The following is a 57,671-nucleotide window of genomic DNA, read 5'->3' as shown; positions in this document are numbered from 1 at the left end:
TATAACACAGTAAGGTAAAGCCATTGTAACACCTAGTATGTTTGCGTTTAGTATTGTGTATGTTTTATATGTGGTATAATTTAAGTAACTTTTGTATTATGGGGTCATTGAGAGTAGCCCCAGTGTTACCCTTTAGGGTGAAGGAGAACATTATGAATAAGAAATTTGTTACAACATTTGCTCTAGCAGCAACATTATTAGTTGGTTCCGTAGCAAGCGCTGCTAACTGGAATGGCTTAGATAATTATCCAGAGGTACCAAACAGTGCTAATGGTACAGAAACGTACTTCTTTGACAAAGCATCTGAATTTAAATTGATCGATGGCAGCCGTAACTATGTATTCGGTATTAATGTGGTGAATATGCACAACAACCAATACGGCGAAGCTACATTGTTCAAATATATCGTGCATCCTAGCTTGAATGTAGTCTATCGTTTTGCTCCAGATGGTCAATTGTACCAAATCAATCCTGGCACGAACGAATTCAACATGTTCAAGGCTGCTTGGAAAGAAGTATATGGCACAGAATTTGAATTCACTAATATGAATGCAGTGCCTGCAACTGTAAATGTTCATCCATAATAATTAAATACTTATAATGGTGAAAGTTCACGTATGGGAGCTTTCACCATTATTGTATATACATGTATTAGTTTTTATGAGGCGATTAGTATGACAGTGCTTTCGTTCTGTGAAAGCTATATGTATTGTGTTAGGAGGTAAGGATGGCAAAATCTGAATTTGCGCAAGCCTATATGGAGCGCATGTTTCCTGAAATCGCATCCCCCGCAGGATATATAGATCCTGAATTTGAAGATTTATTTGAAAACTTTGCCTTTCATGAGGTTATTACCGAAGATGGTTGTAATGTAGCGGCACACAGTCGATTTTTAGCGATTTTAGCTATATTAGTCGGTGCAGGTGCAACGGAAGAATACTCGTTGATGATGCCCGCTGCCTTGAACTTCGGGGTTATTCCTGATGAAATTGTAGAGCTCATCTACCAAGCGGTACCATATCTTGGTATTGGTCACGTACGTCCGTTCTTTAAGATTACTAATAAGATTTTTGACTATCGAGATGAAGATATTCAAAATCCGCATCGTAGCACCGTAACGAGTGAGACACGCCTTGAGAAGGGCATTGAAAAACAGGTTGAAATCTGGGGCGAAGGCATGAGAGACTTTTACCAATCAGGCCCACAAGAAACGCGCCACATCAACAAGTGGCTGTCTAATATGTTTGGCGATTACTATACGCGTAAAGGCTTGACTACGCGTCAACGAGAAATGATTACCTTCTGTTTCCTCATGGCCCAAGGTGGCTGTGAAGCACAGCTAAAGGTTCATGTTATTGGTAATTTGAACGTCGGAAATGACAAGCAATATTTGATTAGCATTGCATCTCAGTGCGTGCCATATATTGGGTATCCACGCGTGTTGAATGCATTAACTTGTATTAATGCTGGCTTTGCAGAGTGGGCGGCTAGTCAATGATTTTTAAATTATAAGGAGTGTTATGATTCTTTCTGGTTTAAGTTTAATTATGATTATCGCCTCAATTCCGGCGCTAATCATCGCTGCGGCGGGGCATGAATATGCTCATGCAAAGGCAGCAGATTTATTGGGTGATCCTACGCCTCGTATGATGGGACGCCTTACGATGAATCCTTTTGTACATCTCGATCTAGTTGGTTCCTTAGCCCTTATTATCGGTGGCTTTGGATGGGCAAAACCAGTTATTGTAAATCCTACTAATTTTAAGGACCCACGGACCGATGACATGATTGTGTCCATAGCAGGCCCTATGGCTAATATTTTGATGGCCTTTATTGCGTATGTTATCATGCGAAGCTTAGATGTAGTGGGGTTATTAGAGAATGAGTCTCTGTACCTCGTATTGTTACTCATCGTTGTGTATAACATCAACTTCGCCATCCTTAATATGATGCCCATCCCACCGCTTGATGGCAGTCATATTTTGATGAACTTTTTGCCCCTAAAATGGCAAGTTCATATAGCTCGATTTAGTATCGTTTCCTTGCTCATTTTAATCGCTATTTTGAATTCCCCTATTGCAACTCGTATTTTCGTGCCATTGCAAAAATCTATTTTAGGGGGTTTTGAAAGCATCGTTAATTTAGTGCTCTAGTATTGGTAAACATTTATATGTAACTGGGACGGTAACAAACTATAACCCCATTAAAATATAGCCCCTTTTATTAAAGGGCTATAACAAAATAGTCCATTACACTAAAAAGGCTATTAGTTGATTGTATTTGATCAACTAATAGCTTTTTTGTGTTTTAAGCAAAAAGGGTCCCGAAGGACCCTTTTCGTTGGTATAATAAAATATATGCTAAATGCGACCTTGTTCTTTTAGTTCTGCTAGTAATTTTACAATGCGTGGGCCACAGCCTTTGCCGCCACAGGCACCGGTACCGGCTCTAGTGGCCTCTTTTACAGCAGGAAATGTATGAGCACCATTAAAAATGGCCTCTTTAATTGTTTTTCGTGTAATGCTGCGGCATGTACACACCTTTGTTAATTTATCCAGAATCGCTTCTGGCACTTGGTTATTTTCAAATTCCATATATTCCTCTTTGACTCACGTGAGTTATTATACACTAAATTACATCGAAACTTTACGATATAGTTTAGTATAGCATATATGAGGTTTATTTGTTAAGTTATTTCGGAGGTTCTGATGTTACGACGTATATTAGCAGCGACTATGGTTGGTGCACTAGCGCTGGCGGCAGGCTGTGCTTTACCGAATCCGTTTGCTCACAAGGTGGAGGCTGTCACCTATGAATCGGTGGCACAGAGCGAGCTTTCACCAGAAGAAAAGGTAGATACATTAGTGGCGAATATGTCCGATGCGGACAAGGTAGGCCAATTGTTAATGATTGGTATTCATGGAAAGACACTAAATGATGATGCAAAGTTTATGCTCAACGAATATCGGGTGGGCGGTATTATTTTGTTCGACCGCAATATGGAAAGTAAGGAGCAGGTGAAAACGCTCATCATCGATATTAATAAGGTAAGTAAAAATGCTGGTCTTACGCCATTATTTATCAGTATCGATCAAGAGGGCGGTGCTGTGGCACGCATGGATGATCAGTTGATAAAGGTGCCGCCAGCAGAAGAGTTAGGACAAGGTACTGCCAGTGATGCGGCTAATTTGGCAAATCGAGTGGGAACTGAGTTAAAAGACCTTGGTTTTAACATCAATTTTGCGCCTGATGCGGACTTGGGATTAACCTATGGTCGCTCCTATAGCACAGATCCTGACCGAGTTGTACAATTCGCTCATGCTGTAGGCAATGCGTACGATGCATCTGGTTTATGGTATTCGTACAAGCATTTTCCAGGCATTGGTAAAACCGATGTGGATTTGCATGCGGACACGAGCATTGTACCTGCATCTAAAGATACCTTGCTCGCTGAGGATACAAAGGTATTTGTAGATCTCATTCAGCAATCTAAACCGAACACATATATGATTATGGTATCTCATGCGATGTATCCGCAAATTGATCCAGATTATCCGTCTAGTCTCTCTAAGAAAATCATCACCGACTGGCTTCGTAAGGATATGGGCTATAAGGGCGTTGTTGTTACCGACGATATGGACATGGGGGCCCTCGCTAAACACTATACCTTTGGTGATATGGCGGTGCAATCCATCCAAGCGGGCAGCGATATCCTGCTCGTGTGCCATGAGTATGAACATATGCAGGCTGCTTATAATGGGCTTATGAAAGCCGTCAAAGACGGAACCATCTCCAAGGAACGCCTTGATGCATCGGTGAAACGGATATTGCTTATGAAATTGAGTCATGGTATATAAATACTAGTGTAAACCATAGTATATAGTGTATTCATAACAATATAGTATCAACTCCATACAGGATTTTTTGATACCGATAGAGAATTAATAAGTATAGTTATTCTCTATCGGTATATTTTTTGCGTTAGTACGCGTTAGGAGTGATGTATATGGTTAGAAGAATTATGTTGAACGGTACGTCTTATTTTGGGCAAGGTGCGATTCAAGAAATTGTGAACGAAATTAAGAATCGCCACTTTAAAAAAGCTCTCGTTACATCTACACCTGATTTATTTGAGTTTAAGGTAGCTACAAAGGTTACGGACTTACTCGATGAAGCAGGTATTGAATATGCTATTTATGACGGTATTAAACCAAATCCTACCATCGAAAATGTAACGGCTGGCGTTGATGCTTGTAAAGCAGCTGGCGCCGATGTTATCGTTGCTGTTGGTGGCGGTAGCCCAATCGATACAAGTAAGGCGATTGCAACGATTATTACGAACCCTGAGTTCGCCGATGTACGTAGCCTTGAAGGTTTAGCGCCTACTAAGAACCCTTGCTTGCCAATTATCGCTGTAACAACTACGTCTGGTACAGCTGCAGAGGTTACTATTAACTACGTTATTACAGACGTTGAAAAAAACCGTAAATTCGTTTGCGTAGATCCTCATGATATTCCAATTGTAGCTATCGTAGATCCTGATATGTCCGCGTCTATGCCGACAGGTCTTTGCGCAGCAACAGGTATGGATGCTCTCGTGCATGCCGTAGAAGGCTATATCACAAAAGGTGCGTGGGAACTCACTGATATGCTTCATTTGAAAGCTATTGAAATCATCGGTCGCTCTTTACGTAGCGCTGTAGCAGGTGACTATGCAGGCCGTGAAGCCATGTCAGTTGGCCAATACATCGCCGGCATGGGCTTCTCTAACGTAGGTCTCGGTATTGTTCACTCCATGGCACATCCATTGAGTGCTGTATATGACATCCCTCATGGCAAAGCTTGTGCAATGCTCCTCACTGCAGTTCTTAAATTCAATGCGCCTGAAACAGGCGAAAAATATCGTGAAATCGCTCGCGTTATGGGCGTTGCTGATGTGGATGCGATGGATCAAGAAACCTATCGCCAGGCAGCTATCGATGTAATTCAAAAATTAGCCGACGATGTAGGTATTCCTAAATCCCTCAGCGAAGCAGGCGTGAAACGGGAAGACATTCCATTCCTCGCTGAATCTGCTTTCAACGACGCATGTACGCCAGGTAATCCACGAGATGTGACCATTGACGAGATCATTGGTATTTATGAATCTATATTCTAATTAAGTGTAATCAATAACAATCTTGTACAGCATCTATATGGTGAATCATTACTCATATAGATGCTGTTCTTTTTTACTCACTAATTCGTGAGCAAGATATTTACATAATATAGTTATAAGGATATACTGTGAGTAAAGAGGGCAGGAGGTGTGAAAATGAAGCATATTGGGCATACAAAGGATACAGAAAATATAGGGTTGCTTGAAGATTTGCGAACAGAATTTAAAAGTGATGTTAAGAAACTTTCAGAAGAAACAATAGTCGAGGCTGTTGTAGCATTGGCAAATACGGAGGGCGGTACATTATATATTGGTGTAGAAGATGATGGGTCGATTACGGGTGTACATAAAAATCATCAATCTACAGCGGGCTTAAGTGCTATGATTTTTAATCGTACGGTACCTAATGTTTCTGTTAGTACAGATATTATGTATAGTTTTGCAAAACCTATTATTAGTATTACGGTTCCAAAGAGTTATGAGTTGATTTATACATCGAGTGGACGGGCATTACAACGTCGGTTAAAAGGGGATGGCACGCCAGAAAATTACCCGATGTTTCTCCGTGATATTCGGCGTTATATGGTAAATGCCTATGGTCTAGATGTGTCCGCCTATCCTATTTTAGATGCGACATGTGATGATTTGTCCTTGCTCGAGTTTGAAAGAATGCGTTCCATGATTTCTAAGTATAGAGGAGATCAGTCTTTACTTGAGCTGGATAATTTGAAATTAGCGCAAGCCTTACAATTAGTACAAACCGTAGATGATACCTTTCATCCAACAATGGCTGGATTGATACTACTAGGTAAAGGCGAGCGAATCAGGGATTTAATACCGACTGCAGAGTCTGCTTTCACCATGATGAAAGGCACTAAATTAATTAGGAATGTATCAGAGCATATCCCTGCACTGCAGGCCATTGAGCGCTGTATTGAATCGTTAGATTTAGTCAATATGATGACGGAGCTATTTCCTGGTCCGGTTGCTGTTCGATTGATGGATATAGACCCTATTTCTTTTAGAGAGGCATTAGTAAATGCTTATTCTCATAGGGATTACACAGAAATGGGGCGCATTCGTGTTGAAATTAACGATGAGCAAATATCAATCACGAGTCCTGGCGATTTTATGCAAGGGATTACACCCAATTCCGTATTGTTTGCAGAACCTCGTAGTCGTAATACCGTATTAGCCGATGCTTTCAAACGAATCGGATTGGCTGAAAAGACGGGGCGCGGTGTGGATAAAATTATTGAACCATGGCTATTTGCAGGGCGTCCGATACCTCGATATGACGAGTCTACTAGTACTTATGTGCGCGTTGTTTTTGATAAGGCACCCGTAGATGATAATTTTGTTACCTTAATCGTACAAAATCAGGTCAAGTCCAATATGGAGCTTAGCTTAAGAGGGTTAATGGTTTTGTATAGTATACGTAAACTCAAACAATCTAATATAGACGATATTATCCGTGATTGTCAGTTATCTCCTGCTATTTGTGAAATGAATGTTAAACAATTATTAAAGATGAATATTATCCAATCGGTCGATATGGATGGTAAGCAGTTGTATTATTTGAATACTGCTGATTATGTATATCGATTACATGGAACCTCACAAGTATATGATGTTACGCCGACTTATGGAAATCCATATATTAAAGCATTCCATTCGTTGCTCAATGCTGTTGATCAAGTGACGCGTACGGACGTAGCCAATGCACTAGGTATTTCTAAACCGCAGGCGTATCGGCTGATTATGAAGCTATTCAATAAGGGGATTCTTGAAAAAGTAGGAAACGGCAAGTATACTAGTTATAAATATACTGATACGTATGTAGCGGAGAAAATTCGCCTAGAACGGATGACAGAGAAATCGTTATTTCCGTCCATTTAGAGAATCCTACATAGATTACACTGATGTTCGATATATTTTCCACGAGGAGGAGAATGCATGAAATTATGGAAACTAAATAAACACAGCTCTACCTTGGCAGATATGTCGATGAATCGTATTTTGCTATCTGAACTCATCGTCAAAGGGGCATTAGTAGGTATTATTGCAGGCTTTTTCGGAGCTGCTTATCGGTACTTAATTCTCGAGTCTGAGCATGTTAGGTGGCATTTGATGGGCGATATTTCTATCGAATGGGCCATAGCTTGGCTCATTGCCATGGTAGTGTTTGCTTTTATTATCGATCGATTGTTGACGTGGGCACCATTATCTGGCGGTTCAGGTATTCCCCAAATTGAAGGGGAAATGCTCGGTTTATTTGATATGAAGCCATATCACACGCTTATTTCAAAGATGATAGGTGGCGTATTGACAGGCTTTGCAGGATTTTCTGTGGGGCGTGAAGGGCCAGCCGTACAAATAGGGGGCTCTGCTGGTAAAATCGTATCCTATTGGATGAACTCTGGATTGCGTGAACAGCGGATTCTTACCTCCGCTGGAGCTGGAGCTGGTCTGACCGCTGCCTTTAGCGCACCTGTATCCGGCGCCATGTTCGTCTTTGAAGAGGTGCATAAGAGTTTTTATCCATACCTCGTCATTCCTACCTTTGTGGCTACGCTCATATCGAACTACATTACGGTAACTATCTTTGGCCTTACGCCGGCCCTCGGATTTTCCGTAACTTCAGGGATGCCGCTTGATTATTTTCCGGTTCTGCTCGGTGTAGGTATTTTAATGGGGCTCTGCGGTGTATTGTTTTGCCGCATGATATTTGCCTTTAAGCGTTTCTTCGAGTGGATGAAATGCTCTCGTTTCTTAAAACTTGTGATTACTTTTGTGACTGTGGCCGTTATCGGCTTTGATTCCCAGCTTTTATTGGGCGGTGGCAATGATCTAGTAGGCCAGCTAGCCTTTCAATCTCATGGTGTATTGCTTCTCGGTGGCATTGTGCTGGGTAAAATCTTGCTCACTACCTTTTGTTATGGCAGCGGCGCACAGGGCGGCATCTTTCTACCGATGCTTGTTATCGGTGCATCAGCCGGTGCTTTTTGTGAAAGCGTACTTTCATCCATGGGATTAATAGCTCCAGATTTTGTACCTCAATTTGTTCTTTGTGCCATGGGTGGCATACTAGCGGCCGCTATGCGTACCCCAATTTTGGCGATTTTACTCGTTCTTGAAATGACGGATAGCTTTTCCAATATCTATGCTATTGGTATCGTTACTATCGTGGCGTACTTGGTGGCAGAAATGCTGAAAGAACCACCTATTTACGATTCCTTATTACAAGCTATGAGCGGTCAAAGCAACTTAGAAAATGTGCAAACTTTCTTCCAAACTAAGGTTCCTGTGGTGGCCTCTTATATTAATACACCATTACAAGACCTTAATTTGCCTGATGGAACACTCATCGTTAGCATTCGCCGGAATGGTACATACATCGTGCCTCTTGGCGATGTGAAACTAGAATCGGGAGATGAACTGCAAGTATCGTGTGAACGAGGACGTTTAAAAGCAGCAAAATCGTATTTCCAATCTAATTAGTTTTAAATACGTTTGGGACGCGAGGTCCCTCTAAAGAAATCTCCACCGGCCGGGTCTGACTTCGGCCTGCGGCCTTCGCAGGGCCAAAGTCGATTTCTTCAGAGGGACCTCGCGTTTTCGTCTTAAATCTAACATAGATTGGAAATAGGATTTTGCTGCATTATTACAGGGAGTAGAGGAAGGGACCCGAAGGGCGTAGTCAGACCTGGCCGGTGGAGCTTTTAGCACCCCCTTACACTTTATTGTCCAAAGTCGATTTCTTCAGAGGGACCTCGCGTTTTCGTCTTAAATCTAACATAGACTGGGAATACGATTTAGCTGCTTCTGAGTTTTTTTGGTATACTTATTATAAATATAACAGGAGGTGTCGATATGAAGACGTATTCTTTTCCATATGATTATAAAAGTGTAGATGTGTCTATTGATGAGCGGTTTGTGCAGGGGGTTCTTGTGTCTAATGCGGCGGCGTATGTAGCTGAGAAGAGTCCCGCTGAGCTTGTAGAGGATGCGCTTGATCATCCGATTAACAGTCCGTCTCTTGAAGAATTGGTTAAGGGAAAACGCAATATGGTTATCATTACGAGTGATCATACGCGTCCTATGCCTAGTAAGGTGACGTTGCCGATTTTGCTTCGTCGCATTCGTGCAGTAAACCCTACGATTGATATTACGATTTTAATTGCCACAGGCTTCCACAGACCGATGTCTCACGAAGAGATGGTAAATCGTTTTGGCGAAGATCTCGTTAAGACTGAAAACATCATTAACCATGATTCTGAAGATGCAGAGAATATGGTGGAAATTGGTACATTGCCATCTGGCGGCAAGTGCGTCATCAATCGTTTAGCAGTGGAAACAGAATTACTCATTTCCGAAGGTCTAATTAACCCTCATTTCTTCGCAGGATTCTCTGGCGGTCGCAAATCCGTGTTGCCGGGCGTTGCATCCAAGGTTACAGTGCTTGCAAATCATTGTGCTGAGTTTATTGAAAGCGAGCATTCTCGGACCGGTAAAATCGACGAAAATCCAATTCATAAGGATATGTTGTATGCTGCACGAACAGCGAATTTACAATTTATTTTGAATGTTGTCATCGACAGCAAAAAGGAAATTATCAAGGCTGTAGCAGGCGATTGTGTAGATGCACATAAGGCGGGCTATGAATTTATTCGCTTTTTGTCCTCTGTGAAAGCTATGCCTGCAGATATCGTTATTACTAGCAATGGTGGATACCCATCGGATCAAAACCTATATCAATCTGTTAAGGGTATGACTGCTGGTGAAGCATCTTGTAAAGATGGTGGTGTGATTATTATTGCTGCATCCTGCAAGGAAGGTCATGGTGGTGAGGCTTTGTATGAAGCTATTAAAAACATGGAAAGCCCTCAACAAATCTTGAACGATATCCACGGTGTACCGCGTAATGAAACTAAGCCATACCAATGGAAAATTCAAATCTTAGCTCGTATCTTGAATCATTTTAAGGTTATCGTTGTTACCGAAGATTGTGACCATCAAGTCATCCGCGATATGCATATGACTCCTGCATCCACATTAGAGGAAGCATTGGGCATTGCACGAGGTATTATGGGAGAAGATGCATCGATTACCATCATTCCTAATGGGTCTACAGTGATTGTAGAGTAGGAGTATTCTTATGACTGATAATATAGTTTTATTCTATCTATTTTTTATCGTAGTCGGATTTTTTACGGCTATGCTTGGCACTATTATTGGTGCCGGCGGTGGCATTATATTTGTGCCGCTATTCATGTACTGGTTCCCTGAGTGGAGCCCATCTATGATTGTAGGTACTTCTCTATTTTCTGTTATGTGTAATGCCATTTCGGGATCGATTGCCTATCTTAGACAGAAAAAGGTATACATTAGTGCGGCTCTCATTTTTAGTGTGGCAACCTTTCCGGGGGCCATCTTAGGGGCTCAAATGTCCGATGGGTTTTCTGGACCGGGATTCAAATTTGCCTTTGGTTGTTTCCTGTTGTTTGCATCCTTCTTGATTGGCTTTAAGAACTTTGGTAAGAAGGGGGAACGCAAGGAAGAATCCCTTTCAATGGACCAAGTAAGCTATAATAAGCCTGTAGGTATCGGTATTAGTATCATCGTTGGGTTCATTTCCAGTATCTTAGGTATTGGTGGTGGTTTAATCCATGTGCCGGCCCTCATCTACATCATGGGATTTCCTACTCACTTGGCGACGGCTACGAGCCATGCCATCTTGGCGGTATCCACCGCAGTAGGCGTTATTACTCATCTCTTAGAGAACCATATTGTGTTTAGCATCGCCATTCCTGCTAGTATTGGTGCCGTGTTTGGTGCTCAAGCAGGCGCTCAAATTTCAAAACGCCTCAAGGCAAAGGCCATCTTGGCTCTTATGAGTATTGGTATCTTTGGCTTGGCTGTGCGGCTCATTATTGTTTCTGGAATTATTTTGCTATAACTAAAATGCATATATAAATTATATTGATAATTTTTAATATAATTTATGCAGAATACCATTTGAAAATGTATAAATATAAAAATACGCTTCCTTGTTACTATCTTATAAAAATAGGCGTATTCTCTTAGGAATCTCTAGATTTTTGAGAGAGGTATATGTAGCTGAAAAGAATGATATAGATATATTTTTATTGATACTTTTTAGTTAAAGTACAAATGAAGAGCCAAGAAACTGAAAGTGGATTTCAACTAGATATAGATTTATATGATGGAACTATAGAATTTATATTTCATATATAACTTATGCATAATTGTAGCGATTGAAATGAGAAGAGCGTATACTAAATGTACAAGATTTTACCCTTAAGATAGGATTGGAGGAAATTCAAGTGAGTACGCTTATTAGAGATTACGAACGCTTTGCTAAAGAGGCAAAAATGATTTGCAAAGATCGTGTGTATACGGATTATTTACGTCGTTATGCATATGGTGTAGATGCATCCTGTTATAGTTATTTACCAAAGGTGGTTGTAAAGGCAGAGGATGAACAAGAGGTAAGACGCCTTATTCGTTTATGTCAACAATGCGGCACACCATTTACATTCCGTGCGGCTGGTTCTTCTTTGTCTGGTCAGTGCTCCAGTGAAGACGTGCTCATCGTATGTAATGATGGCTTCAAGAAAATGGAAGTTATCGACGATGGCAAAGCCTTAAAATGTGAGTGCGGTGTTATTGGTTCCGACGCGAACGATTTATTGAAACCGTACAATCGTAAAATTGGTCCAGATCCTGCAACGCTTGCAACAGCATTAGTAGGCGGTATTTTAAATAATAACTCCTCCGGTATGTGCTGTGGTACGGCGCAAAACTCTTATAAAACAATTCGCTCCATTCGCGTTGTTTTATTAGATGGCTCTATTCTTGATACATCCGATCAAAAGAGCATCGACCAATTCCTCAAAGAGAAACCTCAAATGGTAGAAGATATCTTGCAATTGCGCAAAGAAATCTTAGCCGATGAAGAATTGACTCATTTGATTCATCACAAATACAAAATTAAAAACACTACAGGCTACGGTTTAAACTCCCTTGTAGACTTTGAAGATATTATCGATATCATCAATCACTTGTTCATTGGCTCTGAAGGCACATTGGGCTTCGTATCTGAAATCGTGTACAACACTGTTGAAGACGTACCTCATAAAGGTTGTGGTCTTATGTTCTTCAGCACATTGAACGATGCATCTCTTGCGGTTGTAGCATTGGCTAATATGGGTCGTGAAAAGGTTGTGGCTGCGGAAATGATGGACTATCAATCCTTGCGCGCTGTTCAACGCCTTGAAAATGTACCTGACTTTGTTCGTGAAGTGCCTGAAGGTACGAGTGCTATCTTGTTCCAAACTGAAAGCTATTCCAAAGAAACTGTAGATGAAAACTTAGCTTTCATTAAAGAACAATTGAAAGACATTCCAACAGCTATTCCAAGTCTTTATTCTCAAGATCCTAAAGAATACGATTCCTGGTGGGCTATTCGTAAAGGTATCTTGCCAATTGTTGGTGGTCAACGTAGAAAAGGCACTACTGTTATTACAGAAGACGTTTGCTTCCAAATTGAAGACTTCACTAAAGGCATCGAAATGCTTACTGAATTATTCTACAAATACGATTTCGTAGACGGTGGCGTCATCTTCGGTCATGCCTTGTCCGGTAACGTTCACTTTAACATCACTCCTGACTTCAGCGACCCTAAAGATACTAAGAACTTCGGCGATTTAGTAAAAGAAATGTCCGAACGTGTATCTGGTTTCGGCGGTTCTTTGAAAGCTGAACATGGTACAGGTCGCATGGTAGCACCTTTCATCGAAATGGAATGGGGTAAAAAAGCGTACGAAATTAACCGTCGCATCAAAGCTATCTTTGACCCTGAACGCATCTTGAACCCTGATGTTATCATCACTGATGATCCAGATGTGTACAAGAAAAATCTTAAAGCACAATGCGCTATCGACGATGCTTTCACAATCTGTATGGAATGTGGTTTCTGTGAAAAACATTGCCCAAGCCGTAATTTAACATTGACTCCACGTCAACGCATTGCGTTGTTACGCGAAACAAAACGCCTTGAAGATGAAGGTAATTATGCGCTTGCCGCTGAGCTTAGAAAAGGCTATGAATACTATGGTATTGAAACTTGTGCAGCATGCTCCATGTGTAAAGGCCTTTGCCCTCTTAGCATTGATACTGCACAAATCGCATTGTCCATGCGTCGCATCGATCCTCCTGCACCAGAATTGGCTAAAAAAATCTACAACAATTTCTCTACAACTATTGAAATGTGTCGTGCCGGTGTGAGCCTCGAAGGCATTGCAGGTTCTATCATTACGCAAAAAGCAATCTCTAAAATTACAGAAGGCTTGCATGGCGTAACGGGTATTACACCATATGTTCCTAAAACAACACCTAAAGCTAATCGTTATAAATTGAGAAACCGCATCAAACCTACTAACTTTGAAAAGATTGTATATTTCAGTACTTGTGCGAACCGCGCATTCAAGCCTAACCAAGGTTATGACGATGACCGTAGCTTGCAACAAGTTGTAGAAAGTCTCTGCAACAAGGCTCATATCGATATTATTTACCCTCAACATATTGAAAACCTCTGCTGTGGCTTGAGCTTTGAAAACTATGACGACGTTCATGAACGGGCTGTCAAAGACTTGCATGATGCATTGATGAAAGCATCTCAAAATGGTAAATACCCAATCGTAATCGACCATAGCGCATGCTTCAATCATGCTTTCAAACATATGCCAGACTTAGAAATCAACGATATTTCTGAATTCTTGTGCAAATATGTAGTACCTCATCTCGACATTGAAAAATGCGATGAACGCGTTATCGTACATAAACAATGTAAGATTAAATCTTTGAACAAATCTCAATACATTGAAGACTTGGCTCGTCTATGCACAGACCATGTATTCAACATCAAATCCTTCGCATGTGATGGTTTCGCTGGTCAAAAAGGCTTCTTTACACCAGAACTTAACAAATCTGCTACAAAAGACCTTGCTGGTGAAATTGCTGAATACGGTGCTACACTAGGCGTAAGCTCCAGTTCCACATGTGAAATTGGCCTTGGTGAAAGCGGTGGCATCCCATTCGTAGGCGTTGCATTCCTATTAGACCGTTGCTCTAAGGCAAAAAAATAATTTGTAAACGCTATAATTGTTAGCATTTACTAGAGATACTTTGCCATGCTATACTACCGTATAGGTAGAGTGTATGAAATTACCTACAATATAACGAAAAAGGACGAGTTGTGGCTCGTCCTTTTTTGTATATAGTTTTGATATAACTGTGATACTATTTAATAAACTATGTGCTAGTATTTAATGAATTATATGGCAGTGTTACATAATGTAACCATAGTAAATAGTAGAACTATATTACATAATATAGTTATAAGTAATAGATTGTGCAATGATATTAAATAGTCGATTATACAATGGTATTAAATAGCTAATATAGAGGTGTTGTATGAAATATATTTTATTATGTGTTTGTTTGCTTAGCTTATTAGGTTGTGGAACAGATACTAAGATTCAGCAAGATACTAAACCTACAACAACAGCGCATGAGCAAACTAAAACGTCTCAAGATCAAGATGAACACGTAATCGCCGCTAAACAGGCCTTATCCTCTGGCGATTATACGAAAGCTATCGAGGAGGCTACTACTGCGATTAAAGCCAATGCAAATAATGCTGAGGCTTATTCCGTTCGTGGTTTTGCTACGGCGTTGAATGGTGATACAGCAAAAGGCTTAGCAGATACTAAAAAGGCCTATGATTTAGATCCTAATAATGTAGCAAATTTCTATAACATGGCCATGGTATACAAGTTACAAGGCCAGTTGAACGATTCTAAAGAATGGTTTGAAAAGGTATTAGAAAAGGACCCTAGTAATACTTGGTCTGTGTATGGTATTGCTACCATCTATGCAGACCAAGGGGATGATACTAAGGCCCTAGATTGGCTTGAAAAAGCAATTAAAATTGATTCTTCTGTAAAGGCGGTTGCTGCTGAACAAGATCACTTTGAACGCTTTCACAATAATGAAAGATTTAAGCAACTCGTTAATTTATAATGTTTTTTCTACTAATGCTTCTTGTAATAATTGTGAGAAGTTAACGCCCTTTTCTAAGGCCCGTTCATTGAGCCATGCGGGAATCGTTAAGGTTTTTTTGATGGATTTACTATTTTTACCGAGGTCAATATCCGTTTGTACTAGTGTAGGATATGAACTATCTGTACAAGGTAAGTTGCGAACAGATGTTGGGGTAGGTAAGCTTTGCCCATCCTCTAAGGCACCTAAAATATATAGTTCCATAGCCTCTTGAGCGTTAGTTATAAGTTCTGTTAGGGTTGCGCCGGTGCTACTCGTATATTCTAAGTCTGGAAACTCGGCCCAAAATCCATCAGAATCATCATGAATTATTGCGGGATATATAAATTTCATAAATTCCTCCTTATCTAAGTCTTGTGCGTTTCAAAATGGTATTTAATAAACCTGTAGGTACATCTTTTCCATGTACGGCAATTACTTCAACTTGATTGTCTTTTTTTAAACGATGATGACTACCACGTTGCCGTACGTCCTTCCAACCATTTTTGAGTAGCAATTTAAGTAGATCTTTATCCTTCATATGTTCTCCTTTCATAATAACACGTATATACGTATAAAACAATTGTTATGAGTTTATATTCTTATTTATAGTTTAACCGTATAAAAAGAAAAAAAGGGGTGATCATTGGTCACCCCTGACTCTATTAGTCACTTATGCGTATTAGTCATTGCATATGACTTTGAGTTATAACTTAAATTTTGGTACATATGATTTACTGTTATATTTATTGACTTTGTGCATATTTTTACACTATATTGGACTTAGAACAACGAATACAGAGAATAGGTGTCGCAAGACTTAATAGAGAAATCGGTACAAGCCGATGCGGTCCCGCCACTGTAAGGACGAGCCTGCTTTCATACATGTCACTGGAGAAATCTGGGAAGGCGAAAGCGAGGTGATAACCCCGAGCCAGGAGAACTGCCTATTTGATAATCACCGTTATGTACCTACGAGCGATAGGAAGGGGATTGAGGTATGCTTTTTACAATAGTTTTAGTGTACCATTCAATATGTAACCTAACGTGTCACTCTCGGGTGGCACGTTTTTTTTATTGCCACGCTAGAGGGTCGTTCATATATGGCATAGGCTTAATAGTTTGACTGGAGATTCATCATCATGATGGACATATATTTGGCACCTATGGAACTCATATACGAAGCAACTCACTGGTACGGTGCGCTGTTCCCCTGTATGGTTTCAAGTTGAAAAGGAGGCACATATATGTCTGACAAAAAGACTTCAAAGGACGCTGAACGCGATTTACTGGCGCCTGTATCCTTTGATGAATTTGAGAAACCTACGTATGAACGATGGCAGGCTGAAGTTGAAAAGGCGTTAAAAGGTGGCGACTTCCATAAAAAGATGTTCACTCCAACTTATGAAGGTATTACGCTACAACCAATTTATACACCTGCATTGCATGCGGAGAATATTCCAAAAGGTGTTTACCCTGGAGCTGGACAGTTCCTACGTGGCACAATAGCCAGTGGCTATATCAAAGAATCTTGGGGCGTATCCCAATATGTTGATGATTCCTTGCCTAAGGATGCTAACCATGCAAGTTTATACGAAATTGTAAAAGGTGGCACCATCCACAACATTCGTCTTGATGAGGCTACACGTCATGACCAAGACGTACAAGTAGGCGCATCCGTTGGTGTGGGCGGTACTTCCTTGTCCACAATGGATGATTGCAGCCAATTAATTGAACGATTCAATTTTAAGGAAAATCCTTTATATATTGAAACTGGTGCATCTGCAGCCATTTTGCTCGGTATGTTGTCAGCAACTGTAAAAGCTTCTAAAAAGCAAACATCCGATTTGAAAGGTCTCGTTGGTGCAGATCCTATCGGCGTGTGGGCAAAAGACGGTGCATTGCATATGTCTTTAGACACAGCTTTTGATGAAATGGCGCATACTGTTGTGTGGGCTAAAGAACAAGCTCCAGAACTTAGAACAGTACTCGTATCTGGCGATGTGTATGCTAACGGTGGCGCTAACGATGTACAAGAGGTTGCTTATGCATTGGCAACAGCCGTTTGTTATGTACGTCAATTGGCACAACGCAATATCGATATGCAAACCATTGCTAAGAGCATGATGTTCACATTCTCCATGGGTGCTAACTTCTTCATGGAAATCGCTAAATTACGTGCATTGCGCGTACTTTGGGCTCGTATCATGGAAGAATTTGGTGCGGAAGAACAAGATCGTGCAGTTCATGTACACGGCAGAACATCTGCTTTCACAAAAACCGTATACGACCCATATGTAAACTTGTTGCGTAACACAACACAAGCATTCTCTGGTGTTGTAGGTGGTCTCAATAGCCTTGAAGTTTCTCCATTTGATCAACCAATTCGCAAATCCGATGAATTCTCTCGTCGTATTGCCCGTAACATTCAAGTTATGTTGCAAACTGAATTTGAATTGCGTCAACCAGTTGACCCTGTAGGTGGTTCTTGGTACGTAGAAACATTGGCAGCCGAATTATGCGAAAAAATTTGGGCTGAATTCCAAATTATCGAATCCAAAGGTGGCATCATTGCTGCATTGAAAGAAGGCTATCCACAAGCGCAAGTTAAGTCGATTCTTAACGAACGATTTAAAAATCTTGCGTTCCGTAAAGATGTGGCAGTTGGTAACAACATGTACGCTAACATGACGGAAGAATTGTTGGATCCAAAACCTGAAAATCAAGAAACATTACGTCAAAAACGTGTAGCTCATCTTGAAGAATACTTGGCTGGTGCAGATCAAGATGCTCTTGTAAAAGCACAAGCTACGTTAGAAGCAAGCACAACAGAACCAGGTGCGTTGATTGGCCTTATCGAATTGGGTGCATTACACAAAATGACAATTCGCCAAATTCGTAGTGCTTTAGAGGCGGGCGATATTTCCTCTGAAACTATCGAACCAATTACTGCACATCGCTGGACTGAACAATTTGAAGCACTTCGTATGCGTACTGAAGCGTATAAACAACGTACGAAAGACAATGTGAAGGTATTCTTGGCTAATATGGGCCCTATTCCTCAACATAAACCTCGTGCGGACTTCTCCACAGGCTTCTTTGAAGTAGCGGCATTCGAAGTAATTAAAAATGATGGTCATGAAACAACGGCTGATGCGGCAAAAGCGGCTCGTGAAAGTGGCGCCGATGTGGTAGTTATCTGTTCTACAGATGATACGTATCCTGAATTGGTTCCACCACTTGCGAAAGAATTGAAAGAAACTATGCCGAATGTAACGGTTATTTTGGCAGGGGCACCTTCTAAGGACCTAGAGCCTGTATATCGTGAAGCAGGTGTAGATGATTTCATCTCTGTTCGTGCAAACTGCTACGCTATTTTAAATACGTTACAAGATAAGAAAGGGATGTGAGCTCATGTTTAAAAATCCAGACTTCTCCTCTCTTGGCTTGGGATCTCAGTCTGCCACATCGCGCGATGCATGGCTTGCTGAACTTCAAAAAGAAACAGGAAAAAGCTTTGAAGACTTATATAACACGACAATGGAGCAAATCCAATTAAAACCTCTCTATACAGAGATGGATTATGAAGGAATGACACACCTTGACTATATGGCTGGTGTACCTCCATTCTTGCGTGGACCTTATCCTACAATGTACGTAACTCGTCCTTGGACAGTTCGTCAGTACGCTGGTTTCTCCACAGCAGAAGAATCCAATGCGTTCTATCGTCGTAACTTGGCAGCAGGCCAAAAAGGTTTGTCTATCGCCTTTGACCTTGCTACTCACCGTGGTTATGACTCCGACCATCCTCGCGTAGTGGGCGACGTTGGTAAAGCGGGTGTTGCGGTAGACTCCATCCTCGATATGGAAATTCTATTCTCTGGTATCCCTCTTGACCAAATGTCCGTATCCATGACAATGAACGGCGCTGTATTGCCAGTAATGGCGTTCTACATCCTAGCAGGTGAAGAACAAGGCGTTGATAAAAAGGTTATGGCCGGTACAATTCAAAACGATATCTTGAAAGAATTCATGGTACGTAATACTTACATTTATCCACCAGCTACGTCCATGCGTATCATCGGTGATATCTTTGCGTACACATCCCAATATATGCCTAAGTTCAACAGTATCTCCATTTCTGGCTACCATATGCAAGAAGCGGGTGCTACTGCGGACATCGAATTAGGTTACACATTGGCCGATGGCCTTGAATACATCCGCACAGGTGTAAATGCAGGCCTTCACGTAGATAAATTCGCACCACGCTTGTCCTTCTTCTGGGCAATCGGTAAAAACTACTTCATGGAAGTGGCAAAAATGCGTGCGGCTCGTATGTTGTGGGCTAAGATTATCAACAGCTTCGGCTCTGAAAATCCTAAATCCATGGCACTTCGTACACATAGCCAAACCTCTGGTTGGTCCTTAACAGAACAAGATCCATTCAACAACGTAGCTCGTACATGTATGGAAGCGATGGGTGCAGCTTTGGGCCATACTCAATCCCTACATACAAATGCGCTTGACGAAGCCATCGCGTTACCTACAGACTTCTCTGCACGTATTGCGCGTAATACACAACTTTACATCCAAGACGAAACTAAGGTATGTAAGGTTATCGACCCATGGGGCGGTTCCTACTATGTAGAAGCCTTGACTGATGAATTGATTCGTCGTGCTTGGGGCCATATTCAAGAAATCGAATCCCTTGGCGGTATGGCGAAAGCGATTGACACAGGTCTTCCTAAGATGCGTATTGAAGAAGCGGCGGCTCGTCGCCAAGCTCGTATCGACTCTGGTCGTGAAGCCATTGTTGGTATCAACAAATACCGTCTAGATAAAGAAGATCCATTGGATATCCTCGACGTAGATAATACGGCTGTACGGGAAGCGCAAATTCGTCGTCTCGAACAATTGCGTGCTAACCGTGATGAAGACAAGGTTCAATCCTGCCTCGAAGCGATTACCAATGCTACCGAATCTGGTGAAGGCAACTTGCTTGCCCTTGCACTTGAAGCCGCTCGTGCTCGTGCATCCTTGGGCGAAATTTCCTTTGCTGTTGAAAAAGTTTGTGGCCGTCATAAAGCGGTTATCCGCTCTATTTCCGGTGTATACTCCAGTGAATATGAAGATGACGATGTTATCAAAGAAGTACGTCAAATGGCGGATGATTTCGAAGAACTCGAAGGTCGTCGCCCTCGTATCATGATTGCTAAGATGGGCCAAGACGGTCATGACCGTGGTGCCAAAGTTATCGCTACATCCTTCGCAGATATGGGCTTTGACGTGGATATCGGACCTTTGTTCCAAACTCCAGAAGAAACAGCACAAGATGCGGTGGATAATGACGTTCACATCGTCGGCTTCAGTTCTCTTGCAGCAGGTCACAAAACATTGTTACCTCAACTTGTGGAAGAACTCAACAAGCGAGGTCGTGGAGATATTTTGGTTGCCATCGGTGGCGTAATCCCTGCTCAGGACTATGAGTTCCTACGCGAACATGGCGCAGTGGCTATCTTTGGCCCTGGTACAGTTTTGCCAGTAGCGGCGAAAAAATTACTAGAAACATTGACTAGTCACGTTCAAGACGAGTCTCATGACTGATAATAAACGGCCTACTCCGGATGAATTGCGCAATGCACAAAGCGTTGCTGGTGGCAATAATGCTCCAGAATTAGGTGTAAAAAACGCAAACGCCGAGGGTAGTACGTATCGTCCGGACTGGGTGCCAGAAGATGCAAAGAAGGATGACACCTTTGCGTGTCATGTGATGAAAGGCGTTAAAGAAATGCACGATGGCCTCTTATCAAGCTCTGCTCATCTGGCTCCTGCGGTGCGGCCCGTACAGCGGCGCAAGAAGTTAACTGTCGCTGATTATGTACGCGGTATCGAGCAGGGGGACCGCGTTATACTTTCACGGGCTATTACATTAGTAGAAAGTAATAATAAGGACCATTTCAAACTAGCTCAACAAGTATTGCAAGCCGTATTGCCTCGTACGGGCAAGGCGTTGCGCATCGGTATTACTGGTGTGCCTGGGGCCGGTAAAAGTACATTTATTGAAGCCTTTGGTAACATGCTCATTGAAGCCGGTTACAAGGTTGCCGTACTTGCCGTAGACCCTACAAGCCAAGTCACAAAAGGCAGTATCTTGGGGGATAAAACGCGGATGGAAACGTTGACGAAACATCCTGAGGCGTATATCCGTCCATCGCCGGCTGGTGGTACACTAGGCGGTGTGGCTCGTAAAAGTAGAGAGACCATGCTACTTTGCGAGGCTGCTGGATATGATATTATTCTAGTTGAAACCGTTGGTGTTGGGCAAAGTGAGGTTACCGTACGTTCTATGGTAGACTTCTTTATGCTCATCGTGCTTACTGGTGCAGGCGATGAATTACAAGGCATCAAAAAAGGCGTTATGGAACTTGCCGATGCTATTGTGGTCAATAAGGCTGATGGGGACAACCTCAAGCGTGCTCTCATCGCTCGTAGCGATTACGATCGAATGTTACATTACATTCGTCCAGCTACGGAAAAATGGAAAACCCAAGCTTACACATGTTCAGCCGTTACGAAGGATGGTCTCGATGAATTGTGGGATGTAATCCAAGAATTTGCTGAACAAGGTAAAGAAAATGGCGTATTCTTAAAACGCCGTCAAGAACAATCCCTCCGTTGGGTACGCGATATGATTGACGAACACTTGCACAACCTATTCTTTAACAATGTAGTCATTCAAGGTCGTATGGGCGAGGTAGAAGCTGCAGTTTTAGATGGCGAAATGAGTGAATCTCAAGCCGTTGAAGAACTGATAGGCGTATTTGATAGATCATTGAAATAAATGATTATAATACGATACCTCTTTGATTAAACAATCAAACCAATACATAACTTTATATAAAGGCATAGCATCTATTTTGAAATCGGTCACTTAATCGATAGACCATTATAGATACTATGCTTTTTTATTTTTTTCATCAAATGCATAAGTATTACTTTCGTAAAAGTTATACATAGGATATAATTTAATTATAGATGTATTTTATGGAGTTTAATAAAGGAGAGATTTATTTTGAATCCAGTAGTAAAGAAAATTACAACAGCAGTATTGTGTGTGACCGCACTCACATCTCCATTGTTCTTGACTGGCTGCAGCTTCTCTAAGGTTGCCAATAGCGTACAACAAGGTGTTCAAAAGGGATCACAAGAAGACGTTAAAGTGTTTAACAACTACATTAAAGCCGTTGGTGATTTTAACAGTCATACAGTGCGCTTTGGCTATGCTATCGGCCCAGATATTCAAAAACTAAGAGAAGGGCAACATTTAACAAGCTTTATGGCACCACATTTTGATTCTTTACAAGAGAAATTACAAGCCGCTAAAGATGCTGGCGTGCCATATGATGATATGAAAGAACCTCTTGATAAGGTATTGGCTGTATTAAAGGATATTGTACCAGTAGCAAGTGAATTGGATACGTACTACCAAACTAATACATATAAAGCAGATAATTATGCTAAAGAACAACAATTAGGACCTAAATACGTTCAATTATATGATCAGTTCTATGCAGCGTATAACCAATTAGATGCAGTAATCCATAAACATAATACGGAAAACCAACAAGCGCACTTAAAAGAACTTAAAGAGTCTGGCAAGAAAAATGCAGCGGCAGCTCAAGAAGTTCATTTACGTTTAACTGCTTTATTGGATGGCTTTGAAGAAGGCAAGCAAATTGATGTAAATGCAGCTAACCAAGAGTTACAAGGCATCATGGATGTATCTAATAGTATTACTAGTCCGGAATATAATAGTGCTAAGAATTCATTAAATACAGCTATTGGTAGAATTCGTACATTCATAGGTGATCAAACAAATGATCATTACAATGATATGATTGAATCCTACAATAGCTTCATTGGCAGCATGAATCGTTTGGATATGAACAAACTTGATAAATAATATCTAACTATGTACGAACATTGTGCGCATTACTTGTGAAAGTCCATGCCTCATAGGAAGTACTAAACTGTAGATATAAAAATTTCATACAAAGGTACATAACGGATGTACCCTCAAGGGCTACCTTAAATAGCAATATTATTTGAGGTAGCCCTTTTTGTGTCTTTACCTATACTAGATCTGTTTTGTGTTCTCATATACAGCGTCTAGTATATTTTTACCCATCTATGGAGAGTCGCATATATTTTGATGTTTTGAAACGTGGTATAATTATTAGATAGAGCCTGTATGGGTGTGGCTTTTGGAGGTTAGTATGAGTAGTAGTATTACACATTTATTTCTAGCTGGTGGTTTTGTTATGTATCCACTGGTTATGTTCTTAATCGTTACTTTGATGATTGGTATTGAACGATTTTTATTATATCGTCGCTTTCATAAAGATATGCGCCAATTTATAGCTGTTTTGGGCAATCATCCGGGCTGGATTATGTTACCTACTGTGCTAGAACGGGATACAAAGGAATTAGGGATTCTTTTTGCTCGTGCTTTGCGCAACGCTAAAAACTACAATGGATTGGAAAACCGCTTGCAGGACTTGGTAGGCTATACTGATGAACGATTGAAACGAGGCCTTGGGTGGCTTAGTATGATTGTTACCATGGCACCTTTGCTTGGCTTGCTCGGTACTGTTCTAGGTATGATTCGCGCCTTTGCTGTTGTAGGTGGCGATATTGGGGCGCCCACCATCATTACTGGCGGTGTATCTGAAGCCTTGGTGGCAACGGCGACGGGCCTTACTGTTGCAATCATTGCTCTTGGCTTTCACAGTTACTGTGCGGCTAAGGTGAACGATTTCATCGTGGCATTAGAGCATGAATGTGGCACTATCCTCGATGCGTACAATGAGGAACACGACCTATGAGACGGCGCACATTAGGGGTAAAAAAAGAGCCTACCATAATGATTATCCCCATGATTGATATCGTATTTTTCTTATTAGTATTTTTCATGGTTGGCACCTTGTACATGAATACGGAACAACAAATTCCCTTAAACTTGCCGTCCGCATCCACATCGACTGCGAAATCGATCGAACCAATTACCATTACTCTTACAACATCGCATAAACTCTACATTGATAATCGGGAAATCTCTCCAGATCGCCTATCTCAAGAGGTGCAATCCATTGTGCAGACAACGCCACGTCAGGCTTTTGTCATTCGTGCTGCGAAGGACGTGTATTATAACGAGGTTATCGCCTTGTTGGACATGCTGAAAGTAAACGGCGCTAAGTACATTAGTGTTGCAACGGATCGGAAGTGATTCTATGTTTGAATCGCATTATTTACGACCCTTTTTGATGGCCCTATTCATCAGTATTCTTATGATAACGGGGATGGGACTGTCATTAAAAGGCATGGGCGGTACCGGTGCAGGCCAAGAGGCAGCGGAAATCAGCTTTGATTTGGCTGATGTTGGTGAAAGCGAGCATGCGGATGAACATTCGGTGGTAACACCTCTGCAGGTGGCAAAGCCATCTGAAAATACAGCTGCAACGGAGGTAATAAAACCACAAAAACCTCAAGCTAAGCCTCAATTGGAGGGATTAGACTCGACTAAAAAGACGGATGATCCACAAAAGGAAAAGAATACTAAACGTGAGTGGGCTGTTCCTAAAGCCATTGAATCAGAGGCTAGTGGTGGTGAAACGGGTGTTATTGCTCACCAAAATTCATCATCATCTAAAAAACTGGTAGGCAATACTACATCTACGGACCCCAACACACAGGGTAACGGTATTGATGATACGAATAAGGATTTATCCTTTTTTGCTGATGCACTCCAGCTGTTAACACCAGGTCAACGGGCGTGGTTAGAACAACCAGAGATTAATCCTACCGAATATCTACGACAAGTGCGAGAACAAGGAAAAGCTTCCTCTATCCGCGGAGAAGCGGTTGTGCGTGTTAACTTTGACGCAGATGGTAATGTTATCGTAGGCGTTAATACGCCGCGCATTGTTGAGTCCGGTGTTCCTCCAGATGTACGGGACGAAGCACTGCGTATTATCAAGACGAGCGGCAGTATTGTTAATAAAAAAGGACAGGTTGTGGCATTAGCGATTCCTGTCGTGTTGGGACAATAAAGAGGCATGTCTCACATACAAGAATGTATGTAAGATATGCCTCTTTGTTATTTCTTAATCAAGTTTTTTGTACTGTTAAAGATTGCGTAATAAATGATGACGCCACCGATGAATAATGTCACTTGCATTTGTGTTGTGTATTGGTCCACACGCCATAATGCAAAGGCATAAAAGAACATGGTGATGAGCATAATTAAAAAGGATAAGATGCGACGCACATTCGTATGAACTACATGCGATGTACTGATGCGGTCTCTATTAATGGCAACATATGCAAGGGAAACGATGATATCAACAGCATATACGCTTAAAATCCAATTGACGGGCACATCGTTAAATACGAATAGGCCAATGACAATAAAGCTGATGAGAAAGAATGCTTTAAATACAGTTTCTGGCATCGTTGATTCTTTTGGTTTTGGTGTGCGTTCCTTGTGTTGTTTCTTTGTCATACGGGTCTCCTATGTGTACATACAGTAGTGATATGCTATTAATTCGTTACCGATAAACGTTTTCACATTATTACTGTAATGTTTTCGTATTATTACTGTAATATTTCCATATTACATAAATTATAAATGTTTACACGCTGTATCATGTAATCTATACCTTACTATTATAATAATAAATTACAAATGAATCCATAAGCAAATTAAATACCGAACATTAAGAAAAACTAATATATATATTATTCGGAAAAATACATAAGATTTATTGAACCAAGCTTTCACATATGGTACAATTATCGTATAAGAAATCTAGCTTTCATCATGCAAAGGAGACATCATGATACCACGTTATACACGAGAAGAAATGGGCCATATTTGGAGCGAACGCAACGAGTTCGACACAATGTTATTGGTTGAAACATTGGCATCTGAAGCGCAAGCAGAGCTTGGCATTATTCCGAAGGAAGCAGCTAAAATCATTCGGGAAAAAGGTAATTTTGATGTTGAAAGAATTCACGAAATTGAACGTGAAACAAATCATGACATCATTTCCTTTGTAACTGCTGTGGGCGAATACGTTGGCCCTGAAGCGGCTAAATATATTCACCTTGGTTTGACATCCACTGACGTTAAGGACACTGCTCTTGGCTATATGATGAAACAAGCTTGCGATATTTTAATCGAAGATTTGAAACAATTACGTGATGTATTGCGTCGTCGTGCCGCTGAATTCAAACATACCCCTATGATTGGCCGTACTCACGGTATTCATGGTGAACCTACTACATTTGGCTTGAAACTTTGCCTTTGGATGGCAGAGGTAGAACGCGATATTGAACGCATGGAACATGCTCGTAAAAGCGTAGCTGTTGGTAAATTGTCCGGTGCTGTTGGTACATACTCCAACATCGACCCATTCGTAGAACAATACGTATGTGAAAAACTAGGCCTTGAACCTGTTAAAATCGCCACTCAAGTCGTACAACGTGACCGTCACGCTGAATTATTGTCCACCATCGCTGTTGTAGGCGGCACATTGGACAAAATCGGCAAAGAAATCCGTCACTTGCAACGTACAGAAGTGCGCGAAGCGGAAGAATACTTCAGCCCTAAACAAAAGGGTTCCTCTGCGATGCCTCATAAACGCAATCCTATTACGTGTGAAAGAATTTGCGGTATGGCTCGCTTGCTTCGCGGCTATGCTCAATCTGCGTTCGAAGACCAAGCTTTGTGGCATGAACGCGATATCTCTCATAGCTCCGTAGAACGCGTTATCTTGCCAGATGCAACAATCGCCTTGAATTACATGCTTCACCTAACAATCCGTACTATCGATAAATTGTTGGTATACCCTGAAACAATGCTTAAAAACCTTAACCTTACAGGTGGCCTTGTATTCAGCCAAACCATTTTGACACACCTTGTAGACAAAGGTGCAGTTCGTGACGAAGCATACCGCTGGGTACAAAAATACGCTATGGAACGCTGGCTCGAAGGCAAAGACTTCGCTACAGGTCTAAAATCCGATGAAAACATCAAAAAATACATGACCGACGAAGAAATCGATGCATGCTTCGATCCGTATAAACTATTGAAACACGTAGATACAATAATGGCTCGTTTCGGCCTATAATCCTTAATGTATAGGATGGTCCGTCCAGAAAGCCGACACGCTACTGCGCTACGCGGAGCCCGAAGTCGTTTTCTGAACGGACCATCCTTTTTGCATTAAACCTTCTATGCCGAAAACGAGCCATAGAGCAGACAGAGCAAAGTCGTTTTGAGAAGGGGGCCCGTCCTTTTTTTGCTATAGATTCTATGCCGAAATGAGCCATTGGGACGAGAAAAAGCCGACACGCTATCGCGCTAAAGCGGGACCCGAAGTCGTTTTGAGGAAGGTATCCGTCCTTTTCGCTATAAGTTCTATGCCGAATTTTTTATTTACAGTGAGTGCCGTATTTTCATATGGCGCTTTTATTTGTTAACGTACATAGGGGAGGTGGTGGTACCGGTAAAAACATGACTTTGGCCCTGCGAAGCCCAAAAGGGCGAAGCAGACCCGGCCGGTGGAGTGTTTTTGCCGGTACCACCACCCAAATCTGGAGGATACATGAAAAACACCATAAGAAAATACGCACCTCCTATCTTTCACTGTATTAACGACTTCGGTCAAGGTTCATTGGCCGCGCTTATACCATTTTTTATTACGAACTTTGGCCTTAATTATTATCAATCGGCTTCCATTATTTTCTGTAATACCGTGGTAGCGTCTATTGCTCAGCCCATTTTGGGGTATGTAGCGGATCGATGGCGCGTGCCTTGGTTTATTCCGGTAGGCTTTACAGTGACTCTTGTGTCTATTAGTGCTATGGCGCTGGCTACGAACTATGAAATGATTCTTGCTTTGTCTCTTTTAGCCGGCGTAGGGGCAGCGTTATTCCATCCTGAGGCGGCTCTTTTGGTGAATCGCACGCAATCCCATGAAATTGGCAATGCTATGGGGCGCTTTGCAGTGGGCGGCAGTGCTGGTTTTGCCTTAGGTCCACTTATTGCTGGTGGTGTTTATGTTTTTGGGGCGCACTTCCTTTGGGTATTTACAGCCATCGCTTTACTGGGCGTATTAATGTATATCTATGCTTTCACGGATAAGGCCGATGTGACTAATGCTAGTGACTGTGAAAGCCATTCTAAATCTGTTGCTATTGGCACTAACGATTGGATGAGCTTCGGGAAGTTATTCTTTGTCATAGCCTCAAGGTCTATATTGTTTTCTGTGCTGTCTATCTTTATTCCAATTTTGTATATTACCGTTATTAATGGTGAAGCCGGTGCATCGAGCTTGGCACTTACGATGTACTTTGCCATGGGGGCTGTCCTTACCTATATGGGTGGTGCACTATCAGATAAGCTAGGCTTTCTAAAAACAGTGCGTTTAGGCAATATTATATTTTTACCATCCGTATTAGTGTTTATCTTCGTACCGAATGCATGGGGATTCTTTGGTGCCATGATACCGATGGCCTTTGGCGTTTTCTCGCAATACGGCCCAATTACCGTTCTAGGCCAAAAATACCTTGCTAAAAATGCAGGTTTTGCATCAGGCATTACATTGGGCCTTGGTATTACCTTAGGTGGTCTTGTAGCGCCTTATATTGGACATTTAGCAGATATTTACGATGTACAAACAGCATTAATGACCTTGATACCTGTTGGTGCGTTAGGATTATTAATGAGCTTCTGGTTAGAAGAACCTAAATAAAATTATTTGATTTTATGGTTCTTAATTTATTAATTTAATATAGTAAAATGTCAATAGATAAGGGGTGACCAATGGTCACCCCTTATCTATTGACTTATGATTTGCAGTGGATTATGTTGAAAATATAATGTTGTAAAGCTGATTATGTCTTTACCTAATATATGTTTTAACATATAATTAAGATAAAGATTTCTTCTAGTAAATAGGAGGAATTAAATGAAATCATTTTCTGTAATTTTTTATGAAACACCTAATGGAGAGCAACCAGCAAAGCTGTTTTTAAACGAACTTTCAGAAAAACAACGAGCTAAAACGATTAGGGATTTAAAGTTGCTTGAAACCTGTGGTAACAAATTAAGGGAACCAACTTCAAAATTTTTAGAGTCTGGAATTTATGAACTTAGAACCAAACAAGGTTCCAATATTTCTAGAATTTTATATTTTTTCTTTGTTGGTAAACGTATAGTTTTGACCAACGGTTTTGTAAAAAAGTCTATGAAAACCCCTAGAAATGCGATTGAATTGGCGTTGAAGTATAAACAAGATTATATTGAAAGGTACACATAATATGGAAACATTAGATCAATATTTAGCTGAGCAATTAAAAAATCCTAAATTTAAAAAAGAATGGGATGAGTTAGAAGATGAGTATCAGATTATTGAAAATATAGTTAAAGCACGTATTGAAGCTCATATGACGCAAACTCAATTATCTGAAGTTACAGGCATTACGCAATCAGATATAAGTAAAATTGAAAATGGGAATGGGAACCCCTCGTTGAAAACATTAAGAAAGATTGCTCATGCCTTTGGCAAGAAGTTAAAGATTGAGTTCGTGTAATCTTTATTTAGCCTTTTCGTGCTTTGCTATTATGTTGTATAATAACTATGGATTAATTTGACTTTCACATTTGGAGGACATCGATATGGCAACAAGTATGGTAATCGGCACTCAATGGGGTGACGAGGGTAAAGGTAAAATCGTTGACTGGATCGCGGAACGTGCTGACGTTGTAGTACGTAGCCAAGGCGGTAACAATGCAGGTCACACTGTTGTGGTAGATGACAAAGCATTTGCGCTTCGTTTATTGCCAAGTGGTATTTTGTACGATAATAAACAAAATATCGTTGGTACTGGCGTTGTTATTGACCCTAAGGTGTTATTACAAGAAATCGAAGGTCTTGAAAAACAAGGTAAATCCGCAAAATCCCTTCACATTTCTGACCGCGCTCATGTCATCATGCCATACCATATCGCTCTTGATATGGCCGAAGAAGCATCCAAAGGTGATGCTAAAATCGGTACAACTAAAAACGGTATCGGTCCTTGCTACGCTGATAAAATCAACCGTATTGGCATTCGTATCTGCGATTTGTACGATATGGAAACGTTTAAACAAAAATTGGCGTACAATGTTGAGTTTAAAAATAAAATGCTTACTAAGGTATATGACGCTGAACCTGTTAATTATGATGAAATCCTCGCGGATTACACTAAATATGCAGAGGCTTTGAAACCTTATGTAACAGATACAAATATCGCTGTATTGAAAGCGATTCAAGAGGACAAAAAGGTATTGTTCGAAGGCGCGCAAGCAACTATGCTCGACCTTGATCATGGTACATATCCATTCGTAACATCCTCTCATCCAATTGCTGGTGGTGCTTCTACAGGTGCGGGTGTAGGTCCTAACTATTTGAAAAATATCTTCGGCGTTGTGAAAGCTTATGCAACACGCGTTGGTGCAGGTCCATTCCCTACAGAGCTTCTTGACGAAACTGGCGAAAACCTTCGTAAACTTGGTCATGAGTTCGGTACTGTAACTGGTCGTCCTCGTCGTTGTGGTTGGTTAGACCTTATGGTTGTAAAATACGCTGCAGGTCTTAACAGCCTTGATTACTTGGCTATTACTCGTTTAGATATTCTTGATACGTTCAAAGAATTGAAAATCTGTGTAGGTTACAAATTGAATGGTAAAGACGTAGAAGGCTTCCCGGCTAACTTGAAAGATCTTGAAGCATGCGAACCTGTATATGAAACATTGCCAGGTTGGGAAACAGACATTTCCGGCATCCGTTCTTATGATGAATTGCCTGAAAATGCGCGTAAATACGTAGAACGTATTGCAGAAGTAACAGGCGTGCCTTTGGGTATCGTATCTGTTGGTCCTAATCGTAACCAAACAATCGATCTTGTTAACGTATTTTAATCTGCTGTAGCAAATTATTATAAAAAATAATAAGCGGAGATTCTTATTAGAGAATCTCCGCTTTTATGCGTATTTTCTATCTCATAAATAAATTTAATTATTCAATTAAAATATTTTAATGAGAATAAAAAGAAAAAAATAGATTTAGTTATAAAAATAGTATATAATAGTATGAAAGTAGATTGATAATTTTTGATGTATATTGAGGAGTTTTTCTTATGGTTGAAGTTTCTTATGAACGTTTGGCAACGATTTTTAAAGCGCTCAGTGATGAAACAAGATTGCATATTATAGATATGTTGTCCTGTAATGAGTTGTGTGCAGCAGATATTTTGGCAAGTTTTAATTTGTCTCAATCCACATTGAGCTACCACATGAAAATCTTAATTGATGCTGGCGTTGTAAATTCTCAACGTAATGGTCTTTGGACTCGCTATTCCATCAATGAAGATACATTTGGTGACATTTTGGAGATCATTCCACAATTGTACAAAACTAAAGACGAATGCATTTGTGCACAAATCAAATACTGCCGTCTTGATGAACACGAACAAGACGCGTAATCATGAGACGCTGGATTATGCATGTTGATATGGATGCTTTCTTTGCATCCGTAGAACAACTGGATCATCCTGAATATAAAGGCCACCCCGTTATCGTGGGTGGTCTTTCTTCGCGTGGCGTCGTAGCTACTGCATCCTATGAGGCCAGAAAATTTGGGGTCCATTCGGCTATGCCCATTTCGCGGGCGAAGAAACTTTGTCCGCACGGTATCTATGTGTATCCGAACATGGCTCGCTACAAGGAGATTTCTCAGATCATTCACAAGGTGATGGAGGAATTTACGCCCATCATCGAACCCTTGTCGCTCGATGAAGCCTTTTTGGATGTTACGGGCATCACTCATAAATTTACGGGCCCTAAGGCATTGGGCCGTGCCATTAAGGACCGTGTTTTTGAGGAAACGGGGCTCATCATTTCTGCTGGCCTGGCCCCGAATAAATTTCTTGCTAAATTGGCTTCTGATTTAGATAAGCCTGACGGTCTTGTGGTCATTCCTTATGGTAAGGAATATGAAAGCCTCGCTAATTTGCCCATTAAACGTATTTGGGGCGTCGGGCCAAGTACAGAACGGCGCCTTAAGGATGGTGGATTCTCGTTCATTAAAGATATTCAGGCTTTACCTGATGAGACCGCTTTAGTGCCTTATGTGGGTAATCAGGCGCGGCGGGTGTGGGAATTGGCTCGAGGCATTGATGAACGCCCTGTAGAAACGGATCGGCAAATACAATCAGTAGGTAATGAGGAAACCTATGAATATGATGTAGAGGATCCTGCTGTTATCGACTTAGAACTGCATTACTTTGCCAATCGTGTAGCGAAACGATTGCGTAAGTATGGCTTGATGGGGCATACCGTATCGATAAAGGTACGGTACAAGGATTTTAAAACCGTATCTCGACAGAAACGTCTTGATTCGTCCACGGATCAAGAACGTGTTATTTATGACACTTCGGTATTGTTATGGAATAAGCTGATGCGTGATGCACTCTCTACCAAGCAAGAAGAGCAAGATGTGATGGGTGCTACACCTAGGCCTAAGTTTGATAATTCTATTCTTGAAGTACCCGTTAAACCAATTCGCCTCTTAGGTGTTACCGTTAGTGGACTTTCAACAGAAGGCATTGTACAAGATGATTTATTCTCCATTGAAGCGGATGAAAAAGATGAGAAGCTTTCAATAGTGCTCGATTCATTAGCATCTAAATTCGGTGAAGGGGCTATCATGAGTGGCGCCCTTTGGCGACGTGCTCATGGAGATGGTGGAGAACGGCGAAAACGGTCGGAATTAAAGGCCGAAATTGATTTAGATACTGAAGAATAAAAATCTTTCATGAATAGAATCATTCGTGATACAATGTACGTATACAGCAATGTGTATATGCAAGAAAATATCTGCAAGAGAGGTATAAATATGAGTATATTTCGTGTGGCCATTCATTATGGCGTAAACAGCAATGGGTTTTTAGCTTATGATACAGATACAAAAACTGTGACTATAGACCTACCTGAACAAGAATGGATTGATAAGGTTCATGCATACTTAAACGAAGAACATACTATTGAGAATGCAACAGGTCTCGATACATATGAACGTGTACAAGTAAAACCTTTAGAATCCTTGGAAAACTTTAAATTAGCTCTTACACGCATGTGGGAAGCCATCGACGTACAAGTTGATTGGAGCCGCCCGGCGTAATTAAAATGAAACCCCTTCGTAGCCTATTTGTGCTATGAAGGGGTTCTCTTATTGTGGCTATCGTTTTTTTACCAAAGATTGGAGGTGGAAAATTAACTTTGTCATGAAGCGTGTATTTAAGTATTGTTAATCAAATTTTTTATTCGTTAGGTCCTGATACATGAGCTTAGCAATTTCATACTGAGGGTCGCCAGCTTGCAATTGGTGTGACGGTAGTTTAAATACAGCCTCAGCTCTTTCGTTTTTCTTGATATCGATGCCTTTTACATCGTCAGAACGGCTTATAGAAATTGTATGGGTTGTTGGATTTATGAAGTACGCATTTACATCGATGCTGAAAGCTTTGTTTTCATCTTTTCTCATGATTGTACGTAGAATCATAGCTGAAATAGCAGTAGTACCATCCTTTTCGACTAATAGCTGCTTAGATGTGTAGTCTACATAATCTGCATAGACGTAAATATCGCCAGGTTTGGCCTTATCATAATCTTGTGTATAGGCTTCTACCAAACGCAAATCGAGTTGCCTACCAAATGGTCGAGAGAATATTTCGCTTTGTAATTCGCGTGTTTCACTAACAGGTGGATAGAACGGTATAGGCGTTAAACCTTTTAGCATATCTGTTCGTGTTTCATTTTTCCGTTTAGCGCGACGTTCTGCAGTGACCTTGTCTAAACGTTGACGCTCTTTTAACATGGCCTTTTCTTGTTCTTCTTTAGATTTATAAGTTTTTACAGATACAACACGGTTACCAGACATAGTGACTGTCGAATAAATTGGTTTACCGTTAGTAGGTTTTCCCTCAGAAGCATCAAGCGTAGATTGTACTATGGCTGGTGTTGCGCTTTCAATTGAGTTTCTTAACTCTGGAATATTGGCGTAATCCATATCAACCACAGCAGTATCTGTACTTTTACTTGGCTGCGCAGGTGTAGCCCCGTACGCGGATGATATAGCTAAGACAGCTAATAGTGAACTGGTAATAATCGATTGTTTATATAGTTTCATTATACATACCTCTTTTTATAAGAACTCTTTAATACTATCAACAGCTGTATTATAGCATAGTTCTTGCGTAGATAGATTTAAAAACGATATAATAAAGTATACATGCGTCTATAGCTCAGTAGGATAGAGCAGCAGTTTCCTAAACTGCGTGTCACTGGTTCGATTCCGGTTAGGCGCACCAGTAAAATAGAAGCGGTATAAAGTGTATATACACCTTATACCGTTTTTTATTTGCCACAAACGTCCATTGAGCAGGATTTCTATATGCTGATATGGAATTTATTAATATAGTTTGATTATATGTATTTCTATTCAAGGGCTAGTTACGTCAAATATAAGGGTTATAGTAGAGGGGGTGAAAATATGGTTCTAGAAAATAAAAACTCTTTCTATTTAAATGGTGCCTTATTTCTTTCTACGATGGGCAGTACCGCGACAACGCTTGGTTTTATAACGTATATTTTTAATACGACTCACAGTGCTTTTAATACAGGAGCCATTACTATAGCTACATTATTAGTTGGTATGGTATTAGGTCCGTTTTTAGGGATTTTAGTAAAAGAAAAGGGCCTCATGTGGTCTATGGTAGTTCCTGAAATTCTTTCCGGGATGATATTATCGATTTTTATTCTTATCGATAATATTTATTTAGTCTATATCATAGCGTTTCTTATAGGATTTAATAATAAGATTTTAGGGATTGCTCGACTTTCGTTTGTACCTAATATTACTAATGATTTAGTCAAGTTCAATGCTTTACTACGAGCTATTAATCGTTGTGCAATGATAAGTGGATCTTTATTATTTAGTATTATTATTAATTACTCCTTGACCATGGTATTTGTCATTGATGCTATTACATACATTCTATCAGCATATTTACTTTACCGATTAAATAAAAGTGTAGTAGTACCAATTATTGTTGAGGTTCAAAAGACTGTTAAAGAGCGCATATATGATAAAGCTAAACTTTTAGTAAAGGGGTATAAGTTATTATTTTTAAATAAAAAGATAAATTTTATTGTGTACTTAGGCATACTAACTAGATTATTTTATATGTGTATTCCTATTATGTTATTGATTTTTATTAAGGATACATTACATTTATCTGACAGTGAGTATGGTTATACACAAACTATATCTAGATTCGCTTCCTTTATGGTTTTTGGATTGTTAGCTAAATACCTTACTATAAACTTGACTAAATCTTTTAAACCCTTGTTATTCTCTCTTTTCGCCCTATATGGAATTAGTATTTGGGGGATAGGTTATGTAACAAGCATTGAGAACCTTTATATCGTTTATAGCTTATCAGAAGTATTGCTCTTTACAGCTGTTGTTTTAGTTCATGCATATATACAGTCCGTATTTTCTCAGGATGAATTAACATTAGCAAGTGGTTCTGTTAGCACAGGATTTTCTATTGGATCCATCCTATCGATTACTATATTTACAAACTTAGCTAATATAATACCAATACATGATATATTTTATATATGTGGTTTAGGTATAGTAGTAAGTACAGTTTTTATAATGAGCATAAATAAAGTTTCTTGTCAAAATCAATATACATAATGGAGAGTCTATATGAGTTTTTACAATTGGATTCAAGAAAAATTATTCGACAATTACGAAGAGTGGCGTTTGAAGAGCCCTGATTATAATCGGAACGGTTTTAACATAGTAGGAATAGATAATACCTTACAGGCTATGCATGATGGATTTTTTATGTATATAGAATTATACCCACCTTGTGCCATCGATGGCTGCACTGCGATGAAAGCACGTGTAGGAAAAACACCGGATGCAGTAGATATATTCTTAGATATTAATGATAAAACCTATCGTATGGCAGATGTAAGTTATCCTGATGCGGTACAGATGATGCGGGCTTTTGTGAAGAAACGTCGGTTGCCTGACCGTAGCCTGTTTGTAGAAACAGTAAAAATAGATGTTAAACAAATTAAGTCAACTTTTGCAGAGTTAGCAGCGTTATTACTTGGCGATACGAAACAAGCTAAATCTTTCATGTCCAAGGTAAAGCTAACATCTATGGATGATATAGAAGATGATTGGTGGAACCTCTATGAGAAACTACAGTCTAAAGGTCGCGCTGTAGAGATATCTTTAAAAATTGAATTAGAGGATTTTCTTTATCATGTGCAGAAGTTAATACGTAACAAGTCTTTAGATACTAGCGAAAATCTAACTATTGATACAGCCGCATTTGATGACAGTCAATGTATTGGGGACTGGTGCGCACATTTTAATTCCACGTGGAAAAACCATAAGTTAGTAGGTATGGACATCGGTACAGATAGTTTAGTGCTCATGGTACTTTCAAATGAGGAATTTAAAAGAGCCCAAGAACTAGCGAAAGAATTATTACATAGAATCGATGTAGCTGAACGTTTGTGATGTAACGAAAATTATAATGTAGTGGCACGATTATAATGTGGCCGTATCTATAAAAAGGTTGTAATTCTTAACTGTAAACAATTTGCACTGTATAAATGTGATGAATAGGAGAGAATCATATGAGTGTTGTACGTCTACCAGAATATGAAGCAGAGTTTGAGCCGGAAGTATTTGAAATTTATGCATTGCCGCGTAGCGATGTGAATGGGGCTAGTCCTTATTTAGATAAGTACCATAGACCGCTGGTGTCTACCGATGCTATCCTAGATACTCGGACGGGCGTGCTTGACCGTAGTGAAGGCATTTTGACGTGGATTATTGAGGGTCTTGACGATAGATGGGGTTATTCTTTTGAGCCCCATGGGGTCTATAAATTGTTAGTTAAGAAAGCAAAACCATTAGAGGACTTGGGCTATATGCGTCCTTCTTGGAATAATCGCTATTATGTGCTTGAGGTGTTAGAGGAACATGCTAAATATAGCGAGTTAGAGGCGTTGTCAGCTTATTTGAAAACCCCTAAATACCTTCATACTGACAGGGGTGACTTCCTGTTAAATCGTGAGTATCAATATTACACAGCGAGAATTGATGATTATGCTTTCACCCTTGATGTAGACGAGGGTTCTGATGAAAGCTGTACCGTAGCGTTATCGGCTTTCAATACAATCGACAATTTCAAAGTATTTGAACAACGAATTAGTACCTATATTAGTGAGACCTTATTAGATCTTGCTAATGATTGGCTCGACAATGATGACCAAGATCCGATTACGGCAGAAATATTTGCCAAGCGTATTACTATGGGCGAATTGGCGTTTCGTAATGATGGCACCATAGAGGTCTATTATGACGATGACGATATTTTCTGGGGACACTGCATCATAGCCAATATTGATGCGGATGGGAACCCTGTTAGTGCGGATATTGCAGGATAATAAACTAGTGGAGTGTGGCGAACTAGTGGGGTATCATAATGATAAAATCTGAATTAATGACATTATGGAACGTTAAAAGCTGGGCAGTAGAACCGTATGGCGTTTATTTCGTATCTCGACGATTGGGCACTAATCGACTAGAGAATGTAGGACAAGCCTTTCAAAAACTTAATGTTAGTTGCACCAATTATACTGAGGCTGAGGTGCTTTCACTACCAATGTGGGAGCAATTATATGTTCAATTAGATAAATTAGACCAATTAGCACAGGAAATCATACAAAAGGAGATGCCTCCAGATGAGCCTGTGGTGCTAACACTAACAGATATTATGTTAGATACATCCGGCTGCTATGGAGCATTTGCACTAGGTTATGATATGGGCGAATCGACCGCGGGACAACTATATGTATTAGTATCTTTTGATAAAAATTTTACGGCTCGACAAGATGTTATATATGAAACGCTCTAGAGTACTTGTTAGCAATGGAGCTGTTTGTATAGCTGAGCTAAGCTGAGAGTCTATTGGATGTTAGTATGGCAAGGCTTAACTATCAATATAAATAATAAACAGGAGAGAGACGATGGAAAATCTGTATAAAGAATTAAGAAGCTTTTTTGCCAATGATATGGATCTAAATGATTTATTTGATTCCGAAGCTATCATCTGGATTGACTGGCGCGAGTATGACGAAGATGTGGTGAACTATTTCAATGATATGATGGCTGAGCCTATCGATATTCAAACCGTTAGTAATGGCAAGCCCTATGGTGACGATATTGTGCTAAAAAAGGGCGATAAAGAGCTGCAAATTCCTTACGGTGATGAGCAAGATCGAGATGTGACCATCAAATATTTCAACGATTTCGTTCAGCCTGATTATGAGGTGCGTTGGTTTGCTGAAAGTCTTGGAAACGATACGCTCGGCTTTACCGTGCTTTCAGTGTCAGAATGGGCCAAATTAGATGATGAATTTGGGGCGGATACGGTTCGCTATTATTTTGAACCTATCGATTTTGAAAGCGACATGTTTAATCTCGGCATGGATGAAGTCTTTGCGTTGCTTGCGTTACGAGAAAATAGTGAAGGCGTTAATACTCAATTTAGTACACAATTAGACTGGATTAGAATCATAAATAAAGAAAAGACCTTGGCTGAACAAAAAGAGTACGGACAAATTGACTTAAAACAATATATGGTTGCTAAAAAAGAACTGCAACAGATTAAGGATGAATTTATAGCGACTCACGGTGAGATGGAATAAGAGCTGTTGTCTTAAAGGAGATGTTTATGGCAATTGATGGTGTAAAAATCATAGATAGTGATGATGGCCATGATATTTATAATGCCATTGTTGAGCGGTATAAGGATGGCGTCAGTATTGATACCATAATTTCTGAGATTTTAAATGAGGAACAAAACTTTTGTACTGATGAGTTTTACACAGAAATTTATTGGACTGCGGTGGCCTATTCGTTGTGGAAGATAGGGCATCTACCAGATAATGTTAAAGAGAAAGCATTAGATATAATCGCTCAGGGCCCTCATGAGTTTTGGCTAGAAATCGATGGTAAGGCCCCTGAACAGCGTCAAAAGGTATTGGATAAGTTAGCCGTACAGCTACAAAGTGAAAATCCAAAGCCGTTTAAGGTTCGTAAATCTAAAACGAAGAGAGAACCTCATTTTAAGATGGGCGACGTATTAGCTGTTAAGTTTGAAAACGAGTATGGAGCTATATTCGTCTCTGACGTGGATCAAACACCGCGGAAAATCGAATATCATTTAGCCTGTACGCGACTTTTACAAGAAGAAAAACCAACAATGGAAGAGTTTCTAAACAGCAAAATCGCATGCCGGAAAGATAATACAAATCTTGCTATCGATACAGACTGTTGGTTCAATCATAAAGACTTAGGTATGTTGCTAGATGATTTGGAAGTCATCGGAACCGTTGAACTCTATCCGTGTAAACTATGGAAACTAGCACCAGCAGGTACGTTGGAGGATATCTATGAGGAGATTACAGATAATCCTAGGGTTGGAAAACTGCGTCTCGTAGATACTTATGAACTGGTGAAAGAGGTTATTGAGAAATTATAAAGATAGATACATGAAAATGTAATTATAAAGGTATAACTAAAATGGATACAGCAATTCAAACATATATAGAAACTGTACAAGTCAACGATATACCGTGGCATCGGTTAACGACCACCTACGGACGTGCCACAGATTTCCCTGAGGCGCTTGATGTGTTGTGGAACATGGAAAGCATTGAAACTGTTGATGCGGCTGGTGAGGCGTTAGAACTCAATATTGAGCACCAATCAACGTTGTGGCATGCGACACCATTCGCGATGATTTTCTTGCTTCGTATTTTTAAGAAAGCTCAAGAAGCGAGCGCTCATAATGCGGTAGCGCAGTATTTAGCAGAACAATTGGTTGAGTTGTTTACTGTGATTGCTGAGTGCATTCGAGATGGTCTTATGCTAGAGCATGCAGATCCATTGCCGAACTTTGAGGCTATGCTCAACGAAGAATACCTTTGGTCTGAAGAATATGATGAAGACGAAGACGTTCTTAGATTTGAGGAAGATGACGTATTCCCTGATGATTTATTCTTTAGTTTTTATTATTACTCCCTGCAAGTACTTTTGTTAGCTATTCCGCTATTAGATACATCTGATGAAGGAGAGGCTAAATTGCTAGAATTAATTTCTGCTAATAGGAGCGTGTAAGATGGACTATTTAGATATATTGCGAAATGATGCTAAGTTAGCTGAAGATTTTGATACACTATTCGATTTTCGATTGTTAGATGCGCTGGAGGAACGTGATACGGCTGAAGGTCGCTGCACATTCTCTTTGCCGGGTATGGCATTTGCTGTAGATGGTACTGGCGGTGAATATCATCTATTGGAGGACGGAGCTATTGGTTATTGGAGTAGCGAGGGTGCCGCCGGTCGTTTGGCTGAAAGTATGGATGATTTGTTTCATTTGATTATTTTTAGTATTTGTTGGCATGATTACTGTGACTCAAGTAAGTATTCTAATGCGGCAACACTCGAAGAATATGGTCAGAATAAGCAGCTAGATATTATGTCCTATTCGCCGATGGAACTTTGGGAACCCATTGCGAATGCTTTTAACATGTCCATGGAGATAAAATTGACTCCTATTTTACAGAAATTCTATGATGCGGCACATCGTGTACCGGTATATACTTGCTATTTTCATGAAGATGATGGAAGCGTTACAGAATCGGAAAATTTATTTTTCTAATGTTTAGAAGAGTTTATGAAAGGATTTAATTATGGGACTAATTGCTAATTATAGCTGTTTAAGCGATGTAAATTTAAAAGAGCTTAAAGCCATGGGCTCAGAAGAAGAGGAAATTCTTGAAAGTGTTGAAGAGTGGAATGACGACGATGAATTATTACTTGATATCGACAAGATGTGGGATGTCCTTCATTTCGTGCTTACTGGTGTGAGTACTGATCATAAAGACGATAAAAATCCTCTTAGCCAAGCGGTACTAGGCGTAATGGCTGTTGAGGATATATCAGACTATGTAGCATATACAGAACACAATCATTTAGCCAATATCGTGGCGGCCTTAGAACAGTTTGATATGGAAGAAGCCCTTGAATCTTTTGATATGAAAGCCTGCAAAGAGGCAGAATTATATCCAGATATCTGGGACTATGAAGAGGAAGAGGAAGAAATCAAAGATGAAATTCTTCATGATTTCGAGCAAATGAAACGATTCTATAAACAAGTGCTCGAAGCTAACGGGCATGTGCTTGTATCGATTTGCTAAGGTCGTTAAAATTTGTTGGCTATGGATCTAGTTATAGCCAAACTGATTATGCGACTGGCGAAGAAGAGGAATTGTAACATGGCAGTGTTAACAGAAAAGCAAATTAAATATGGCTTTGACTACTATCATAAGGATGACGCACGGCCTAAATCTGTGGTAGAGGTCTCTGAATATGATGGTGAAGACAAGCTGATGATTAACTGCACTCAGCTAGATGCGCCTTATTCTGCTAAAGATAAGAAACGCATTTTACAGGAGTGGTGTGATTTTTTAGTTGAACATCCAGATACTTTTACAGAACTCATGTTTTGTACAAGAATGCCACAGGACTTATTTGATGCGGTGTGTGCCCAACGGAGACTCAAAAAATTACATATAAAATGGGGCGTTTATCCAGATATTTCAAAATTAGAGAACTTACAAGAACTAGAATATCTACACATTGGGTCCGGAAGAAGTGTATCGACCTTAGAGCCTATTTCAAGATTAGTAAATTTAGTAGCTCTGTCGATTGAAAACTTTCAACAAATTGATGATTATGCGCTATTAGCTAATCTAAAACATCTTGAAAGTCTTGCCTTAGAAGGTGACTTCGCAGCGCCTAAAATTCTTAAGGTTCAATCATTAGAATTTTTACGCCATATGAAACAGTTGCGCTTTTTTAGTTTTTTAACGGCAAAGGTGATAGATAAAGACTACTCTCCTGTTTTAGAACTCAATAATTTAGAACATCTTACGTTAAAATCTTGTAAAGAGGTTAAGCAGTTGTATCCTCAATTCGTTAAACTACCAAAATTAAAATATGGTACAGTCTTAGAACGACCAGAATTATATGAGAAATAAGACCTGAGTATAGGTTATAAGTTATAGTTTATAAGACATAAAAGGAAATAATTATAATGGATAAAGCGCGTAAAAAGGAATTACTAAAGGCTTATGCTAATGAGCAAAAGCAATCTTTTAAAGATAGTCTGCCTATGGATGAAGAGTTGTTTTGGAATCTCTTTGACTATGTAGACGAGAAATTAGAGGCAAATGATGGTTGCGATCATAGTCTGACTTTCACAAGAGAATTTTTGGAGAAACAAAAGGTAGATGTAGAAAGCGTACTAGACTGGATCGTTAACGAAGGTGGCGGTTGTGACTGTGAGGTTCTCTATAATGTAGAGGAACGATTTGAGGAGTACGCTTAACTGTATTTTAAATAGTTAATTCCTTGTATTTGCAGGTGTTACCGTAAAAGTATATAGTATAGGCATGTGATGTAATTATTCACATGTCTATATTTTTATAAGGAGGACGCTATGCAACACGTTCAAACCCGCAGTACTACATCTGCGTTAGTACTCACAGCCGTATTGATTGCCCTCGCAACACTGTTTACCATGTACACAAAAATTCCAGTACCTGGCATTCGCGGCTATTTCAATGTTGGAGATGTCGTTATTATGACATCCGCTTTATTATTAGGTCGAAAATATGGCGCCTATATTGGTGCCATCGGACCAGCGCTAGCTGATTTGTTCCTCGGCTACGCAGTCTTTGTACCAATCACCTTTGTGGTGAAAGGCATTGAAGGCTATCTTGTCGGTACTGTTTATAACAATAAGACAACTACCTCTGCCTTAGCGGCAACTATCGTAGGTGGCATTATCATCGTAGTAGGCTACTTCATCGCCGAATACTTCGTATTTGATCCAGGCGTAGCCATTGCTGGTGTTTTGACTAATACCATTCAAGCCGTTATGAGCGTTATTATTAGCATGATACTCTATGCGATTTTGCGTAAACGATTGGGATAGGATTGTAGATGTTTAGTTGATTTGGTATAGAACAATAAAGGGAGACTTCGTTGTGAGTCTCCCTTTTGTAGTTATTAATGACCCTTCGTTACCAACAGATAGCTGAAAACGAAAGGCCATTTCTACATGTTTTATAATGTTTTGGGATGAGCCTGACGGAACCACTCGTTGGCTATCTATTTATAAATTATAGAGGGATTGTTATATATAGTCAACTTGAACCAGATAAGTAAATATGACATCATTGTAAATTGATTGGCATTTGGACTGAATGGACATATTTTATCGGTTTTGTTAATATAAAAGCTGATAGTATTTTTATGTTGTGTGGTATGATTGGTGAAATTTTATGGTTAAAGCTTTATGCTTATTTTTATTGATAGTTGTTTTGAGTCCCATTAATGCCTTTGCATATGATGGGAAGGCTATGATGGATATAGAACGTTCTTTTAATGATCAAATAACATCTCAGTTACAGGTTCCTGTTAAAGTACTTAGAATAAAGATTGATAGAGATTATACTTTTGAGTTACAGATAAAAACAGATATTAAAGGGCGTATTACTTCTGTTGAGTTAGAGCCGAATGAGCATACCTTTAATGATGAGATATATTTAGAGTTAGTACAGTCTGCAAAGAATACTGTTTGGAATATAGGTTATATTGATGTTAAAGAAGAAGTTGTTATTTATGTTCCTTTTCATTTTGAAATATCCGCTAAGGACGATGTAAATTGACAGTCACTAAAATTCAGACTATACTATAAGTATAAAAGAGCCAGTTAACGTGTTCTAGGCGTTAGGCTCATCAAAGAAACATGAATTTGATAAACCTAACGTGTCTAAGTATTGCCGTACTTAGTCTTAAACGTTAGGTTTATCTTATTTTGTAACTATTTACTAGTTACTTTTTAAGAATTAACACTACGAGGGTAGCGAATAAAATCATTAATGATAATGCTTCGTATACAGTCATAATGCCACCTCCCTCAAAAGACGGAGATGAACCTAACTCACGTTAATGGCTCTTTCGTTATTAGTATATATCGAAATTTGAATATTGAGAAATACAGATGAATTTCGTACAACTTTAGGTTGCATAAGCACTAATCTAGATTAGAGAATATATTTATTTATATGGTATAATACTTTCATTATGTAGTGAAAAAAGGAGATCTAAATGGCAAATTTACCTAACTGCCCTAAGTGCGGCGACGAATACACATACGAAGACGGTCATATGTTTATCTGCCCTATGTGTGGCAATGAATGGACAGCGGCTGACGCACAAGCTGCAGCTGAAGCAGGTATCATTCGTGATGCTAATGGCAACGAGCTAGCTGATGGCGATACAGTTGTTGTTGTAAAAGACCTTAAAGTAAAAGGTGCGGGCATCTTGAAACAAGGTACGCGTGTTAAAAACATTCGCCTCATTACTGGTGCTAGTGATGGCCATGATATCGATTGCAAAATCGATGGTTTTGGTGCGATGGCATTAAAATCCGAAATGGTTAAGAAAATCTAACTATGAATAAATCCCTACTGATTATGCATCGGTAGGGATTTTTTCGTGGTATAATTAAAGTGTAATGTGTTATGTAGGTTGTATGATTGAGAGGAGTAACTATGATATCTCAAGAGGAATTAAAAAAATTTACATATGATCTCTTAGAAAAACGAGGGGTTACGATTCAAGCGATTGCCGACATTGTGATGAGTATCCAACAACCTTACATCCCTGATCTGACGATGGACGAATGTTTAGAAAGCGTGCAGGCAGTCCTTGAAAAACGGGAAACGCAGAATGCAATTATTACGGGCATAGAATTAGATATATTAGCGGAACAAAAGAAATTGTCTGAGCCACTGCAAAGCTTTATGACGCGTGACGAGGCCTTGTTTGGTATTGATGAAATCCTCGCCTTATCTGTTGTTAATCTCTACGGATCCATTGGTTTCACGAACTATGGTTATATTGATAAGGTAAAACCGGGCATTGTTAGAAATCTTGATAGCCAAGTTGATGGTCATTGTAATACATTTCTTGATGATTTAGTTGGTGCCGTGGCGGCAGCTGCAGCAGGGCGCATTGCCCATAATACGCCGAATCGGGTGCACCATGTCGTTGTGGAGGGATAGAACATGAACGTTTTAGTCGTAATTGATATGCAACATGATTTTGTGGACGGTACTCTTGGTTCTCCAGAGGCTCAGGCCATCGTGGATAATGTACGTCAAAAAATTGCATCCTTTGATGGACCTGTTATTTTTACACGAGATACTCACGATACTAATTATCTTGAAAGCCAAGAAGGTCAGCACTTACCTGTGCCACATTGTGTGAAAGATACGATTGGTTGGCAAATTATGGATGGTTTAGTTGAAGCAGCAGAAGAACGTAATACCATCTATCCTCATATGATTATAGATAAACCGAATTTTGGTTCCTTTGAATTGGTAACGCGACTACAAGGTATGCATACCGCTGAACCTCTTGAAAGTATAACTTTAGTAGGTCTTTGTACTGATATTTGCGTTGTAGCTAATGCGTTACTATTAAAAACTGGATTACCAGAGGTTCCCATTCATGTAGATTCAAAGTGTTGTGCTGGGGTTACACCAGAGTCTCATGAAGCAGCATTGGCTACGATGAAAATGTGTCAGTGTGTTATTGATTAATAAAAAATTTCCTTTCCATTGCCAGTAAAGGGTGTCGATCATATACTATCGATACCCTTTTTCTTGTGTACAAAGCTAAATGGTTTTATTCAATAGGAGTGTATATATTGACGATTTTCTATATAGATAGTACAATATATAAAGAATGATAATTCATATCAATTAAAATCATACATGAATATATTGCTTGTTGATGAGCATGTATTTGGATGTAATTAATTGATTCTATAATACTGATGCAGGTGCATCGAATTGCTTTCACAAAAACGATATATAGTTTTAACATCGTTTGTGCCCTAATTACAAGGAGGACTATTATGAAACCTTTCGAACTCGCACCATTACCGTATGCTTACGATTATCTTGAACCTGTTATAGATGTAGAAACAATGAAATTGCATCATGACAAGCATCATCAAGCTTATGTTAATAATTTGAATGCTGCTATCGCGAAATACCCTGATCTTCCATATGGTTGTGTAGACTGCATCCTTGGCGACATTGCTAATGTGCCAGAGGACATCCGCCAAGCGGTTATCAACAATGGTGGGGGTCATAAGAACCACACTATGTTCTGGGAAATCATGACAAAACCAGATACGTCTAAATTGGAAGGCCCTTTGAAAGAGGCTATCAATGCTGATTTAGGTGGCTATGATGCTTTTGTTGAAAGCTTTTCTAATGCTGCAGCAACACGCTTTGGATCTGGTTGGGCATGGCTTGTTGCCAACAAGAACGGAAAATTAGAAGTAACATCTACTGCGAACCAAGACAATCCTTTGTTAGAAGGTAAAACAGCCATTCTTTGCTTGGATGTGTGGGAACATGCATATTACTTGCATTACCAAAACCGTCGTCCAGACTATATCAAGGAATTCTTCCGCGTTATTAACTGGGATAAAGTATCTGAAAACTACGAAAAAGCATTGAAACCTCATCATCAATAAGATAGCTTTAAATCCTCTCAAAACTAGATATATGTTAATAGATAACGGATAGTTGATATATTCCCCTCCATACTTGACTGGGGATGTATCATCTATCCATTATTTATATATAAAAATGTTGATATTTTTAGAAAGAACTTTCAAAAGTATAGCCATGGATACAGATTTTCTAATCGATATCGTTTATCATAGTGTCATAGGTTATGTTAGACAAACCTTTCACAGTATATATTGCCTTGTATACACAGTGGTACGTATAGAGGGCTACTCACATAAGTAATACACAATATTTTTGACACGAGGGGATTAAAATGGAAAAGAAATTAGATTTGTCCAAATCCGTATATGATTTGGTAAAAGAATATCCTGAAGTAATAGATATTATGAAGAGTTTAGGGTTCAGCGAAATTACAAATAAGGTGATGTTGAACTCTGTTGGTAAAATCATGACTATCCCAAAAGGGGCTAAAATGAAAGGCGTATCCATGATCGATATCGTAGGCGCTTTCATGAAAGCTGGTTTTACCTTGGAAGGTGAAATGCCAAATTTACATGGTGATGAGGCATCTGTTAAGGATGCTCCTACAGAGGCAGCTGCTACTCACACAGAGGCATCTAATGCTAATGACAATGCAGAAGCTAATGCTACTAAAAAAGTAGAAGCTAATGCAGAGAATACTGTTACAGATAGCGAACGTGTAGAACAATTGAAAGGTTTCTTGAAACGGTTAGGTACTGGTGAAGAGCTTGGTGCTGTTCGTGAAGATTTTGCGAGTCAGTTTAAACATGTTGAGGCTAGTGAAATCATGAAAGCCGAACAAGGTCTTATGCGTGAAGGTACACCTTTAGAAGAGGTACAACAATTATGTGACCTTCACTCTGCATTGTTCCATGGTTCTACCATCCATGAACAAATGGATGCGGAACATGCTAAGGTTGAGGCTGTGCTTGAGGCGCAAGAAAAGAGCCAAAGCGTAGTGACCCTCATTGAAACTGTAGGTCATCCGCTCAACCGATTGACAGAAGAAAACAAAGCTCTCGATACGTTAATTGAGTCTCTTAAGACTAAGGTGGCGAATCAGTCTATAACTTTAGAGGATGTGAATGCAGTACGCCAAGTATCTATTCACTATGCTAAAAAAGGTGACCTTCTATATCCGCACTTAAAAGTGGCCTATGATATTTCTGGGCCATCCATGGTTATGTGGACTGTGGACGGCGATATTCGCGATACATTTGGTCGACTAGCTAAGTCTGCTACCTTTACGGAATCTTGGTATGAAGCCTTTGATGCGGTCCTAACCCGTGCACAAGAGATGATTTACAAGGAACAAAATATCCTATTCCCACTTTGTGCGGAAAACTTTACAGCTCAAGAATGGTACCAAATTTACAAAGATACCGCACAGTATGAAGAAATCTTTGGCGTAGAACGCGTTGTTTGGACAGAGGCAGAACTTGCTTTGGCTGATAGTCATGCACCAGCCAGTGCAACAGATAACACCATTGCTCTTATCGGTGGTAGCATGACCCTAGAGCAACTAGATGCTATGCTCAATACAATGCCAATGGAGGTAACCTTCGTTGACCATGAAGATATTAACCGTTATTTCAACGATGGTGAAAAGGTATTCAAACGTCCTACTACAGCAATTGGCCGGGACGTGTATTCCTGTCATCCGCCAAAGGTAGAACCAATTGTACGCGGTATCATTGATTCTTTCCGTAAAGGTGACCGCGATAATGTGGCCGTATGGCTTGAAAAACAAGGCCGTCCATTCTATGTAAACTACATGGCTGTTCGTGACCAACATAATAACTATATTGGTACATTAGAACTCGTACAAGACATGCAATTTGCAAAGGATCATTTCGCTAGATCTAAATAAGAAAATTATATAATCTGACCATATACAAAAAAGCTGCTCTAGGACTGATACTAGAGCAGCTTTTTATATGGGAAGTAGATTTTTTATAGATTACATAGGGCTAAGGTTGTATATGTTCAATGATGCTATGTGTAGCTACCTTAATATTGGTTAAACTTGTTGCTAAGTTTAGACGCACAAAGGTGGCGTAGCTTTCACCACCAAACCATTCGCCAAAGCTAGGGGCAATGCGGCATTGGTTTTCAAATACATCGTGCATATGGTCAGCCATTACGTAGGCGCCAAAATCTATCCATGCCAAATAGGTGCCATTCATAGGGCTAATGCGTAGCTTAGGAAGGGCAGATAGTAGCTCACGACATAGATAGTCGTAGTTTTCACGAATGACTGTGAGTGCAGCGTTGAGCCAAGTCTCGGCTTCTGGATGGGTGTAGGCCGCCGTGATAGCCGTTTCTGCGATAACGTCCGAGTCTGTATGGTATACAAGTGCTTTATATGCATTGTATTGGCTCCGTAATTCATCGTTAGGGACGATGACCTCCGCATGGTGTAGACTGGCCATATTGAACGATTTTGATACAGAGGACATGGTTATCATATTATCCGCATAGGCTCCGTTAGATACGGATAAGGCTGACCTAAATGGAATAGGGCCTGTGATAAGGTCTTGATGAATCTCGTCGCTGATGATGAGTACATCGTGGCGTTTACAGATGCTAAATAATTGGGCCATTTCTGCTTCGGTCCATACGTGACCTACTGGATTATGCGGATTACAGTGAATAAATAGCTTCACATCTCGTTGTATGATGGTGGATTCGAATGCGTCGTAATCAACAGTGTATCGATTGTCCGTGGTACGCCTCATAGCTATTGGAACAATATGGCGCTGTGCATCGCTAGTGCTCGTATCAAAGGCACCGTATACAGGACTTAGAACGGCAATGGCATCATTTGGTTTTGTGAAAGCCCCAATACTCCACATAATGCCTGTAATGACATTTGGAGCGCTGGTGAGCCAGTCCTTAGACAAATTACAATTATGGCGACATTTGTACCAATTGATGACCGCATCTAAGTAATTAGGATTTGTCATGGTATAGCCTAAAGGCATTGTTTTCACATAGTTTGCAATCGCCTCTTGTAGGCATGGTGGCGTCATGAAATCCATGTCTGCCACCCACAGTGGTAATAGGTCGGTGCGACTAAATTTTAAGTGCTCACCATCCCACTTGCGGGAATGCGTACCGCGTCGGTTTATATAGTATGTTTTGGTAAAGTCTGTTGTGTTCATGGTAATACCTCATTTGTTGTATTGTATGTATGTATTATAGCAATAAATGTATATAAAATAAGCATATTGTAGCTCAGCTTCTTGACGGAGTTCGCTTTCACAATTTAAAATGTACTATAGAATAGTGTGTGTCTCACCAGTGACCACACTCATATCGAATGGTTACAAATGATAAATTCTTGGCCGTATATAGTGGGCGATGTTCATATGTGAGTTTGCTTCATCGAACTATGCCGCTATATGGAAAGGCTAATATAAGTATAGTACTGGATCCTGTTAAGGAGGCATGTGCCATGAGTAATGAATTGAAACCCCTTCACTTTGATGCGGATTACACGATGGAGGAGGCGCTCGCTGAGGCGAAACGCTGTCTAAACTGTCCAAAACCTTTGTGCCGTATGGGCTGTCCTATTGAAAACGAAATTCCTCGTTTTATCCAAGCCATCGCGCACGGTAACTTTGGTTTAGCCAACGATATCTTGGCGGAACGTACAAACTTGCCAGCTATCTGTGGTCGCGTGTGCCCTCGTGAAAATCAATGCGAAGGTAACTGTATCATGAATAAGGCTAAGAAACCGCCTATCAACATCGGCAAATTGGAACGTTTTGCTGCTGATTTTGAAAGCATCAATGAATTGCGCAAACCTAAGAAAATTAAACAAGATCTTGGCAGAGTAGCTGTTGTTGGTTCTGGCCCTGCGGGCTTATCCGTTGCAGGTGACGTAGCGAAACTAGGTTATGATGTAACCGTATTTGAAGGTCAATCCGAACCAGGTGGCGTATTATTATTCGGTATCCCAGAATTCCGTTTGTCTAAATCCGTTGTACGTCGTGAAATCGCTCGTCTTAAAGGTTTAGGTGTTAAATTCGTATGTAATACATTTATCGGTCAAGACAAATCTCTAGATGATTTATTCGCCGAAGGATTTGATACTATCTTCATCGGTACTGGTACGCATATTCCTCAAGAAGTACGCATGGAAAATGATCAAATTACAGGCGTATTCCAAGCGATGTACCTCTTAACTAATGTACAACTTGTAGAGAATGGCGAACTTGAAAAAAATGCGATTCCTGTGAAAAAAGGGGACCGCGTTGTTATCATCGGCGGCGGTAACGTAGCGATGGATGCGGCTCGTACATGTGTACGTTTAGGCTGTGAATCTGTCACTGTAGCATACCGTCGTAGCCAAGAGCAAATGCCTGCATTATTATCCGAATACGAAGAAGCTCGTGCTGAAGGCGTTCAATTCCAATGGTTCGCATCTCCAGTGGGCGTAGAAGGTACAGATAAGGTAGAAGGCTTTAAATACGAAGTGATGGCTCTTAATGAAGATGGTGCTGGTATCCATGGTACAGGTAAATACCAAGTTATGCCTGTAGATAAAATCATCATCGCTGCTGGTCATAAACCTAATGCACGCCTTGTTGGTGAAGGCAATAACCTCCGTGTTGATGAAAAAGGTTATATTCTTACATCCGAAGAACCGTACGGCATGACGAGCCGTGAAGGCGTATTCGCCGGTGGCGACGTAGTGCATAAACCAGCCACTGTAGTACTTGCTATGCGCGAAGCTAAAAAAGCCGTTGATGGCATGGTTAAATACATGGAAATCAAACGTGCTATGACCATTGCAGAAGCGAATAAATAAGAAAATAATGTACAAGAATATACTTGTATGAGTGTATGTTTATGCGACCATAACATAATATGAATAATAATCCCTTGTGATATGAATGTATTGCAAGGGATTTGTTTTTATATGTCATCACTAATCAAGTTATTGTGGTCCCCTATAAAAATTTGCCGTATGTTGAGGTCAAAGATTTGCTATTGTTGTGAGTGGAAGGTGAGATTTCTATGACGTTTGACATCGTATGTAGTGAAGCACAGTCAGAAAAGGCTATCCAACACTTAGGCGTTCTCATTCTATTATGGCGCCGGCATTTTCAGATGACTCAACAAGAATTAGCAAGACGAACTGGATTACTGCAGTCTTATATCAGTGGATTGGAGAAGGGGAATGTTGATCCTCGTATGTCCACACTGTGTAGAGTAATCAGTGGCTTTGAAAATATGACACTTGATACCTTTTTCGCGGGACCTAATGTGGGGTTTATTGATTTTCACGCCATAGAACACAGACATATGGAATTTCATTGATGCGTATCTTGGAGGACTAATCTAGATATTACTATTGATATACTACAAAGAAACGGGGCACATATTACAGAGTGCCCCGTTTCTTTATTTAAAATCCTAAATCCTCATTGATGATAATAACCTCCATGGTTTGCATGTTGCGCATTTTCTTGTAATAAATCGTTAAGGCGTTACAAATCCTGTCAGGCGAACCACAGTCATAGCATTTTTCTTCTAGCTTGGCACAAGGATTGAGGGAACTTTTTTTATTTTTTTTGCTGTTCAGAGGTGCCGCCACATTGCGTGCTCGGTAAATAGCCGAGGCTAAGTCAGGCGTAATTTTGTTACGTCCCAGTACGAAAAAGACCTCTTGCGATCCAAATAGAGAGGCTGCTACACGATTACCGGTGCCATCGATATTGACCATTTCACCCGTTTGAGCCAAGGCGTTAACAGATGTGAGGAATACTTCGCGGCCCATGGTGCGTAATGCGGTGTCCCGGAAACTTTCACCAGGTAAAGGTCGCTGTATATCTGTTATGTCCTTGTTGACCTCGGATAAGGCATCATGAACCTTGAGCTCCATTAGAGTGCGGGAATCGCCAATGGCTACGCTCTTATCTTGAATACGAGATTGTAAATAATTGACAGCTTCAACGCCTGTTTCGAAATAGTTGACCACAAATTTATTGCGCTCCAAAGCCTTGATGGTTTTCTCTATATCAATAGGAGTATCGTTGAGTTGAGGATTGATAACTGCGTTGATTGTTGTTTCTGTATTGGCCATGAGTCCTCCTAATAATATATTAGTAGAAATCTTTCTGCTGCTATTGTAGCAAGAATGATTGAGTTAGATAGTTTTATTAATACTATTGTATCGTTTATATGGATGGCATTCAATATAATGAAATCCAAAATGATTGTTAAAAATTAGAAAAGTTGGAATGGATTTCAACTTTCAACAAAAAGGAATAGAATTAGGAATGATAGGCTAACAAATAAATTTTACTTTTATCAATAGGTTGAATTTGCTATAATAATAGTATTGATATGGCATAATGCCAATGTTAAGGAGGCAAAAATCGTGGATTTAATTCAAAAATTAAAAGACCAAGTAAAACCATTAGGTAAAAAAATCGTGTTGCCAGAGTACCAAGACGAACGCGTTTTGGTAGCTACTGAAACTATTTTAAAAGAAGGTTTCTGCACACCTGTATTAGTAGGTAATCCTGCTGAAATCGCTGAAGCTGCTAAAGCTGCTGGCGTATCCGTCGAAGGTGCTGAAATCATCGATCCAGCTAACTACGCTCGTTACCAAGAAATGGTTGATACATTCGTAGAATTGCGCGCTAAAAAAGGTATGACTCCTGAAAAAGCTGACGCAACTATGAAAGGCGACTGCTTATTCTTCGGCGCTATGCTTGTTCGTCTTGGCGCAGTAGACGGCATGGTTGCTGGTTCCGCAACTCCAACTGCATCCGTATTGCGTGCTGCATTACAAGTTGTAGGTACTAAACCAGGCCTTAAAACTGTATCTTCCACAATGATTATGTTCACAAATAAAAAAGAATATGGTGATGATGGCGTACTCATCTTCTCCGACTGTGGCGTATTGCCTAACCCAACTAGCGAACAATTAGCTGATATTGCAGAATCCACTGTAGAAAAAGCTCGCAAAATTGTTGGTATGGCTGATCCTCGCGTATCCATGTTGTCCTTCTCCACTAAAGGTTCCGCTTCCACTCCAGAAGTAGACAAAGTAGTAGAAGCTGTTAACATTTTGAAAGAACGTAATGTAGACTTCAAATTCGACGGCGAATTACAATTGGACGCTTCCATCGTTCCTTCCGTAGCAGAAAAGAAAGCTCCTGGCTCTCATGTGGCTGGTAAAGCTAACATTTTGATCTTCCCTGATCTTCAATCTGCTAACATTGGTTACAAATTAGTTCAACGTTTCGCTGGCGCTGACGCTATTGGTCCATTGATTCAAGGTTTGGCTAAACCTATCCATGACCTTTCTCGTGGCTGCTCTGCTCAAGACGTTGTAGACGTTGCGGCTATCGCTGCTGTTGAAAGTATCTAATTTCAACTTCATTTGATACGTTTCAATGACATATTAAAAAGCTGATTCTTCGGAATCAGCTTTTTTGTTTAGGCAAATGGCTTCAAATAGTGTATTATTAAATTATCTAGAATAATACTAATCTTGATGTATTATTTATGACACATGGCATTAATATCTGCAAATGATGTTGTACTTTAAAGCGTAAAAGGAGAGAACTATGATTTCTGTATTCGACACACATCCCGTTGTTTTTGAAAGCAATGATCGTACTTTAATAATTAGTTACAATGGTGTGCTCTGTAAAGATGCTAATGGTACGGTTATAACTGATATTGATTTTGAAGATGTAAATGAGCTATATCTTACAAGATATCTAAATTCAAATAGTAACTATACGATTATGTTTAGAGACCATAATTGGAAAAATATAGAAGGCCAAGATTTAGATACGGACCGCACAGAATCTAATACTGGTCACAACATTCGTGAAACAAAAGCAATTATTGCTGCCTTTGCTCGCCATAAATTGACAGCGGAATTCCCTGCAAATTTAGATACCCTTCAATTGCCACTTGATTACTCCTACATGGGGAAACGAGAAATCACCATTAAAAATGGTGTTATCTCAAATGGTAAGATTGATATCCCTATTAATGAAATTCGCCGCGTAATATGTGCATCTAATGGTACAATTAGTAAATTGTTAGTCTATAAAGAAGAAAAACCTAGTTCCTTCTTCAAAAAGATTTTCGACAAATGTGATATGAAAATCACCTTGAATGCCATTACGTTGCCTTTATTAGAAGCTATCGTAACTCGTAACACAGGTCATGGTATCGACTTCAGTCGTGGTAACTGGTTTGATCAAAAGGATTCTAACTATATCATCATTCGCTACCTTGACTCTGGGTTCTTCCTTGAAAAAGACGGTACGGCACCTACAGAATGGCAGAAAACAGCTGCTGAAACAACCGCTAAATTTAACTATGATGTGAAAACATTATTGGGATAACATCTGATAAAATCCGCTAACATAGAAACTTTTGTTCAGGAACTATGTAGCGTAAAAGACTGTATTACTAATATAGTAAATATGAAATAAGATACCGAAAGAACCGCTAGTTTTTACTAGCGGTTCTTTCGTGTATAGAGAATCAGTGTTGAATACTAATTGAAAAATTTTCAAAAAGCTTTGTACCATAAAAAAAGATACTATAAAAGGCTTGCAATACGATAAATTTGTGATATGATTTGAACTACATTAGAAAGAACTATTTCTAATCTTGAAATGGAAATAGTAGTATAGCTATACATAGTCGAGCTTAACTATAGAGGTTTAGCTTTGTTATAACGAGCTACTTAAGCTATATAGAGAAGGAGAATTACAATGGCAGAGCAACTCGTAAATATTCATGATTTAGTGGGCCGCTGTCCTTTTGCAACGAGTCAAAAGTTATTAGCTGGCAAGTGGTCTTTATTGATCATGCACGAATTAGCCGAAGGGCCTGTGCGTTTCCGAGAATTAGAGCGCCGCTTACATCCAATTACACAAGCAACACTAACAAGAGCCTTGCGCCAATTAGAGGATGATGGCCTCGTACACCGTGAAGTATACGGTACTATTCCACCAAAGGTTGAATATAGCCTTACCGAAGTGGGGGCTGGATTTAAAACAGTTCTTGCATCCCTTGAAACTTGGGGTAACCAATATATTGACTATATGAAAGCCGCTGGCCGCATGTAAGAAATGTCAGCGGTATTTCTTATCCTTGTTCCAAAAATCAATTCGTATTCTTCATTATACCTAAATTTTCTAATGTACTAAGTGTAGGAAGGCCCTGTTTTCAAAAAACGACTTTGGCCCTGTCCCATAGGGACAGACCCGGCCGGTGGAGGCTTTTTGGAAATAGGGCCTTCCTTTACACAAACGTATATAGAAAAATATGGTATAATAAATAATACGAATGATATAAATTCTCATTAAGCGAGAGGTATTGATAATTATGTTAGATGTAACTTTTCTTGCACACAGTGGCTTCCTCGTAGATGATGGTAAGCGTTGCTATGTGTTTGATTATTATAAAGATCCTAATAATATTGTTTGGCAACTGGCTAAGCGTGGTCGTGAGCTGTGGTTCTTTGTGAGTCATACTCACGGAGATCATTTTAATCCGTCTATTACAGAATTTGATGGCCCTCAAACGCGCTATATTTGCCATCAAGATGTGCCATTAGAAGGTAAGGTTCGCAAGTGTATTACCATGCGTCCTGGTCAAGATGCCACATTAGATGATGTAGGTATCCATATGTATGGCAGCACCGATGAAGGTGGTTCCTTCTATGTGAAAACGGATACAGCAAATATCGACTCTGACTCTATCTTCCATGCCGGTGATCTCAACTGGTGGCACTGGCTTGGCGATACGCCAGAGAACAATGCAGACGCAAAGCGAATGGCTTGGCGTGAGTTTAAGGAACTAGAGGGCTTGTCTGTAGATGTGGCCATGTTCCCTGTAGATAATCGTCTCGAAGACGCTATGGAGTGGGGCAGTATTGAATTTTTACGCCGTGTAGAGGTGAAGAAAGCATTTATTCCAATGCATCTAAATGGTCCACTATGGACTCCATCTGTGTATTTTAACGCTCTCTTTGGGGATATTCCTGTATGGGAACCTCAAAGAGAAGGGGATGAATGCACCTTTTAAATATACTTTCACAATGTGTAGTATGTGAAAGTTCGTGGCCCACGTGGTCACTACGTTATATGGGGAGAGTCTATATACGTAATTTAGCAAGTTAGGATCAAGTGATGATGAAAACTAAACCAATGGCAACATTATTATTAGTTGTCATGGCGATTATATTCTTAATTTCATATCCCCAACGACACGATATGTTTTGGGCTTTTGTGATGCACATCTCAGGGGCTGCTATGATTGGTGGTCTTGCAGACTGGTATGCGGTAACGGCACTCTTTACTAAGCCTTTAGGTATTCCTTTTAAGACAGCTATCTTGCCACGTAGCAAGGAGCGACTTATTCAAATGGGACGTACCATGCTTAGCGAGGAATTACTTCGTGTGCCACAAATGTACTATGCCATCA

The 57,671-nt window shown here is 40.0% G+C and carries 59 protein-coding genes, 1 tRNA gene and 1 riboswitch (1 of these 61 only partly in view); of the genes, 52 read left to right on the top strand and 8 right to left on the bottom strand.

What is annotated here, in order from left to right; all coding sequences use genetic code 11:
- Positions 1-152 precede the first annotated feature (152 nt).
- The 3 genes from VTHSUH11_RS05260 to VTHSUH11_RS05250 all read left to right on the top strand — a co-directional run bounded on the left by VTHSUH11_RS05260 (position 153) and on the right by VTHSUH11_RS05250 (position 2,153).
- Positions 153-584 (top strand): hypothetical protein, encoded by a 432-nt coding sequence (locus VTHSUH11_RS05260; RefSeq protein WP_059364372.1) that lies wholly within the window; start codon positions 153-155, stop codon positions 582-584.
- Positions 585-727: 143 nt separating this feature from the next.
- Positions 728-1,498, top strand: a complete 771-nt coding sequence (locus VTHSUH11_RS05255) for a carboxymuconolactone decarboxylase family protein (protein WP_059364371.1) — start codon at positions 728-730, stop codon at positions 1,496-1,498.
- A gap of 22 nt (positions 1,499-1,520) precedes the next feature.
- Positions 1,521-2,153, top strand: a complete 633-nt coding sequence (locus VTHSUH11_RS05250; protein ID WP_059364369.1) for a site-2 protease family protein — start codon at positions 1,521-1,523, stop codon at positions 2,151-2,153.
- A gap of 207 nt (positions 2,154-2,360) precedes the next feature.
- Here VTHSUH11_RS05250 and VTHSUH11_RS05245 read toward each other — a convergent pair whose 3' ends face one another.
- Positions 2,361-2,594: a (2Fe-2S)-binding protein gene (locus tag VTHSUH11_RS05245; RefSeq protein ID WP_005378014.1), complete on the bottom strand. Its 234-nt coding sequence runs from the start codon at positions 2,592-2,594 to the stop codon at positions 2,361-2,363.
- Between the two features lie 114 nt (positions 2,595-2,708).
- On the opposite strand from VTHSUH11_RS05245, the gene VTHSUH11_RS05240 reads away from it, so the two are divergent.
- From VTHSUH11_RS05240 to VTHSUH11_RS05205, 8 genes are all read left to right on the top strand, one after another.
- The gene (locus VTHSUH11_RS05240; protein WP_105092884.1) at positions 2,709-3,857 is read left to right on the top strand and encodes a glycoside hydrolase family 3 N-terminal domain-containing protein; all 1,149 of its coding nucleotides are present in this window, start codon (positions 2,709-2,711) and stop codon (positions 3,855-3,857) included.
- A 149-nt stretch (positions 3,858-4,006) separates the two neighbouring features.
- Positions 4,007-5,158, top strand: coding sequence for a lactaldehyde reductase (gene fucO / locus VTHSUH11_RS05235; RefSeq protein WP_105092883.1), 1,152 nt, complete (start codon positions 4,007-4,009; stop codon positions 5,156-5,158).
- A 156-nt stretch (positions 5,159-5,314) separates the two neighbouring features.
- The gene (locus VTHSUH11_RS05230; RefSeq protein WP_105092882.1) at positions 5,315-7,057 is read left to right on the top strand and encodes an RNA-binding domain-containing protein; all 1,743 of its coding nucleotides are present in this window, start codon (positions 5,315-5,317) and stop codon (positions 7,055-7,057) included.
- A gap of 57 nt (positions 7,058-7,114) precedes the next feature.
- Complete coding sequence (locus tag VTHSUH11_RS05225; RefSeq protein ID WP_105092881.1) at positions 7,115-8,659, top strand: ClC family H(+)/Cl(-) exchange transporter; 1,545 nt, start codon at positions 7,115-7,117, stop codon at positions 8,657-8,659.
- A gap of 372 nt (positions 8,660-9,031) precedes the next feature.
- Positions 9,032-10,306, top strand: a complete 1,275-nt coding sequence (larA, locus tag VTHSUH11_RS05220) for a nickel-dependent lactate racemase (RefSeq protein WP_105092880.1) — start codon at positions 9,032-9,034, stop codon at positions 10,304-10,306.
- Positions 10,307-10,316: 10 nt separating this feature from the next.
- Positions 10,317-11,117: a sulfite exporter TauE/SafE family protein gene (locus VTHSUH11_RS05215; RefSeq protein ID WP_105092879.1), complete on the top strand. Its 801-nt coding sequence runs from the start codon at positions 10,317-10,319 to the stop codon at positions 11,115-11,117.
- 388 nt (positions 11,118-11,505) lie between these two features.
- Positions 11,506-14,328 (top strand): FAD-binding and (Fe-S)-binding domain-containing protein, encoded by a 2,823-nt coding sequence (locus VTHSUH11_RS05210; protein ID WP_105092878.1) that lies wholly within the window; start codon positions 11,506-11,508, stop codon positions 14,326-14,328.
- Between the two features lie 328 nt (positions 14,329-14,656).
- A complete protein-coding gene (locus VTHSUH11_RS05205; protein WP_105092877.1) occupies positions 14,657-15,265 on the top strand; it encodes a tetratricopeptide repeat protein in 609 nt (202 codons plus the stop codon).
- On the opposite strand, the gene VTHSUH11_RS05200 is transcribed toward VTHSUH11_RS05205, so the two are convergent.
- Complete coding sequence (locus VTHSUH11_RS05200) at positions 15,260-15,637, bottom strand: type II toxin-antitoxin system HicB family antitoxin (RefSeq protein ID WP_105092876.1); 378 nt, start codon at positions 15,635-15,637, stop codon at positions 15,260-15,262. The genes VTHSUH11_RS05205 and VTHSUH11_RS05200 overlap by 6 nt on opposite strands.
- A gap of 10 nt (positions 15,638-15,647) precedes the next feature.
- A complete protein-coding gene (locus VTHSUH11_RS05195; protein ID WP_244899989.1) occupies positions 15,648-15,839 on the bottom strand; it encodes a type II toxin-antitoxin system HicA family toxin in 192 nt (63 codons plus the stop codon).
- Positions 15,840-16,072: 233 nt separating this feature from the next.
- Positions 16,073-16,248, top strand: a riboswitch (cobalamin riboswitch).
- A 282-nt stretch (positions 16,249-16,530) separates the two neighbouring features.
- Between VTHSUH11_RS05195 and VTHSUH11_RS05190 the strand changes: the two genes are divergently transcribed.
- The 7 genes from VTHSUH11_RS05190 (at position 16,531) to VTHSUH11_RS05160 (ending at position 25,392) form a co-directional block, all read left to right on the top strand.
- Positions 16,531-18,693 carry a methylmalonyl-CoA mutase family protein gene (locus tag VTHSUH11_RS05190; protein ID WP_105092874.1) on the top strand — a complete coding sequence of 721 codons (2,163 nt, stop codon included), beginning with the start codon at positions 16,531-16,533 and terminating at the stop codon, positions 18,691-18,693.
- Between the two features lie 4 nt (positions 18,694-18,697).
- Positions 18,698-20,887: a methylmalonyl-CoA mutase gene (gene scpA, locus VTHSUH11_RS05185; protein WP_059364350.1), complete on the top strand. Its 2,190-nt coding sequence runs from the start codon at positions 18,698-18,700 to the stop codon at positions 20,885-20,887.
- Positions 20,880-22,124 carry a methylmalonyl Co-A mutase-associated GTPase MeaB gene (meaB, locus tag VTHSUH11_RS05180; RefSeq protein WP_105092873.1) on the top strand — a complete coding sequence of 415 codons (1,245 nt, stop codon included), beginning with the start codon at positions 20,880-20,882 and terminating at the stop codon, positions 22,122-22,124. The genes scpA and meaB overlap by 8 nt, the downstream gene beginning before the upstream one ends.
- 231 nt (positions 22,125-22,355) lie before the next feature.
- On the top strand, positions 22,356-23,246 hold the full coding sequence (locus tag VTHSUH11_RS05175) for a DUF3829 domain-containing protein (RefSeq protein ID WP_059364346.1): 891 nt from the start codon (positions 22,356-22,358) through the stop codon (positions 23,244-23,246).
- Between the two features lie 313 nt (positions 23,247-23,559).
- On the top strand, positions 23,560-24,168 hold the full coding sequence (locus VTHSUH11_RS05170) for a MotA/TolQ/ExbB proton channel family protein (protein ID WP_105092872.1): 609 nt from the start codon (positions 23,560-23,562) through the stop codon (positions 24,166-24,168).
- Positions 24,165-24,569, top strand: a complete 405-nt coding sequence (locus VTHSUH11_RS05165; protein ID WP_105092871.1) for an ExbD/TolR family protein — start codon at positions 24,165-24,167, stop codon at positions 24,567-24,569. Before VTHSUH11_RS05170 ends, VTHSUH11_RS05165 begins: the two co-directional genes overlap by 4 nt.
- Before the next feature lie 61 nt (positions 24,570-24,630).
- Positions 24,631-25,392 (top strand): hypothetical protein, encoded by a 762-nt coding sequence (locus tag VTHSUH11_RS05160; protein ID WP_105092957.1) that lies wholly within the window; start codon positions 24,631-24,633, stop codon positions 25,390-25,392.
- 47 nt (positions 25,393-25,439) lie between these two features.
- Here VTHSUH11_RS05160 and VTHSUH11_RS05155 read toward each other — a convergent pair whose 3' ends face one another.
- Positions 25,440-25,844, bottom strand: a complete 405-nt coding sequence (locus VTHSUH11_RS05155; RefSeq protein WP_105092870.1) for a CAAX protease — start codon at positions 25,842-25,844, stop codon at positions 25,440-25,442.
- A gap of 334 nt (positions 25,845-26,178) precedes the next feature.
- Between VTHSUH11_RS05155 and purB the strand changes: the two genes are divergently transcribed.
- The 8 genes from purB (at position 26,179) to VTHSUH11_RS05115 (ending at position 33,570) form a co-directional block, all read left to right on the top strand.
- The gene (gene purB / locus VTHSUH11_RS05150; RefSeq protein ID WP_105092869.1) at positions 26,179-27,474 is read left to right on the top strand and encodes an adenylosuccinate lyase; all 1,296 of its coding nucleotides are present in this window, start codon (positions 26,179-26,181) and stop codon (positions 27,472-27,474) included.
- 477 nt (positions 27,475-27,951) lie between these two features.
- Complete coding sequence (locus VTHSUH11_RS05145) at positions 27,952-29,100, top strand: MFS transporter (RefSeq protein WP_105092868.1); 1,149 nt, start codon at positions 27,952-27,954, stop codon at positions 29,098-29,100.
- Between the two features lie 216 nt (positions 29,101-29,316).
- Positions 29,317-29,667 (top strand): type II toxin-antitoxin system RelE/ParE family toxin, encoded by a 351-nt coding sequence (locus VTHSUH11_RS05140; protein ID WP_105092867.1) that lies wholly within the window; start codon positions 29,317-29,319, stop codon positions 29,665-29,667.
- Between the two features lies 1 nt (position 29,668).
- Positions 29,669-29,941 (top strand): helix-turn-helix domain-containing protein, encoded by a 273-nt coding sequence (locus VTHSUH11_RS05135; RefSeq protein ID WP_005381259.1) that lies wholly within the window; start codon positions 29,669-29,671, stop codon positions 29,939-29,941.
- 85 nt (positions 29,942-30,026) lie between these two features.
- On the top strand, positions 30,027-31,310 hold the full coding sequence (locus VTHSUH11_RS05130) for an adenylosuccinate synthase (RefSeq protein ID WP_105092866.1): 1,284 nt from the start codon (positions 30,027-30,029) through the stop codon (positions 31,308-31,310).
- Positions 31,311-31,528: 218 nt separating this feature from the next.
- Positions 31,529-31,873, top strand: a complete 345-nt coding sequence (locus VTHSUH11_RS05125) for an ArsR/SmtB family transcription factor (protein ID WP_060808024.1) — start codon at positions 31,529-31,531, stop codon at positions 31,871-31,873.
- 2 nt (positions 31,874-31,875) lie between these two features.
- Entirely contained in the window at positions 31,876-33,195 is a 1,320-nt protein-coding gene (dinB, locus tag VTHSUH11_RS05120; protein WP_244899987.1) for a DNA polymerase IV, read from the top strand.
- A gap of 90 nt (positions 33,196-33,285) precedes the next feature.
- Positions 33,286-33,570 (top strand): hypothetical protein, encoded by a 285-nt coding sequence (locus tag VTHSUH11_RS05115; RefSeq protein ID WP_105092864.1) that lies wholly within the window; start codon positions 33,286-33,288, stop codon positions 33,568-33,570.
- Between the two features lie 126 nt (positions 33,571-33,696).
- Here the strand turns inward: VTHSUH11_RS05115 and VTHSUH11_RS05110 are convergent, their stop codons facing one another.
- Positions 33,697-34,578, bottom strand: coding sequence for a hypothetical protein (locus VTHSUH11_RS05110; protein ID WP_105092863.1), 882 nt, complete (start codon positions 34,576-34,578; stop codon positions 33,697-33,699).
- Between the two features lie 104 nt (positions 34,579-34,682).
- Between VTHSUH11_RS05110 and VTHSUH11_RS05105 the strand changes: the two genes are divergently transcribed.
- The 14 genes from VTHSUH11_RS05105 (at position 34,683) to VTHSUH11_RS05040 (ending at position 44,288) form a co-directional block, all read left to right on the top strand.
- Positions 34,683-34,759, top strand: a tRNA-Arg gene (locus tag VTHSUH11_RS05105).
- Positions 34,760-34,941: 182 nt separating this feature from the next.
- Positions 34,942-36,153: an MFS transporter gene (locus VTHSUH11_RS05100; protein ID WP_105092862.1), complete on the top strand. Its 1,212-nt coding sequence runs from the start codon at positions 34,942-34,944 to the stop codon at positions 36,151-36,153.
- 12 nt (positions 36,154-36,165) lie between these two features.
- Positions 36,166-36,996 carry a DUF6630 family protein gene (locus VTHSUH11_RS05095; protein ID WP_060807634.1) on the top strand — a complete coding sequence of 277 codons (831 nt, stop codon included), beginning with the start codon at positions 36,166-36,168 and terminating at the stop codon, positions 36,994-36,996.
- A gap of 119 nt (positions 36,997-37,115) precedes the next feature.
- The gene (locus VTHSUH11_RS05090) at positions 37,116-37,931 is read left to right on the top strand and encodes a DUF2262 domain-containing protein (RefSeq protein WP_105092861.1); all 816 of its coding nucleotides are present in this window, start codon (positions 37,116-37,118) and stop codon (positions 37,929-37,931) included.
- Positions 37,932-37,969: 38 nt separating this feature from the next.
- The gene (locus tag VTHSUH11_RS05085) at positions 37,970-38,401 is read left to right on the top strand and encodes a hypothetical protein (protein WP_105092860.1); all 432 of its coding nucleotides are present in this window, start codon (positions 37,970-37,972) and stop codon (positions 38,399-38,401) included.
- Between the two features lie 112 nt (positions 38,402-38,513).
- Positions 38,514-39,194: a hypothetical protein gene (locus VTHSUH11_RS05080; protein WP_105092859.1), complete on the top strand. Its 681-nt coding sequence runs from the start codon at positions 38,514-38,516 to the stop codon at positions 39,192-39,194.
- Between the two features lie 26 nt (positions 39,195-39,220).
- Complete coding sequence (locus VTHSUH11_RS05075; protein WP_105092858.1) at positions 39,221-40,030, top strand: hypothetical protein; 810 nt, start codon at positions 39,221-39,223, stop codon at positions 40,028-40,030.
- A 41-nt stretch (positions 40,031-40,071) separates the two neighbouring features.
- Complete coding sequence (locus VTHSUH11_RS05070; RefSeq protein ID WP_105092857.1) at positions 40,072-40,668, top strand: hypothetical protein; 597 nt, start codon at positions 40,072-40,074, stop codon at positions 40,666-40,668.
- A 1-nt stretch (position 40,669) separates the two neighbouring features.
- On the top strand, positions 40,670-41,212 hold the full coding sequence (locus tag VTHSUH11_RS05065) for a hypothetical protein (protein ID WP_105092856.1): 543 nt from the start codon (positions 40,670-40,672) through the stop codon (positions 41,210-41,212).
- A gap of 31 nt (positions 41,213-41,243) precedes the next feature.
- The gene (locus VTHSUH11_RS05060; RefSeq protein WP_105092855.1) at positions 41,244-41,750 is read left to right on the top strand and encodes a YfbM family protein; all 507 of its coding nucleotides are present in this window, start codon (positions 41,244-41,246) and stop codon (positions 41,748-41,750) included.
- A 78-nt stretch (positions 41,751-41,828) separates the two neighbouring features.
- Complete coding sequence (locus VTHSUH11_RS05055) at positions 41,829-42,593, top strand: leucine-rich repeat domain-containing protein (protein ID WP_105092854.1); 765 nt, start codon at positions 41,829-41,831, stop codon at positions 42,591-42,593.
- 56 nt (positions 42,594-42,649) lie between these two features.
- Entirely contained in the window at positions 42,650-42,943 is a 294-nt protein-coding gene (locus tag VTHSUH11_RS05050) for a DUF2695 domain-containing protein (RefSeq protein ID WP_105092853.1), read from the top strand.
- Between the two features lie 111 nt (positions 42,944-43,054).
- Complete coding sequence (locus tag VTHSUH11_RS05045) at positions 43,055-43,552, top strand: ECF transporter S component (protein ID WP_105092852.1); 498 nt, start codon at positions 43,055-43,057, stop codon at positions 43,550-43,552.
- Positions 43,553-43,901: 349 nt separating this feature from the next.
- The gene (locus VTHSUH11_RS05040; protein WP_105092851.1) at positions 43,902-44,288 is read left to right on the top strand and encodes a succinylarginine dihydrolase; all 387 of its coding nucleotides are present in this window, start codon (positions 43,902-43,904) and stop codon (positions 44,286-44,288) included.
- Positions 44,289-44,454: 166 nt separating this feature from the next.
- On the opposite strand, the gene VTHSUH11_RS09675 is transcribed toward VTHSUH11_RS05040, so the two are convergent.
- Positions 44,455-44,526: a putative holin-like toxin gene (locus VTHSUH11_RS09675; protein WP_219565824.1), complete on the bottom strand. Its 72-nt coding sequence runs from the start codon at positions 44,524-44,526 to the stop codon at positions 44,455-44,457.
- Positions 44,527-44,730: 204 nt separating this feature from the next.
- Here VTHSUH11_RS09675 and VTHSUH11_RS05035 point away from each other — a divergent pair, with 204 nt between their 5' ends.
- The 5 genes from VTHSUH11_RS05035 (at position 44,731) to VTHSUH11_RS05015 (ending at position 49,065) form a co-directional block, all read left to right on the top strand.
- A complete protein-coding gene (locus VTHSUH11_RS05035) occupies positions 44,731-45,075 on the top strand; it encodes a zinc ribbon domain-containing protein YjdM (RefSeq protein ID WP_060923753.1) in 345 nt (114 codons plus the stop codon).
- A gap of 101 nt (positions 45,076-45,176) precedes the next feature.
- Positions 45,177-45,689 carry a phosphatidylglycerophosphatase A family protein gene (locus tag VTHSUH11_RS05030; protein WP_105092850.1) on the top strand — a complete coding sequence of 171 codons (513 nt, stop codon included), beginning with the start codon at positions 45,177-45,179 and terminating at the stop codon, positions 45,687-45,689.
- Between the two features lie 3 nt (positions 45,690-45,692).
- Positions 45,693-46,229 (top strand): cysteine hydrolase family protein, encoded by a 537-nt coding sequence (locus tag VTHSUH11_RS05025; RefSeq protein ID WP_105092849.1) that lies wholly within the window; start codon positions 45,693-45,695, stop codon positions 46,227-46,229.
- Positions 46,230-46,546: 317 nt separating this feature from the next.
- On the top strand, positions 46,547-47,176 hold the full coding sequence (locus tag VTHSUH11_RS05020; protein ID WP_105092848.1) for a superoxide dismutase: 630 nt from the start codon (positions 46,547-46,549) through the stop codon (positions 47,174-47,176).
- A gap of 311 nt (positions 47,177-47,487) precedes the next feature.
- Entirely contained in the window at positions 47,488-49,065 is a 1,578-nt protein-coding gene (locus VTHSUH11_RS05015) for a DUF438 domain-containing protein (protein WP_105092847.1), read from the top strand.
- 100 nt (positions 49,066-49,165) lie between these two features.
- On the opposite strand, the gene VTHSUH11_RS05010 is transcribed toward VTHSUH11_RS05015, so the two are convergent.
- The gene (locus tag VTHSUH11_RS05010) at positions 49,166-50,359 is read right to left on the bottom strand and encodes a MalY/PatB family protein (protein ID WP_105092846.1); all 1,194 of its coding nucleotides are present in this window, start codon (positions 50,357-50,359) and stop codon (positions 49,166-49,168) included.
- 293 nt (positions 50,360-50,652) lie between these two features.
- Here VTHSUH11_RS05010 and VTHSUH11_RS05005 point away from each other — a divergent pair, with 293 nt between their 5' ends.
- Both VTHSUH11_RS05005 and VTHSUH11_RS05000 read left to right on the top strand, forming a co-directional pair.
- Complete coding sequence (locus tag VTHSUH11_RS05005; RefSeq protein ID WP_105092845.1) at positions 50,653-52,011, top strand: NAD(P)-dependent oxidoreductase; 1,359 nt, start codon at positions 50,653-50,655, stop codon at positions 52,009-52,011.
- 209 nt (positions 52,012-52,220) lie between these two features.
- Positions 52,221-52,523 carry a helix-turn-helix domain-containing protein gene (locus VTHSUH11_RS05000; protein ID WP_105092844.1) on the top strand — a complete coding sequence of 101 codons (303 nt, stop codon included), beginning with the start codon at positions 52,221-52,223 and terminating at the stop codon, positions 52,521-52,523.
- 88 nt (positions 52,524-52,611) lie between these two features.
- Here VTHSUH11_RS05000 and VTHSUH11_RS04995 read toward each other — a convergent pair whose 3' ends face one another.
- Positions 52,612-53,289, bottom strand: coding sequence for a lactate utilization protein (locus VTHSUH11_RS04995; RefSeq protein ID WP_105092843.1), 678 nt, complete (start codon positions 53,287-53,289; stop codon positions 52,612-52,614).
- A gap of 297 nt (positions 53,290-53,586) precedes the next feature.
- Here VTHSUH11_RS04995 and pta point away from each other — a divergent pair, with 297 nt between their 5' ends.
- The 5 genes from pta to VTHSUH11_RS04970 all read left to right on the top strand — a co-directional run.
- The gene (gene pta / locus VTHSUH11_RS04990; protein WP_105092842.1) at positions 53,587-54,585 is read left to right on the top strand and encodes a phosphate acetyltransferase; all 999 of its coding nucleotides are present in this window, start codon (positions 53,587-53,589) and stop codon (positions 54,583-54,585) included.
- A 199-nt stretch (positions 54,586-54,784) separates the two neighbouring features.
- Entirely contained in the window at positions 54,785-55,579 is a 795-nt protein-coding gene (locus tag VTHSUH11_RS04985) for an HAD family hydrolase (RefSeq protein WP_105092841.1), read from the top strand.
- Positions 55,580-55,954: 375 nt separating this feature from the next.
- Entirely contained in the window at positions 55,955-56,311 is a 357-nt protein-coding gene (locus VTHSUH11_RS04980) for a winged helix-turn-helix transcriptional regulator (protein WP_105092840.1), read from the top strand.
- Positions 56,312-56,570: 259 nt separating this feature from the next.
- The gene (locus VTHSUH11_RS04975) at positions 56,571-57,272 is read left to right on the top strand and encodes an MBL fold metallo-hydrolase (protein ID WP_059364274.1); all 702 of its coding nucleotides are present in this window, start codon (positions 56,571-56,573) and stop codon (positions 57,270-57,272) included.
- Between the two features lie 104 nt (positions 57,273-57,376).
- A protein-coding gene (locus VTHSUH11_RS04970; protein ID WP_105092839.1) for a DUF445 family protein crosses the window boundary here: on the top strand, positions 57,377-57,671 show its 5' end (the start). The gene runs 941 nt beyond the window's last position; 295 of the gene's 1,236 nt are visible here — the first part of the coding sequence; it begins with the start codon at positions 57,377-57,379; its stop codon lies off the right edge, out of view.

This window comes from Veillonella tobetsuensis (assembly GCF_002959935.1).
In the GTDB taxonomy this organism is placed as follows: Bacteria; Bacillota; Negativicutes; order Veillonellales; family Veillonellaceae; genus Veillonella; species Veillonella tobetsuensis.
Note: the sequence above shows the minus strand (reverse complement) of the source record. Positions and strands in the feature narration are given on the sequence as shown.

Bases quoted from the DNA above. Each gene is read 5' to 3' on its own strand.
- VTHSUH11_RS04980 (WP_105092840.1), top strand. From the start codon at position 55,955: ATGGCAGAGCAACTCGTAAATATTCATGATTTAGTGGGCCGCTGTCCT.
- VTHSUH11_RS05125 (WP_060808024.1), top strand. From the start codon at position 31,529: ATGGTTGAAGTTTCTTATGAACGTTTGGCAACGATTTTTAAAGCGCTC.
- VTHSUH11_RS05140 (WP_105092867.1), top strand. From the start codon at position 29,317: ATGAAATCATTTTCTGTAATTTTTTATGAAACACCTAATGGAGAGCAA.
- VTHSUH11_RS05095 (WP_060807634.1), top strand. From the start codon at position 36,166: ATGAGTTTTTACAATTGGATTCAAGAAAAATTATTCGACAATTACGAA.
- dinB (WP_244899987.1), top strand. From the start codon at position 31,876: ATGAGACGCTGGATTATGCATGTTGATATGGATGCTTTCTTTGCATCC.
- VTHSUH11_RS05165 (WP_105092871.1), top strand. From the start codon at position 24,165: ATGAGACGGCGCACATTAGGGGTAAAAAAAGAGCCTACCATAATGATT.
- VTHSUH11_RS05225 (WP_105092881.1), top strand. From the start codon at position 7,115: ATGAAATTATGGAAACTAAATAAACACAGCTCTACCTTGGCAGATATG.
- VTHSUH11_RS05000 (WP_105092844.1), top strand. From the start codon at position 52,221: ATGACGTTTGACATCGTATGTAGTGAAGCACAGTCAGAAAAGGCTATC.
- VTHSUH11_RS05145 (WP_105092868.1), top strand. From the start codon at position 27,952: ATGAAAAACACCATAAGAAAATACGCACCTCCTATCTTTCACTGTATT.
- VTHSUH11_RS05155 (WP_105092870.1), bottom strand. From the start codon at position 25,844: ATGACAAAGAAACAACACAAGGAACGCACACCAAAACCAAAAGAATCA.
- VTHSUH11_RS05230 (WP_105092882.1), top strand. From the start codon at position 5,315: ATGAAGCATATTGGGCATACAAAGGATACAGAAAATATAGGGTTGCTT.
- VTHSUH11_RS05090 (WP_105092861.1), top strand. From the start codon at position 37,116: ATGAGTGTTGTACGTCTACCAGAATATGAAGCAGAGTTTGAGCCGGAA.
- VTHSUH11_RS05030 (WP_105092850.1), top strand. From the start codon at position 45,177: ATGATATCTCAAGAGGAATTAAAAAAATTTACATATGATCTCTTAGAA.
- VTHSUH11_RS05115 (WP_105092864.1), top strand. From the start codon at position 33,286: ATGAGTATATTTCGTGTGGCCATTCATTATGGCGTAAACAGCAATGGG.
- larA (WP_105092880.1), top strand. From the start codon at position 9,032: ATGAAGACGTATTCTTTTCCATATGATTATAAAAGTGTAGATGTGTCT.
- VTHSUH11_RS05255 (WP_059364371.1), top strand. From the start codon at position 728: ATGGCAAAATCTGAATTTGCGCAAGCCTATATGGAGCGCATGTTTCCT.
- VTHSUH11_RS05020 (WP_105092848.1), top strand. From the start codon at position 46,547: ATGAAACCTTTCGAACTCGCACCATTACCGTATGCTTACGATTATCTT.
- VTHSUH11_RS05060 (WP_105092855.1), top strand. From the start codon at position 41,244: ATGGGACTAATTGCTAATTATAGCTGTTTAAGCGATGTAAATTTAAAA.
- VTHSUH11_RS05245 (WP_005378014.1), bottom strand. From the start codon at position 2,594: ATGGAATTTGAAAATAACCAAGTGCCAGAAGCGATTCTGGATAAATTA.
- VTHSUH11_RS04985 (WP_105092841.1), top strand. From the start codon at position 54,785: ATGATTTCTGTATTCGACACACATCCCGTTGTTTTTGAAAGCAATGAT.
- VTHSUH11_RS05065 (WP_105092856.1), top strand. From the start codon at position 40,670: ATGGACTATTTAGATATATTGCGAAATGATGCTAAGTTAGCTGAAGAT.
- fucO (WP_105092883.1), top strand. From the start codon at position 4,007: ATGGTTAGAAGAATTATGTTGAACGGTACGTCTTATTTTGGGCAAGGT.
- VTHSUH11_RS05110 (WP_105092863.1), bottom strand. From the start codon at position 34,578: ATGAAACTATATAAACAATCGATTATTACCAGTTCACTATTAGCTGTC.
- VTHSUH11_RS05045 (WP_105092852.1), top strand. From the start codon at position 43,055: ATGCAACACGTTCAAACCCGCAGTACTACATCTGCGTTAGTACTCACA.
- VTHSUH11_RS05205 (WP_105092877.1), top strand. From the start codon at position 14,657: ATGAAATATATTTTATTATGTGTTTGTTTGCTTAGCTTATTAGGTTGT.
- VTHSUH11_RS05250 (WP_059364369.1), top strand. From the start codon at position 1,521: ATGATTCTTTCTGGTTTAAGTTTAATTATGATTATCGCCTCAATTCCG.
- VTHSUH11_RS05070 (WP_105092857.1), top strand. From the start codon at position 40,072: ATGGATACAGCAATTCAAACATATATAGAAACTGTACAAGTCAACGAT.
- VTHSUH11_RS05160 (WP_105092957.1), top strand. From the start codon at position 24,631: ATGATAACGGGGATGGGACTGTCATTAAAAGGCATGGGCGGTACCGGT.
- meaB (WP_105092873.1), top strand. From the start codon at position 20,880: ATGACTGATAATAAACGGCCTACTCCGGATGAATTGCGCAATGCACAA.
- VTHSUH11_RS05050 (WP_105092853.1), top strand. From the start codon at position 42,650: ATGGATAAAGCGCGTAAAAAGGAATTACTAAAGGCTTATGCTAATGAG.
- VTHSUH11_RS05135 (WP_005381259.1), top strand. From the start codon at position 29,669: ATGGAAACATTAGATCAATATTTAGCTGAGCAATTAAAAAATCCTAAA.
- VTHSUH11_RS05195 (WP_244899989.1), bottom strand. From the start codon at position 15,839: ATGAAAGGAGAACATATGAAGGATAAAGATCTACTTAAATTGCTACTC.
- VTHSUH11_RS05170 (WP_105092872.1), top strand. From the start codon at position 23,560: ATGAGTAGTAGTATTACACATTTATTTCTAGCTGGTGGTTTTGTTATG.
- VTHSUH11_RS05130 (WP_105092866.1), top strand. From the start codon at position 30,027: ATGGCAACAAGTATGGTAATCGGCACTCAATGGGGTGACGAGGGTAAA.
- VTHSUH11_RS05190 (WP_105092874.1), top strand. From the start codon at position 16,531: ATGTCTGACAAAAAGACTTCAAAGGACGCTGAACGCGATTTACTGGCG.
- VTHSUH11_RS05040 (WP_105092851.1), top strand. From the start codon at position 43,902: ATGGTTAAAGCTTTATGCTTATTTTTATTGATAGTTGTTTTGAGTCCC.
- scpA (WP_059364350.1), top strand. From the start codon at position 18,698: ATGTTTAAAAATCCAGACTTCTCCTCTCTTGGCTTGGGATCTCAGTCT.
- VTHSUH11_RS05080 (WP_105092859.1), top strand. From the start codon at position 38,514: ATGGAAAATCTGTATAAAGAATTAAGAAGCTTTTTTGCCAATGATATG.
- VTHSUH11_RS05240 (WP_105092884.1), top strand. From the start codon at position 2,709: ATGTTACGACGTATATTAGCAGCGACTATGGTTGGTGCACTAGCGCTG.
- VTHSUH11_RS05035 (WP_060923753.1), top strand. From the start codon at position 44,731: ATGGCAAATTTACCTAACTGCCCTAAGTGCGGCGACGAATACACATAC.
- VTHSUH11_RS05260 (WP_059364372.1), top strand. From the start codon at position 153: ATGAATAAGAAATTTGTTACAACATTTGCTCTAGCAGCAACATTATTA.
- purB (WP_105092869.1), top strand. From the start codon at position 26,179: ATGATACCACGTTATACACGAGAAGAAATGGGCCATATTTGGAGCGAA.
- VTHSUH11_RS05075 (WP_105092858.1), top strand. From the start codon at position 39,221: ATGGCAATTGATGGTGTAAAAATCATAGATAGTGATGATGGCCATGAT.
- VTHSUH11_RS05100 (WP_105092862.1), top strand. From the start codon at position 34,942: ATGGTTCTAGAAAATAAAAACTCTTTCTATTTAAATGGTGCCTTATTT.
- VTHSUH11_RS04995 (WP_105092843.1), bottom strand. From the start codon at position 53,289: ATGGCCAATACAGAAACAACAATCAACGCAGTTATCAATCCTCAACTC.
- VTHSUH11_RS05085 (WP_105092860.1), top strand. From the start codon at position 37,970: ATGATAAAATCTGAATTAATGACATTATGGAACGTTAAAAGCTGGGCA.
- VTHSUH11_RS05010 (WP_105092846.1), bottom strand. From the start codon at position 50,359: ATGAACACAACAGACTTTACCAAAACATACTATATAAACCGACGCGGT.
- VTHSUH11_RS05025 (WP_105092849.1), top strand. From the start codon at position 45,693: ATGAACGTTTTAGTCGTAATTGATATGCAACATGATTTTGTGGACGGT.
- VTHSUH11_RS04975 (WP_059364274.1), top strand. From the start codon at position 56,571: ATGTTAGATGTAACTTTTCTTGCACACAGTGGCTTCCTCGTAGATGAT.
- VTHSUH11_RS05055 (WP_105092854.1), top strand. From the start codon at position 41,829: ATGGCAGTGTTAACAGAAAAGCAAATTAAATATGGCTTTGACTACTAT.
- VTHSUH11_RS05015 (WP_105092847.1), top strand. From the start codon at position 47,488: ATGGAAAAGAAATTAGATTTGTCCAAATCCGTATATGATTTGGTAAAA.
- VTHSUH11_RS05200 (WP_105092876.1), bottom strand. From the start codon at position 15,637: ATGAAATTTATATATCCCGCAATAATTCATGATGATTCTGATGGATTT.
- VTHSUH11_RS05005 (WP_105092845.1), top strand. From the start codon at position 50,653: ATGAGTAATGAATTGAAACCCCTTCACTTTGATGCGGATTACACGATG.
- VTHSUH11_RS05215 (WP_105092879.1), top strand. From the start codon at position 10,317: ATGACTGATAATATAGTTTTATTCTATCTATTTTTTATCGTAGTCGGA.